Consider the following 57,671-nt stretch of genomic DNA (forward strand, 5'->3'; position numbering starts at 1 on the left):
GCCGCGACACTGATGAGTGTATGAATCATCATGTTCTTGCCGAGCATGAAGTAGCTGACAATGAGTAGCGGCACGTTTAAGACGAAGAACCAAATTCCTTCCCCGAGCTCAAACGGTGTCCCCGCAAACAGTTGCGTAAAGATTTGGGCGAGCCCTGTAAATCCGGTCGAGTATACCCCCGCCGGGATTAAAAATAATGTCATGGATAATGCAACGAATACTCCCCCAATAATCGAAACGATTCCGATGCGAGCATGTTCTTTAACGGCTTCCGTCAAGTTTTGTCTCCCCTTTCAAAAATAGCTAAGAATCAAGATAACATAGATTCCAAGCGCTGCCTATCATTAAAATAATGCAATCTGCAGAGGCGCGATGAAAAAAAACAAGCCGACCGAAGCCGACTTGTTGTGCTGACGCATTTGATTACGCTTTCACCGTCTCGATCGTCACGGCATCGTTTGCCGGGACGTTGACGACATTTCCATAGACCTTGATGGAGACGTCCGTGCCGCCCGTCTGCTTGATCGTCACATGGTCACGCGTCGATGTGATCGTCAAGTGATGGCCGCGCCAGAGCATATTGAATGAATAGCCGTTCCAATCCTTCGGAATCATCGGGCTGAACGTAAGCTCGTTCTCGAGGGCACGCATGCCAGCGAAACCGTGCACGATTGACATCCACGAGCCGACCATCGACGTGATGTGAAGACCGTCTTCCGTGTCGTTGTTGTAGTTGTCGAGGTCGAGGCGGGCTGAACGTTGATAGAGCTCGACCGCCTTATCCACGTAACCAACTTCAGCCGCGATAATCGAGTAGACGCAAGGCGACAAGCTCGACTCATGAACCGTGCGCGGCTCATAGAAGTCGAAGTTGGCCCGTTTCTGCTCGATCGTGAAACGGTCACCGAACGTATAGAGACCTTGGAGCACGTCCGCCTGCTTGATAAAGTTCGAGCGGAGGATACGGTCCCACGACCAGTTTTGGTTGAGCGGCAAGTGTTTCGGATCGAGATCTTTCACTAAGATTTGTTCTTTATCCATGAAGCCGTCCTGTTGCATGAACACGTCTGGGACGAGGTCGTCTTTCGGATAGTACATCTTCGTCTGGATATCGTTCCACTTCGCAATCTCTTCGTCCGTGATGCCGAGCGTCGAGACGAGCTCTTCAAGACGAGCCGGCTCCGCTTGTTTCAAGTAGTTGTACACCTCTTGCGTGTATTCAAGCGTCCACGCGGCAATCAAGTTCGTGTACCAGTTGTTGTTGACGTTGTTATCGTATTCGTTCGGACCTGTGACGCCTAGGATCATGTAGACATCTTTGTGCGGGACAAAGTTGACACGGCTCGCCCAGTAACGCGAGATCTCGACCAATACTTCAAGTCCGTATTTCCCGAGGTATGACTTATCGCCTGTGAAGTTCGTATAGTTGAAGATGGCATGTGCGATGGCGCCGTTCCGGTGAATCTCTTCATGCGTGATCTCCCACTCGTTGTGGCACTCCTCGCCGTTCATCGTCACCATCGGATAGAGGGCGCCTTCCATGCCGACGTTCTTGACCGAGTTCTCTTTTGCTTGCGGCAATTGGTTGTGGCGATATTTGAGCAAGTTCCACGACACTTCTGGTTTGGCTGTCGCTAAATAGAAGTGGAGGCAATACGCTTCTGTATCCCAATACGTGGCACCGCCATACTTTTCACCGGTGAACCCTTTCGGACCGATGTTGAGACGTGAGTCCTCGCCTGTGTACGTCTGATACATATTGAAGATGTTAAAGCGAATTCCCTGTTGTGCTTCGGCGTCGCCGTCGATGCGGACGTCCGCGTCCTCCCAACGTGCGAGCCAAGCGTCCGTCTGCTCGGCGAGGAGCGTCTCAAAGCCTTTCTCAAACGCCATCTCAACGCGTTGCATTCCCGTCGACTGCAATTCCTCGACTTCGTAGTCACGGTTCGTGACGACCGAGACGTATTTGTACGCCGTTGCCGTCTCACCGGCTGGCGCCGTCACCGTGAACTTGTTCGCGACGAACAGGTCGGTCGCTTCGAGCACTTCAGAGCGCGCGCCTTCGACGTCTGCAATCATCGAAGCCGTCACGTGCCAATCGAGCTTTTTCGTCTTCGTCGTGACAAAACCGAAACGCTCTTCGACACCGTGTTCGACCGGCAACCAGAACTTCTCGTCATAGTTCGAGTCCTCGTTGACGACATCACCGTCCAAGTATGGCGTGAACTCGATTTTCGCCTCGTAGTTGACCGGCGTGACGTTATAACGAATCGCTAAGATTTCTTTATCGACGATCGAGAAGAAACGGACGACTTCCACTTTCGTCTCTTCCGTCCCGTTCAACAATGTGAACGTCCGTGTTAGGACGCCGCGTTGCATATCGAGCTCACGCGTGAAGTCTTTCACTTCCCACTTCGCCAAATCAACCGGTGTCCCGTTGATGGCGACACGAAGACCGACGACGTTCGTCGCGTTCAACACTTTTGCGAAGTATTCCGGGTACCCGTTCTTCCACCAACCGACGCGCGTCTTGTCCGGATAATAGACGCCCGCCACATAAAACCCTTGGTGCGTATCGTTCGAGTAATCTTCCTCGAAGTTGCCGCGCATCCCCATATGCCCGTTCCCGAGCGAGGTGATCGACTCGGCAAGACGGTTCTCTTTCGGATGAAGCCCTTCTTCGGTTACTTTCCATTCATCGACTGCAAACAATCGTTTCATCTGTCTGCCACTCCTTTTTCTCTAACAAGGCTACTGTTCATTAGACAACGAAATCATGCAACCGTTTGTCTATGAAAGCGCTGTATTTCAATCTCACCTCTCATTTTACACGACTCAACGAAGAATGCAATCGTTTGCATAGAACTTTTTCTTTCTTTTTTTCCTCACAGTTTACGGCAGACAAAAACGGCTTCGAATTCCCCCGAAGCCGTTCCAAATCAAACGTCGCGATCGCGGCCGAACGTCGCATTGCCTTCATGCCCTTCAAACGCCGGGTTGTCCCCGTCGTTGAAGCCGGTATCCGGTTCATCGAGAATCAAGGCGTACCCGCCGTTCAAAATGTCCCGATATGCTTCGTTGACATCATCGTCCGCGAGTCCGAGATCGAGCAGCGCACGTTTTACTTCTTGCTCGCCTTCCGCGACGCCAGCGAATTTTTGCAACCAAGACGCCGACGCTTCTTCGACTTTGGCGTCCGTTTTCCGTTCGACGAGCGAGACGTTGTCCTCATCTTTGACGACTACGAACAGATCCTTCTCTTCATATCCGTCGTGATTCAATTGATCGATTTTCGAGACGAGCGATGCCTCGTCATGGTACGTACCGACAAACCTTCTTCTACTCATATCCTCTCATCCTCCTGCTTTGTTAATGAAGAATCGACGTCGATGTCGGCATCGCCGACTTGCCGAACGTCAACCTCTTCTTTGCGCAACGTCTCCGTGACCGTTTCGACGTCTTCTCGCACGTGCTTATGCACGATGATCTCCTCGACGACGACAGGTCGCTTGACGATGAACGCTCGCTCTTCGATAACTTGAATCCGAAGGTGATCGCCTTCGTCGATCGTCCGGATGCCCGGTCGGTCGAAATCATAGTCTTCAATCTCTTCTAGCGAGCCGTCTTTGCGCTCTACGTGTAACTGTTCCCTCCGAATCGGGATTTCAATCTCTTGATCGGTCTCGGTGACACGTTTGTTCACGACGAGCTCACCGGTTTGGACCGCTCGCTTCTTCACGTCGAGCCGTTCCTCATGCAGGGCGAGCGTTTGTTCTTCGGTGTCTGTCGCTTGTTTTCGACGGGTCGCTGTCTCTGCTTCGAGCCGTTCGCCTTGTTCCGCGTCGACGTAGAGGAACAACTTTCCTTGCTCGATCGCCTGCGCGAACGTCTCCTGTCTTTCAGGCGTCAAGCGCATACTGCCGAGCCATCGCTCGACCGGACGCTCGCTCGATGTGACGAGCGAAGCGATCGCCTGCGGGTCGTCGGCGACGAGAACGTATAGATTCGATTGACGTTTCACGGCCTCTCCCGTCTCTTTACGTTTGACGAGCACGAACATGTCTCCTTCGTCGTAACCTTCTCGTTTCAAGTCGACCGTCCGCGCGAGCAACGCCGTGGCATCGTCGAACAGTTCAGAAATGATGGCTTGTCTCATGTCTCATTCCTCCTAAAGTATGTCGTAAAAAAAGGATGGTCCCTTTAGAGAGAACCATCCTTCTTCAGGTACTTGGTCAAATTAGAGGCGGTCGCGGTCGTCACGGCGTGTGTGGTCACCGTCACGCTTGCGGAGGTCATCTTCACCCTCGATATGGGCTTCTTCCTTCCGGACTGTCTCGCGTACTGTTTCAGTATCCTTCACTTTTTTCTTGCCGACGACAATCTCTTCAGCGACGACATCTTTCTTCGTCACATCTACCCGCTCTTCCGTCACCGGAACGCGAATCTCGTCACGATCGTTCGTCGCATCGAACGAGTGGTCTGTCGCGGCGCGGTCACCGTCGACTGGACGTCGCTCGACATACACTTCGTCACGCTCGACTTCGACATCGATGCGTTCTTCATGCTCGACGACGTCTTTCTCGACGCGAACCTCGCCCGTTTGGACGCGCTCTTTGTTCACTTGTAGACGTTCTTCATGCAACTGCAACTTCTGCTCGTCCGTCAAGTCGGTGCGGTTACGGATATCCTCGTCCATGTCGTGGTGACGCGTCGAGTCATGATGCGATCCCGTCGCGTCAAGACCTGTTCCGGCTGCTCCGACACCTGTACCAATCGGGTCACGAGCCGTCATGTTTCCAGCCTCGTTCCCTTCTGAACCGTAGCCTGCTGACGTACGTCCTTCGAACGTATCGTTCCGTCCGTTATCGAGGACACCATCGTCCGTATCAAGCAAGAGGACGAAGCCGCCGTTCTCGATATCTGAATGGTGGCGTGCCGTCTCTTCTTCTGAGAAGCCGAGTTTGTCGAACGTATGACGGACTTCGTCTGCGCCATCTGACACGCCGAAGAAGCGGTCGAGCCATGATGCCTTCGTTTCTTTCACTTCTGCATCGGTTTCGCCACGAACCATTGAAAGGTTCGATTTATCTTTCACAACGACGTACAAGTCTTCTTCACGATGACCTTGAGCACGGAGCTCATCAATTTTTGACACGAGTTCTGACTCCTGATAGTAAGTTCCTACGTAACGTTTGTTATCCATGATTGTATCTCCCTTTCAAAATCTTTATTTTTTTGGTTATAGGCTAGGCCGATTCGCTATGAATTGCCATCCTGCCGGTAGTGTATATGTTCCCTTGCAACTCCGTTTCATGCATTTCTTTCATGATTGTAATCAGTTTGTAACGTTGTGACTATTGTCCGATTGAACGACCTTCCATTATATGCACGAAAAAAACCTCCCGCCCGAAGAGAGGGCACTGAAAAACCTTCGCACTATCCGAGCGTGAGAACGTGAAAAAGGCGATTGATCCGACTTGTGTCGGGCCGATGGTCTTTTTTCCTTGCCTTTAATCTGTCTTCTCTTTCCGGAGGGTGATAATCCGCCTCAGATTGACCGCGACGATGGCCATCACCACCTGTAACGTCATGCCTTTCAGGTCTGGCGTCTTGTTGCGCACCAGACCGTGCGGGTTCTTCAGTTGGCTGTTCTTCGCCTCGATGGCAAAGCGTTTCCGGTGATGGTCCTTGAAATCATCCGTCTGCTCATAATCGAGTTGGTCGCTGTGCTCCCTCGACTTCAATGACACGCTGTAAGGCTTCGACTTGGCCTCGTCGCCCACGATGTGATCGAACGGGACAAGGTCGTGGATGAGCTGCAGCTCGTCATCGGCCGGGTCAACAGGTCATAGAGCGCCACATACGGGCTCGGCGGCATGTTCGGCAGGTCGGGCATCATCGGGATGGCCTCCAATTTGGTGTTACGGTCAGTATAGTCCGGAATGCAAGGCGCCTACAGCGCCGCCCGAGGGCACGCCGACTCCCGGGGAATTAGCGGGCAAGGCGAGACCCAGCAGCGACGACGTCGCGTTGCGGCTCGACGCCCGCCCCCAGGAAAGCGGCGTGCCGGACAGGGCGGCTGAAGGGCGATGAAAACAGCGGAAAACAGAGGAGCGTCATCCATACCGGGACGACGCTCCTCTGTTCAAAATCATTAAAAGTTTTTCAGTGCCTTCGCCCGAAGACGAAAGGTTCATGTTTACTCGACCGGTTGCCCGGCTTTCTTTTGCCCACACGATTGACGTACAACGAGATAGTGCGGCACGATGACGCGTTTCCCGTACGGCGGCGCACTGTCGCCGATTTGCTCGATTAGGCAGTTCGTCGCCTCGAACCCGAGGCCGAAGATGTTGATTTCGACCGAGGTCAGCGGTGGATTGGAGTGCTCGGCGATGTAGACGTTGTTGAAGCTGACGACCGCGACGTCCTCTGGAATTTTCAGCCCCATCTCACTGAGCGTGCTGATGACACCGAGCGCCATCATGTCGTCACTGACGACGACGGCTGTCGGCGGCTCTTCGAGTTGAAGCAGCTCCCGAACGGCTTTTGCCCCGCCTTTCGTCATGAACTCGGCCCGCGCGATGTAATCCTCGCGCACCGGGATGCCCGCTTCCATGAGCGCCGTGGCATACCCGTTACGCCGATCTTGCGTGACGGCGAGTTTATCCGACCCACCGATGAAGGCGATGCAGCAATGACCGAGGTTGTACAGATGCTTCGTCACTTCCCGGCCGGCCAAATAGTTGTCCGTGTCAACGTATGTGATCGATGAAGCATCCCCGAACGGCTTCCCGACCACGACGAATGGGAATTTCGTTTGACGTAAATACTGGACGACTTTGTCATCTTCTCGCGAATAAAGGACGATGACACCATCGACACGGCGGCCTTGCACCATCTCGATGACGCCCGACAATACCTCTTCCTCTGTGACGCCCGTCGTCATATAGAGCGAGTATCCGTTCTGATGCGCTTTCGTGCTGATTCCCCGAAGCACTTCCGGGAAGAACGGGTTTTGCAGTGTCTTTGTGGCCGCACTCGGCATGACGAGACCGATCGACTCTGTCGAGCGGTTCGCGAGGCTACGTGCATGAATGTTCGGATGGTACCCGAGTTCCTCCATCGAACTGCGCACGCGCTCTTTCGTTTTTTGACTGATTCGTGGACTGTTCGCGATAACACGTGACACCGTCGATGGTGCGACGTTGGCATGTTTCGCGACATCTTTAATCGTGATTTGCATGGTGCTCCCCCTTGCTTCCGTTAGTTCTTGATTCCCTGTTGTCAGTTAACGCTTCTCCGGCGCTTCCACATCACGAGCCCCGTCAAAAAGATTGGGATGGCGATCACGAGCAGGCCGATCGTCCACATGTTCACTTCTGACTCTTCGACGATATAGGCGTTCGCGCTCTCACCTGACAGTTTGATGGTAAACGTGCCACGGCTGTCGGTGACGAGTTGCGAGAACAGGAGACCGCGAAGACGTGTATCTTCACCGACTTCGCTTACCTCGAATTGAATCTCTCTGTCCTCTTCGTTCATATTGATTGCATATAAGGCGACGTCGTCACCGTCACGGCGTTCAAACACGGCCATGCCGTCTTTAGAGGCGATGAGGCGTTGTTCACCGGTCGCGAACACCGGATATTCGGCCCGCATCCGGTTCATCGTCGCGACGTAACCGTGAAGGTCTTCATTTCCCGGGAATTCGGTCATCTCCCGGTTGGCTGGGTCAGCCCCGCCCGTTTGTGCGTTCTCTGTCCCTTGGAAGACAATCGGCATACCCGGCGACGCATAGAGTGCGAACAATCCGAGACGCAATCTTCGTTCCGCCGATTCGGCACCGCCCCGTTCCGCGACGTGCATGAACCGTTCGACATCGTGATTGTCGAGGAACGTCGCCATTTGGTTCGGGTCGTTGAAGAACGTCTGGGCGTAGCTTGCGGCGACATCGATCTCGTCGACGTTCGCCTGCTTTTGCGCCATCGTCTTGGCGACGCGGTCATAAAACGTAAAGTTCGTGATGCTGTTGAAGCCTAGGTCATCATATTCAGCGACATATTGCGGGTTCGGGTCGAACACCTCGGCTAACAGATAAAAGTCTGGGTCGACCGCACGCACCGCTTCGACGAAATCTTCCCAAAACGGCTTGTCGACGTGGCGGACCGTATCGAGACGATAGCCGTCGATGCCGGTCTCTTCAATCCAGTACGTCGCCGCCTCGATCAAGTAGTCTTTCACTTCCGGGTCTTCGGTTTTAAAGTCCGGCAAGTCAAAGAGCCAATGTGTCTCGACTTGTTCTTGATCGTTCCATAAAACGATCGGTAACTCGTCATGGAACCAGTCTGGCTTCTCTTCGACCCAAGGATGACCCGGGCCGACGTGGTTGACGACGAAATCGAGGATGACTTTCATGTCTCGCTTATGCGCCTCGTCGACGAGTTCCTGTAAATCTTCTTTCGTCCCGAACTGCGGGTCGATCTCATAAAAATCTTTAATCCAATAGCCGTGGTAGCCGTCCGGCATATTCTCAAACACCGGCGTCAACCAGATGGACGTGAAACCGAGCGACTCGATGTAATCGAGCTTTTCAATGACGCCTCGAATATCTCCGCCATGGAAGGCTTTCGGGTCATTTTTGTCGACTTGGTCGTTGTTATCGGGATTTCCGTCAACGAACCGGTCGACCATAATAAAGTACATGCGTTCTTGTTCCCATGTTGCTGCTTCTTTCGCTCCGACAATTGTAGGAAACAAAAGAAGCGACAGGAGAACGAGCACGACGCCTCGCCTCATATCGCTTCCCCCTTAAGTGAGTATTATCCTTTCGTACCACCCGCAGTGAGACCCGAGACGAAGTAGCGTTGGAACATGAAGAACAAGAGCACGATTGGGAGGGCCGAAAGGACGGCGCCTGCCGCGAACAACGTGAAGTTGTTGTCGAACTGTCGAGAAATCATGTTATAGAGACCAACCGCAAGTGTCTGTTTCTCCGGTGAACGAAGGACGAGCGATGCCAAGATAAAGTCGTTGAACGGGCCCATGAAGTTGAACAGGGCAATCGTTGCGACAATCGGCTTCGCGAGCGGCAAAATAATTTGCCAGAAGATACGAAGGTGACCGGCACCATCCATCCGAGCGGCTTCATCGAGCTCTTTCGGAATCGTATCGAAGTAACCTTTGGCGAGATACGTGTTCATCGGAATCGCCCCGCCGGCGTACAGCAGGATGAGCGCCGTATGCGTGTCAAGAAGACCGAGCATGTTCAGGAGCACGTAAATCGCGATGATGGCAACGAATTGCGGCACCATTTGCAAGACGAGGAACAAGATGAGCGAGTTCTTCCGTCCGACGAAACGATAACGCGAGAATACATAACCGGTGATCGTAACGAGAATGACCGCGAGTGCCATCGTGATGAAGGCAATCTTCAATGTATTCACATACCATAAACTATAATCTGAAATCGTTAGATCAAACAAGTTTTTATAGTGAATGAGCGTCGGATTGTCCGGAATGATTTTCGACGTGATCGTACGTCCCGGGTTGAACGACGTCCCCACTACCCAAAGCATCGGATAAAGGATGATGATCGACGCCAACGTCAAGATGACATAAGAGAGCGCCAGATTGATTCGTTTTTGTTTTTTCATATCAAATCATATCCTCGTCTTTGAAAGATTTTGTCCGACGGAACTGGATGACGGCAAGTGTCATGATGAAGAATGACAAGATGAGCGTGATCGCAGCCGCAAGTCCGTATTGCGGGTTGGCACCGAGAGACAATTTGTAAATCCATGAGATCAAGATGTCGGTACCGCCGGCCGTCTGTCCTGGCACAGCTGGTCCCCCACCGTTGAAGAGATAAATCAAGTTGAAGTTGTTGAAGTTGAACGTGAACTGCGTGATCAAGATCGGTGCTGTTGCGAACAAGAGCATCGGCAACGTGATCAAGCGGAACTTATCAAAGATTGTTGCGCCGTCAATCGTCGCGGCTTCATACAAGTCACCCGGGATCGACTGCAACACACCCGTCATGAGCGTCATGATGAACGGGAAGCCTAGCCACCACTGAATCAAGATGAGCGCGCTTCGCGTCGCCGTCGGGTCCGTCATCCAACTGATCGGGTCAAGCCCGAACGCCGGGAGGATCGTCGTGTTGAACACACCGAACGATTCGTTGAACATCGAACGGAAAATCAAGATCGTGATGAACGCCGGTACGGCCCATGACAAGATCAAAATCGAACGGAACAAGCGACGGAAACGGAGTCCTTCTTGGTTCAACAGAACCGCAAGGAAGATCCCGATCGCGATGACACCGACCGTTGAAGCGACCGTCCAGACGAGCGTCCAACCGAGGACGCTGACGAACGTATCACGCCAGATGTCGATTTGGAAGATGCTCGTGAAGTTGCTGAATCCGATCCACTCGACGAGTTTCGCCGGTGGTGCGTTATTGTAGCGGTAGTTCGTGAAAGCGATCAAGAACGTGAAGATGAGCGGTAAAACGACAGTGAAGACGAGCAAGATGAGTGACGGGATCAACATCAAGTATGGGAATCCGTGGTCACGCAAGTTGCGAAGCTGCACTTGGAACGTTGGCACGTTTAGGTGCTGATCACGAATGCGACCGACTCGGTATGCGTCACGAATGTTCCAGATGTAAAACGCAATCCCGAAGAACAGTAAGATTAATGCGACAATACCTTCTACCATCAAGAAGATGGAGTGGTCGTTACGAGGTCCTGCTACTTCGCCAAGCGTGATCAATCCCCAAAGGCCACCACGGTCGCCAGGTCCTGCGCCCGCGCCTTTGAAAAAGAGATCGTAGTTTACTGCGAAATAAGACATAATGACGATAAAGAAAGCGATCGCTTTCGCACGTTGATTGTTATAAAACTGTCCGGCTCCCGGAATGATCGAGAGTAATGCGGCGTTCCGGGCATGGTTGGTCGGTTTGTCCGGACGTTGATCCGGCGTGTTCGGTTTCGGAATTGAAGCCATCCTCAATTTCTCCTTTCAATTTGAGCAAATCAATCGAGCAAGCGTTTGCTCAATTCTAGAAAATGAGGGGGAACGCCAGTTGGCGTACCCCGTCATTTCAGTTCCTTATTGGTTGTTCGCTTGGATTTGTTGCTCGATGACTTTCACAGCATCGTCAGCTGATTTTTGTGCATCTTGCTTGCCAGTTGCAACGAGCTGAAGTGCTTGTGCCATTGGCTCCCAAACTTGTCCCATTTCAGGAATGTTAGGCATTGGGATCGCGTTTGTCGCTTGATCGAATACCGCTTTCGCTACTTCGTTCGACGTGATTGTCTCGTTCGTCTCAAGAGCAGCTACTGGTGGGATCTCGTTGTAAGCTTCAAACATCTTCAATGCGTTCTCTTCGTTCGTGAGTTCTGCGAGGAACATTTCAGCCCACTCTTGGTTCTCTGTGTAAGCAGAGAGCGCATACGTCTTCACGCCCATGAACGTCTTGATTGGCTCACCGTTTGGAAGTGTCGGCATTGCAGACGCTCCGAGGTTGACGCCGGCATCTTGGTAACCAGCTACGGCCCATGGTCCGTTCATGACTGTGTGTGCTTTCTTCTCAGTGAAGAGTTGGTCCATCGCTTGGCCACCAGACTCGCCGATCAACCCTTTAGGGAAGAGGCCTTCTTCGTACCATTTGCCGATGTACTCGAATCCTTCAACCGCGCCTTCGTTGTTCAAGCCGATGTCAGCCGGGTCGAGCGCGCCGCCATCTTCCTTGAATACGTAACCGCCGAAGCCAGCGATGACGCCGTGTGCGAAGTAGAAGTTATCCCAAAGACCGAGGAAACCGTATTCGCCGTCACCTTTCACCTCGTTCGACAACTCGTACAACTCATCCATTGTCGCAGGTGCTTCAGATACTAAGTCCTTGTTGAACATGAGGACTGGTGTTTCAACTGATTTTGGATACCCGTAAGCTTGTCCGTCGAACATGACAGCTGATTTCGAAGCGTCAGTGAACGCGTCAAGTGCGCCTTCGTCAGTGAGCGGTGCCAAGTGACCTTGGTCAGCAATTGTTCCGATTTGGTCATGTGGTACGAGAACGATATCAGGACCTTTACCAGCTGGGCCATCGAGGGCCAACTTGTCTTTTTGGTCCGTCATCTGTACTTCGACGACTTCAACTACGACGCCATGCTCTTCTTCAAACGCCTTGGCAACTTCTTTCGTCGTTTCCGACTTTTCAATATCTTCCCAAATTACGATTTTTTCTGGCTTGTTCTCGCTAGAAGAACCGCCTTCATTCGTCGAACCGTTGTCCGTACCGCCACCACATGCAGCAAGTGCACCGAATGCGAATACTGCTGTTGAAAGTCCTGCTACCATCTTTTTCATCTTCATGATGAAAAACCTCCCCAAGGAAATTAGTATGGTCAGATTTGCGCAACCGCGCTGAACGACTGATTTTATTCAAATCCGCTACGAAATCAGTTGCTCAGTGAAAACGTTTGCATCCTCACCTCAATTTTTATTATACAGTTGTGTAAGCGTTTTACAAGTCTTTTTTTTAGGATTTTTTCTTGCCGTTAACCCATTTATCTCTTTTTTAATTTTTTGTCGTCGTTTCTTCAATAATTATTGTGATGTACGATTGACAAAATGTAAACGCTTTATTAACCTTTGCTTGAGCAAACGTTTTCGCAACTGTTGTTTCATTTCAGAATCGACAGTGTAAAATGGTTATATCCCCAATAGAGAAAGGAACGATTTCACTTGATCAAAGAAGCTATTTACCATCGCGCCATGTCCCCTTTCGTTTACAAGTATGACCGGGAGACGATTCACATTCGTTTTCATACAAAAAGAAATGATATCCAATCGGTTGACTTAATTTGGAACGATCCTTACGACTGGCACTCGGAAGATCCGGCCATGTGGAACTTCGACCCGGACAAGCCGAGCTTCTGGCGGACGTTCGAGACACCGATGGAAAAAATCGGCCACGATGACCAATACGACTATTGGTTCATCGCCGTCAAACCTCCTTTCCGTCGTCTCCGCTACGGTTTCCGTCTTCATGACGGTAATGAGACGGCCGTATTCACAGAGAAAGGCTGGTTCGAAGACAAACCGCTCGACGATACCGGTTACTACTTCTGTGTCCCGTTCATCAATCCGATCGACATCTTCCACGCCCCGTCTTGGGTGAAAGACACGGTATGGTATCAAATCTTCCCGGACCGCTTCGGAAATGGTGACCCGTCGCTCAATCCAGAAGAGACGCTTCCATGGAACAGCACCGAGCCGACAATCACAAACTTCTTCGGTGGGGATTTCCAAGGGGTCATCGACCATATCGACCATCTCGTCGACCTTGGCATTACCGGTATTTATTTCTGCCCGATCTTTAAAGCGACGACGAACCATAAGTACGATACGCTCGATTATATGGAAATCGATCCTCAGTTCGGGACGAAAGAGAAATTTAAAGAACTCGTCGATTTGCTTCATGCGAATGGCATCAAAGTCATGCTTGACGCTGTGTTCAACCATGTCGGTTACCATCATCCGTGGTTCCAAGACGTCGTCGAGAACGGTTCCCACTCGGAGTATCGGGATTGGTTCTACTTGCGCGACTTCCCGATCGAGACGACGCCGAAGCCGAACTACGACACGTTCGCGTTCGAGAAGAATATGCCAAAAATCAACACCGAGCATCCTGCGCTCAAAGCTTACTTATTAGAAGTCGCCCGTTATTGGGTCGAGGAGTTCGGCATTGACGGCTGGCGTCTAGACGTCGCCAACGAAGTCGACCATGCGTTCTGGCGAGACTTCCGTCGCACCGTGAAACAAGCGAACCCGGACGCCTACATCCTCGGTGAGATTTGGCATGACGCCCAACCGTGGCTTCAAGGCGATCAGTTCGATGCGGTCATGAACTACCCGTTCACGAACGCGAGCTTGAACTATTTCGCGCTCGACCGGACGACGGCATCACAGTTCCGCGACGAGTTGACGCGCGTCGAGATGATGAACACGATGAACGTGAACGAAGTGACGTTCAACTTGATCGACTCTCACGACACGCCGCGTGCCCTCACCCGGGCGAAAGGCCATAAAGGCAAGTTCAAACTCCTCATGACATCGATGCTCACGTATACGGGCAGTCCATGTATTTACTATGGAGATGAGATCGGACTCGAAGGTGAACAAGACCCGGGCTGCCGCCGCTGCATGCCATGGGACGAAGAACAAGAAGACCGTGAGTTGTTCCGTTTCACGAAGAAATTGATTCAACTTCGTAAAGAGCATCCGGTGCTCGCGAACGCAGGCTCGTATCGGTTCAATCTCGTCGATGACGAAGAGAACGCCCTCATCATCGAGCGGTGTACGAAAGATGAGACGTACTTGATATACTTCAATAACTCAGACACGACGTCGGTACTCAACCCGCTCGGCCATACAGGAAGCGCTTACGACTTGCTCAACGACCGCGATTTGGACTCGCTCGAAGTCGAACTTGCCCCGTACGGAACAGCGATTTTGAAGATGAAATGATATTCCTCAAACACCTGCTTCGGCGGGTGTTTTTTTTGTTGAAAATAATTTACCAAATCCCTTTCTTTTTCATTTCAAAAGGAGTAACATGACATTTGTGAATTTTAAATCGTAAATATTTCATAGAGAGAATTGTAGAAACAAGGGAGAATACACATGCCGAACAAAAACACCGAACAGCTCAGCCTGTTCAAAATCTCATGGCCCATCTTTATCGAGCTCGCGCTCCATATGGGGACCGGGATTATTGCGACACTCATGCTCGCCCACTATTCCGATGCCGCCGCTTCTGCCGTCGGGGTCGCTAACCAAATTTTGAACGTCTTCTTAATCGTCTTCAGCGTCACGTCGGTCGGTGCCACGATTTTGATTGGCCAAGCAATCGGCGCCAACCGGATGAAGAAGAGCCGGGACTTCGCCCGGTCCGCCGTCAGCTTGAACATGTGGCTCGGTGTCTTCATGGTCGTTTTCGTGTTCTTGTTCGGCGAGACGTTCCTTCGTCTGTTCGGCTTGTCCGACGAACTGTTCGCTCACGGTCTGTTGTTCTTACAGATCGTCGGTCTGTCCCTTTTCACCGAGGCGCTCATCATGGCACTGAGCGCGGTGCTCCGCAGCCACGGGATGACGAAGCACGCCATGCTCGCGACGCTCCTCATCGACGTCATCACGGCGATCGGGGCGATGCTTGCCGTCACGGGCTGGTTCGGCCTGCCGGTGACCGGTGTGGCCGGTGTCGCTTGGGCCATCGTCATCGCCCGCTTCGCGGCGATGGTGCTCTTGTTCTGGATCGTCAAAAAACGGCTCATGCTTCGCTTCCCGATTAAAGAGTTGATTCGCCCGCAAGGTGACGACATCAAGGCGCTCCTTCAAATCGGGGTGCCATCTGCCGGCGAGAACTTATCGTATCAGTTCTCACAAATCATCATCACTGGTTTCATCGCGACGATGGGTGAGGCGTCGCTCGCGGCGCGTGTGTACGTCATGAACTTGTCGATGCTCGCCTTTCTCTTCACTGTCGCCATCGCACAAGGGACACAGCTATTGATTGCACGTGACATCGGCGGGAAACGGTTCAAGGAGGCTTATACACGAGCCGTACGGACACTGAAAATCGCCATGTTCTCGTCGCTCGTCGCCTCGCTCGGCCTCGCCGTCTTCGGGAAGTCGTTGCTCGGCTTGTTCACGTCGAACCCGGATATTATCGCAGTCGGCATTCCGATTTTATGGGCGACGCTCATCCTTGAGCCAGGGCGGGCGATGAACATCGTCTTGATGGGCTCGCTGAAAGCGGTCGGGGACGTCCGCTTCCCGGTCATGATTGGGATCGCCTCGATGTGGGGTGTCGCCGTCGTCTTCAGTTACTTGTTCGGCCTCCAAATGGGGCTCGGCATTCTCGGCATTTGGCTCGCCTTCTCACTCGACGAGTGGTTCCGCGGCTTCTTCGCCTTCCGGCGTTGGAAGTATGGCACGTGGCAACAGAAAGGCTTCCAGTTCGAAGCAAAACCAACGGCATAACGAAAAGGGTGTAGACGACCAACGTCTACACCCTTTTCGAATATCTCCTCCATTTGCCCACACTCTTTATTTTTTCGTCAAAAAGGCGTGCATCGCTTGCCGATGAATCTCGGTCTGTCCACATTTTCGTTGCCACTGAATCTCTTCTTCGAGCCCCGCCTCGAACGATTCGGTCCGGAATAGCGCCTTCATCCCTTCGACGGCGACCGGCGACTGCTTCGCGAGCGCCTCGGCGTACTCCGTCAACGCTCTTGTGTAGGCGTCATCTTCGACGAGCTCGGTGACGAGACCGAAGCGTTCCGCTTGTTCGGCGTCAATCGTCCGCCCGCTCCACATCCAGCTGAGCGCGAGGTCTGGTCGCATCAACCGCTTCAAGTGATACGGTCCGCCCGCATCCGCGACGAGTCCGATTTTAATGAACGCCGAGCTGAATTTCGTCGAGCGTGCCACGATGCGGACGTCAGCAGCAAGCGCGAGGCTGAGCCCGGCACCGGCGACGACCCCATGGATGCCGGCAATCAGCGGTTTTTTGCACGACTCGAGCGCGCGTACGAGCGGATGATACACGTCTTCTAAATATGTCCCGTAATCGGCATCCCCTTCAATCGTCAAGTCTTGACCGGATGAGAAGGCCCGCCCTTCCCCGACGAGCACGATGACGCGTACGTCCTCGTCAGCTACGAGGCCTTTCATCGCCTCGGTCGCCTCCTTTAAGAGCGTCTCGTTTAACGCGTTCAACTTTTCAGGCCGATTCCATTTGAGCCAGCCTACCCCGTTATGTCGCGTGATTTGAATCGTTTCCATGTCTATTGCTCCCCCTTCTCATAAATGAATCGCTATTCATTTCGCCATTTCGTAAACTGTTTCCTTCCTGACATGAAAACTTCGTGTGTACGATTGCCCGACACTACCACTATTTGCTATTCTTAGAGAAGTCATTCAACGAAAGGGTGGGCTTGATGCAACTGACGAACGCCGCTCGACAATTGAAGCAACGAAACATTCCGTTCACGTTCCATACATACGTGGTGGACCCGTCGGACGTATCGGCGAGCCACGTCGCTGCGTCGATGGGAAAACCGGTCGACCAACTGTATAAAACGATTTGTCTCGAAAGCGAACAGAAGCGCCACGCCTTCTTCCTCATCTCCGGCGACCGTGATATCGATTTAAAGGCGGCCGCGAAAGCTTGGGGCGTCAAGAAAGTCACACCTGTCCCGATGAAAGAACTTGAAGCGCTTACCGGATACATCCGCGGTGGCGTCTCACCGATCGGGGCGAAAAAAGCGTTCCCCGTCTTTTTGCACGACAGTGCGAAAGAAAAAGCAACGATCATCATTTCCGCCGGTAAACGCGGCGCCCAACTCGAACTCACGCCAGACGATTTGCTCCGTTTCACGAACGGTCGCTGGTTCACTCAATAGAAATTGGAGGCAATATTATGTGGAAAGAACGAATCCGGTCATGGGTTCCTAACTCGTTTACGTTCGGTAACTTATTTTGCGGGGTCATCGCCATCGTCTATGCGGCGCGCGGTGATTTCTCAAACGCGACGTTACTCATCATCATCGCCATGATGCTCGACAGTCTCGACGGACGGCTCGCCCGTATGCTCGGCGTCGCCGGGGATTTCGGAAAAGAGCTCGACTCGCTCGCTGACGTCGTCACGTTCGGCGTGGCTCCAGCCTTACTCGCCTATTACACGTTCTTCATCGACTATGGCAACTACGGTCTGTTCTTCGCCGCCTTATTCCCGCTCTTCGGTGCCTATCGCCTGGCCCGGTTCAACTTGTCGGCGACGAACGTCACTGCGAGTTACTTCTCCGGTGTCCCGATCACGGCTGCAGGCGGTCTACTCGCTGTCGTCACGACGTTCGGCGATCGTGTCAGCGAACTACTCACCCCAATCTTTTTCACGGGGCTCGCGCTCCTCATGGTGAGCCGCGTCCGCATCCCGAGCTTTAAAGAAGTGCCGCTCCCGCGTCACTCATTCATCATCACGGTCAGCCTCGTCTACTTGACGTACATGATTTTCGCTCGTTGGAAAGAGTGGCCGTCATTCTGGTTCATCGCCGTACCGTTTTATATCCTTTTCATCGCCTTCTCGTTCGTCAAAAAGCGGAATAGCATGGCAAACTGACGAGCTCCTCGACATGAGGGGCTCTTTTTTTGCACGCATTCATTAGACGCCCGAGTAAAACCTCTTTAGAATAGTATTTGAGGTGATGAAATGAAAGTGTATCCATGGATTTGGAAATGGTTTGTTGTTTGGTACGTCATCGGGGTCATCTTGGTCGGTTTCGACCTGCTCCCAAGTTGGCTCGAATGGGCGAACCCGGTATTCTTGTGGCTCGCTGGCGCCATCGGAGCGTTCGTGATTGCCGACGGGGTCCGTCACGCCCGATGGATCGTCCCGTTCATCTTTTTCGGGTCAATCGCCGTCGAGACGCTCGGTGTGAAGACGGGCTTCCCGTTCAGCGAGTATCTCTATGCCGAGGCGTTCGGTCCGACCGTGTTCGGTGTCCCGGTCACGATCGGGGCCGCTTGGCTCGCCGTCATCGGGGCAAGTTTTGCCGTGGCACGCTTTTTTAACTTTCAACGACGCACGCTCTGGCTCGTCCCGTTTCTCGCCGTCTGGCTCGACATGGCGATCGACCCGGTCGCTGCGAACGTGAAAGGGTATTGGGAATGGGCGAACGGTGGAATATATTACGATATCCCGACGCAGAACTTCCTCGGTTGGTTCGGTCTGTCGCTCATCTTCTCGTGGGTGCTCGACCGCTACGAGGTCGAAGCCGAACCGCTCTTGTTGACGCACGGCCGCTATTTGTTCGTCATGTTGCACGCCTTGTTCGGTGTGACGGCCGTCAACGCCGGTTTGTACGGCATCGGCGTGCTCAGCATCTTGACCGCAAGCGTCATCTACTTCGAACGGAGGGTCCGCCATGATCGAGTCGAACAAAAAGAAATGGTTCAATGACGTCTTCTCGCTTTTTGTGAAAGAGCGTCAAATCCGTCCGTTCTTCCATACGATTAACGTACGCGCCGATGACGTCCCGACCCCTGGCCTGTTCCTTGCGACCCACAGCTCGTTTTGGGACGGGCTCATCCTGCTCATGCTGAATCAGCATTACTTACGACATGACGTCCACGTCTTAATGGATGAGGAAGGCTTGCGACGCTTCCCGTTCTTTCGTCATCTCGGCGCGTTTTCGATTCAAAAAGGGAACTTGTCCGAAGTGCGGGCCTCGCTCGGCTATGCGTCCGACTTGCTCGAAGCAGGCAAGTCCGTCTGGGTGTTCCCACAAGGACGGGAGTACCCGCAAGAACATCGCCCGCTCGAGATTGGCACCGGGGCGACGATGCTCCTGACGAAACCCGATGTGCGGCTCTGCGCCATCTATTATGCGTTCGAGTCACATGCCGCACCGGTCGTGTACGTCCGGTTTCGGAACTATACGGTCGTCTCAGAAACGAGACGGCTCCAAAAGCGCGAGTTGGCAGAGGCGCTCGAGCGGCTCTATGACGACACGCGCGCCGATGTCATCGAACAATCGACGAACTATGTCCCCCTATTCCCGCCAAAGCGGAGTCTCGCGGACTGGACCGAACACCTCTTGACATTCAGGAGGGGCGGCCGATGATTCTATTCGCGCTGACGTTTTGTATGCTCGTCTTCACGCTCGTCAACCTGTTATTTTTACAACCGCTCACCAAGCCCGTCGCTTCTCCCCCGACGGCCGTCTGCATCCCACTCCGGAACGAGGAGCGGAACGTCCCGAAACTGATCGCCAGCTTAAAGGAAGCCGTTCCACGTGAGAGTCACGTCTATTTATACGAAGACCGGTCCGACGACGGTACATACGCCGCGCTCGTCCAATCGATTGCGGACGACCCCCGCTTCACCATCTTTCGTGGGGTGCCGCTCCCCGAAGGATGGGCAGGGAAGGTTCATGCCTGCCATCAGTTGGCGAGCCGGACGACGGAACCGTACCTCTTGTTCCTCGACGCCGACGTGACCATCGACCCGACGTTCATCGACCGGCTACACGGGACACGTCTGCGTGAGGGAGTCGTCTTTTTGTCCGGCTTCCCTCGTTTCCCGACCCCGACATGGCTCGGAAAACTGCTCATCCCGATGCAACACGTCTTGATCGCCCAACACTTGCCGCTGTTTTGGCGAAAAGTCCGTCACCCCGCTTTCGCCGCAGCGAACGGGATGAACGTCCTCGTCGAACGGACGAGCTATGACGAGGTCGGTGGTCATGCCTCGATTCACAACTCTTTGATTGATGACATCGATTTATGCCGGGAGTTCAAACGGCGAAAAAAATTGACGTCGCTCGTACAAGTGTCGCCGTATATCACGTGTGACATGTATGCCACGAATGAAGAAGTATGGAACGGGTTTTCAAAAAACGTATTCAAGGGAATGAATGAATCAGTGGGCATCGCCCTTTATTTCTTTCTTTATTACGGCGTCCAAGCATCGGCGTTCGTCGCCCTACTCGTCCGGCCCGACTGGTATTCGCTCGGAGCGGTCCTCTGCGTCCTACTCGCACGGCTCGCCATCAATTTGAAATCAGGGGGAAGACAGTTTTGGTTGCATCCGTTCAGCCTCATCGCCTACTTGGCGTTGCTTGCAAGCGCGGTCATCCGTAAATGGAGACGACAACCGATCACTTGGAAAGGCCGCATGTACCCTTAGAAAACGTTAGGAGGCACATCGCCATGAAACAAATTGCCATCATCGGGGCCGGTCTCGGCGGCTTGAGCGCCGCTGTCACCCTCGCCTCACGCGGTTACGACGTCACCGTCATCGAGAAAAACGAGCACGTCGGCGGCAAGCTCATGCCCGTCATCACCGACGGCCATCGCTTTGACTTCGGTCCGAACACGATCACCATGCCGGACGTGTTCCGTTCCGTCATCCGTAACAGTGGGGCGAACCCGGAAGATTACTTCGAGCTCGTCAAACTCGATTTGCATACGGTCAACTACTTCACCGACGGCTCGACGTTCACGTTCCGGTCCGGACGCGAGCAGATGGAAGAGGAAGTCCGACGCTTGACGGGCGGCAAGGCCGACCAAAACCAACTCGCCGACTATTTGGACGAGGCGGAGAAACTGTTCGAGATCGCGAACAAGCGCTTCTTCACCCGGATGGAGACGAAAATGGACACCGGATTGTGGAGCGATATGATGAAAGTCCATCCGCTCACGAGCCTGCACGCGCTCCATAAGAAGTACTTCAAAGACCCGCGCATCATTCAAGCGCTCGACCGCTACGCGACATATATCGGCAGCAGCCCTTACGTCACACCGGGCACGTTCGCGCTCATCTCACACCTCGAATTGAATGACGGGGTGTATTACGCCAAAGGCGGAAACTGGACGATCGCCAAAGGCTTCGCCAAACGGGCCAGTGAACTCGGCGTCGAGTTCAAGCTCGGTCAAGAAGTGACGAAGATTGAAGTGATGAACGGCAAAGCCCATGCCGTCGTCATCGACGAGGAGGACGTGTTATCGTGCGACGCCGTCTTATTGAACGGCGAGTTGCTCACGCAGTACCCGCGTCTCGTCGATGCGATCCATCGCCCGTCGTTCCCGGTCCCGACACGTGATACGGTCGAACCGTCCGTCTCGGCATTCGTCGTCATGGTCGGATTGAACAAACGATTGAATCTTGCCCATCATAACGTCTACTTCTCTGACGACTATGAGGCCGAGTTCCGTGCCTTGTTCGAGGAAGAGCGCTATGCGGACGAGCCGACGATTTACATCTCGAACTCGTCCCATACGGACCCATCGATGGGTGAAGCCGGGGACAACTTGTTCATCCTCGTCAACGCCCCGGCCCACTTGACCGATATCGATGCCGAGACGTATGAACACCTCATCCGTCGCCGCCTCCGTAAGTTCGGCGTCGAGTGGGACGACGCGGACGTCGTCTATCATCATCGCGTCACCCCGCATGACTTGACCCGAGACTTCTACGCTTATTACGGAGCGCTTTACGGCACGTCCGCCAACTCGAAGAAAGGCGCCTTCTTCCGCCCGTCAGCCCGGTCCGAAGACGTCTCGAACATCTGGTTCGCGGGCGGGTCGACCCATCCGGGCGGGGGGAGCCCGATGGTCACGCTTTCAGGACAACTCGCCGCCCGCTCGATGTTAGAGGACATACCTCTGACAATTTGAACATTTTGTGAACAGAAGATTCGACACTTGTCGACAAGTCTGAGACGTGATAATATCATATTCGAGTTCAAGCAGTATTGTAACGTTTGTTACACCTGTAGCGATCGAATGGCTTCCCCGAGCCAATCGCGTTTTGAACTTGTCACACCCGAGAAAAAAATGATGAGCGAGTTTCCCCACTCGTATGCCGTAGCTGGATCAGCATGCATCTGATGTTCCCCCTTAGTCCATCAAGCATCCTGTTTCAGCGAAGATGCCCCATCGTTTCATTCCCCATGAGACGAGGCACATCTTTAGGTGTTCATCACAAGCCGATTCGTTCGTTTCCCCGACGGACGGGTCACATAACGCTTACGCCACTTTTGGTCCCCCGCCAAAAGTGGTTTTTTTGTGCGCAAAAAAAGCGGCCGCCTATGCGGTCGCTCACAGTCGTGCCAATAGTTTTCCTTTTTGCAACGTCGAGACGTACGCGCGCTTGGTAAACACGTCATACGCGTTCCCCCTTGCCGCGTCTAAGATGCCTTCATAGAGGAGCGCTGCCGCCTGTACCGGTTTCCGGCTCGCCGGTGGGTAGAGGTGATGTGTTTCCCTCGCCCGGGTATATAAGAATTCAGCTCGACGGGCGAGCGTCTCCCAGACATCCATGAACGCAGGTGTCACTTTCCGGGCGAACAAGTCCGCCTCCGAGACGCCGAACTCAGCGAGTAGCGTTTGCGGGAGATAAATCCGGTCCCTGCTCAAGTCTTCGCCGACGTCACGCAAGATGTTCGTCAACTGCATGGCGATGCCGAGATCGATTGCGCCTTGCTTCAGGCTCGCCTTCTCGGTCGCGTCCGGCTCTGGTACGAGAATCGGCAACAGCATTAAGCCGACCGTGCTAGCCGCATAATAGCTGTATTGTTCCGTCTCCTCGAGCGTCGCGTACCGTGACTTATGTAAATCCCATTTCATCCCTTCGGCCAACTCGAAGAAGGGCGCGACGTCCATGTCATAACGGCCCCACACATCACGGAGCGCGACCCAAAGAGCCCCTTCGACGTCTTCGTTCGCCAAAAAGCGATTAAAGTCATGCAAAAACTCCGTCAGGCTCGCTTCCGGTCGGTCGGATTCGTCGACGGCGTCGTCGAGCAGACGGCAAAACGTATAGACGGCCGCGACCGCCTGACGGTCCGGCTTGGAGAGCAAAGAGAAGGCCCGATAAAACGTCAACGAGCCTTTCTTCATGATTTCCTCACATTGACGATACGCTTCTTGTGTCGTCATAGAATGCCTCCATTTCTTCTTCCATTCTTTTCACGAGTAGTTCGGACCCAATCATCACGATCGGGACACCACCGCACGGGTGTACCGAGGCGCCGACGGCGAAGAGCCGTTCGATGTGCGCATATGGTCGGGCTTGCGGTTTGAACGCCGCCGACTGTGAGAGTTTCGGCGCGATGCCGAAGCTGCCGCCTTCAAAGAGACCGAATCGCTCCGCGTCCATCGGCGTCCGAAGTTTCATCTCGGTGACACGCTCACTGAAGCCCGGTACAAGCGTCTCAAGCCGACCGACGAGGTGATCGATCGTCCCGTTCGCCTCTAAATCAGAGCGCTCGAGCTTTCGCGGCACCGGTACGAGGACGTAGAGCACACTTGTGCCTTCGGGTGCGAGCGTTCGGTCGACCCGGGACGGATTGAACGTGTACATCGCCGGGTACTCGCTCAGTTTACCATCTTCAAAGATGGTTCGCATCGATCCGGCAAAATCGTTCGGCAAGTCAAACTGATGCACCGGCAACTCAATCTCACCGTTGACGGTGAAGTACAAGAGAAGCGTCGCGCTCGATGGCTCGTATGCTTTCGGTTTGACGCCATCGATGAGTCGCTCCATGAGCGGGAAGTCCCCGTTCACGACGACCGCATCGTGCGGATGGGTGACGCCGTCGACGACGACGGCGTTCGCCCGTCCGTTCTCGACACGAACACGTTCGACACGCGCGTTCAGGTTGAACTGAACACCGCGACGTCTCAGCTCTTGTTCTAGTTTCGTCGCGAGTGAGAAATATCCTCCTTTGACGTACCAGACCCCTTCTTCTTGCTCACGGTATGGGATGAGACCGTAAAGCGACGGCGTCGCATACGGGTTACCGCCGATATAGAGCGTCTGCAGACTATAGGCGACGCGCAGACGCTCGTCTTTGAAGAATCGTTTCATGTTCTCATGTGCCGTCTCATACGCCTTCAGGCGCATGAGGAGGAGCAACAGCTTCGGTTCGAACAAATCCGACTTTGCTTTATAGCCACGGTCTAAGAACGACTCAAAGCCGATTTGATACTCGTCGCGCTTTTGGGTCATATACCCGCGGAAAGCATCCCCTTCCCCGAACATGCGCTCCACTTCTTCCGCTTGCCGCTCGATGTCGCGGTACTTGTAGAACGCCGTCCCGTCTTCATAACGGAGGCGATAGAGCGGGTCGATTTCGAGCAGCTCAACTTCCGTCTCGGGAAGACCCGCCTGTTTCAATTGCTGTTTCAGTTTCGACGGCAACAACACGATCGTCGGGCCTTCATCGACACGGGCGCCGTTGTCGAACTCGACATAGTTGAGACGTCCACCGACGCGCGCTTCCTTCTCATAAATCGTGACCTGCAACGATGGGTATTTATGCGTCAATAAGAGCGCCGCATACAAAGAGCCGATTCCGGCCCCGACGAATCCGATGTTCATTGGCCGACACCTGCCCGGTCGCGAAGCAAGTTCGTCGTGATGCGAGCCGATTCGAAGATGGTCGGCAGTCCGCTGCCCGGATGGGTGCCGCCGCCGACGAGCCAGACGTGGTCGAGTTCTTCAAACTGGTTGTGCGGACGGAAGTACATCATCTGTGACAAGTTATGGCCCAGATTGAACGTCGCCCCTTCATAGACGCCGAACGCCTCCCAGTCTTTCGGGGTGAGCGCTTGTTTCACTTCGATGTGGTCCCGGATGTCTTTATACGGGGAACGCGTCTCGAGCGCGTCGAGGACTCGTTCGGTCATCTTCGGCTCGAGCGTCTCCCACGGCAAATTCGATAAGTTGTTCGGTACCGGGACGAGCACGTAGAGTGAGGACTTGCCGGCTGGCGCGAGCGTCGGGTCGATCTTCGAGGCGTTTTGCACGTAGAACGAGAAGTCGTCGCTCAACTTCAAGTCTTTCGTCATCTCTTTGACGTTTTGCTCGTAATCGTCAGCGAAATGAATCGTATGGTGGCCGACGTCATACAAGCGGTCGAGCCCGAGATAGAGCATGAACGTTGAGCACGAGTAGCGTTTCTTCTGCAACTGCTCGGGGCTCCAACGCGATAACGTGCCGTTCGGGACGAGCGATGTCATCGCGTGGGCGAAGTCGGCCCCGATAATCACTTCATCAAACGAGTAGTGGACGTTGTTCGCGACGAGCCCGTTCACACTCTTCCCATCGAGCAACAACCGGTCGACCCCTTCACCGAGACGAATCGACCCGCCTTCTTCCTCGATGACGCGCGCCATCGCCGTACATAACTGGTTCACGCCGCCAATCGGATGATGGACGCCGTATGCGTGTTCCATATAGGACAAAATCGAGAATCCGCCCGGACATTCCCAAGCCGACATGCCGAGATATTTCGCTTGGAATGTGAACGCATATTTCAGCTCTTCGCTCGTGAAGTATTCCGATAACACGTCATAGAGCGATTTACCGATCGAGAGGAACGGCAACGCCTTCAAGACACGAAGCGACACGTAATCGGTCAAACTGTCGTGCGCCGTCTGAAGCACCGGCATCAGCTTCGACAGCTTGATCGCTTGCTCCGACATGAATCGCTCATACCCTTCCCCGTTGCCCGGGAACTGTGCCTCAATCGCCTCGAACATCTCGTCACGGTCCGTCGTCATCGACAAGACGCGACGGCCACGGTCGAAGTATAAATCGTACATCGGCTCGAGCCGTTTCATCTCGACGTAATCGTGCAAGTTCCGTCCCGTCTCTTCAAAAATCTCTTCTAGAATATATGGCATATTCAAAAAAGTCGGGCCACGATCGAACGCGAACTCCCCGACTTGTAGACGTGACGTCCGTCCACCGACGAACGGCTGTTTCTCGAACACGGTGACAGAGACGCCACGGCTCGCCAAAATCATGGCTGCGGCGAGCCCTCCTGGTCCGGCACCGATGACTGCAACTCTTTTTTCCGACACGTTGAACAACTCCCTATGTGAATAGTCTCTTATGCTTCTACTCCATTATAGAAACGAGTCGAGACAAGTTCAAATCTGAATCGGCTCGCCGTGTGTAGTCCATGTCAGTCGCCACGTTCGGCGATGACGATATACCAAGACCCTTCTGGGATGAACGGGATGAAGCGGACGTTCCCGAAGCCGCTTTGTTCCATTTGACGACGGAGGGCGCGAATCGTAGGAAGTGGATATAAATTATCGTGGAGCGTCATGAACGCGTTGAACGCCGAGGCGAAGCGTGCGCCGAGCGGGGTCTCCGCGAGCGGCGTGACGAGGACGGCGACGCCACGCTCATCTAGATTCTCGAGCATGCGTCCGAGTAGCTTCGTCCGTTCGTCCGGCGAGAAGTAATAGAGCATGTTGTTCATCATGACGGCATCGAACCGTTCATCATGGTCCCATTCCATGAAGTCGGCCACTTCGTAACGAATCTCACCCGTCTCATCTTTCTCCCGTGCCTCTTCGATGACGTCTTCCTGCAAATCGATCCCCGTCAATTTCCAGTCCGGCTCGAGGTCATGCAGTTTACGCAAATAGCCACCGTGGCCGCAACCGATGTCGAGCATCGTCTTGACGTCTGCCTGACGCAAGAGTTGCTGCACGATCGGGAAGGCGACCGTCTCGACGAGCGTCGACGTCTGGGCGACGACTTGGCCGTGCGTGGCCCCGTCGAACGTCTTCTGTTTCCCCGACTCTAAAAACTCCGGATAGGCGATGAGCGCCGGAATGTGAAGTTCCATCATCTCTTGCAACATGAAGCCGATACTACGCTCATCTTCATGCGATAATTGATACTTCAAGCTACGCGTTGGATAGTAGCGCCATCCTCGCTTTTTCAAGTGTCGAACGGCGACACCGACATCAAGCCAGCGCTCGAGCGCGAGTTTCGTCAGCGGCCGCTTCAATCGAAGCGTCATTTCCGCGTAGCTGGCCCCGCCTTGGAGCGCATCAAATAAACCGTACTTATAACCAATATAGCCATGCCATAACGGCAGGAACGACTCGGTTTGTTTCATCCATCTCCGCGCATGAAGCACGCGCGACCATTCATTCATCTGTTGATCCATCGTTTCACCTCATCATCGTTATCACTGATTTTTGTATTTTCCCCTAATAATTTGAGGACAAACAAAAAAATCCCACTTCAATGTGTGAAGTGGGATCCGGCTCAAATGAAGTTGCTGAAAAACGATTGGCCGTACGGAAGCGCGTAACCGATGAAGATTGTCACGAGCGACAAGACAGCGAAACCGCCAAGCATGGCGCTGGCCGGCTTTTGTTTCTTCATGCGGATGAGCGCCATCTCGCCGAAGATGAGCGTCAAGAGTCCGACCGTGATTTTCACGTGGTAGAACATCCCGCCGCTGTTCAATTGTAAGTACAAATAAAGTCCCGTCCCGAACGCGACGAGAAGCATGAGGCGAAACGCCATATGCGCGATTTTGCCGCTCTTGTTCCCGTTCTTGTAGCCGACGTACGCGACGGCAAACAAGACGAGGAGTAAAATCCAGCTTGTCACGTGCGTATGCAGGAATGCAGTCAATGGCATTCATTTATCCCCCTTTTCATCATATACAATCCTTATTGTACACGAATAAACCTATGACCGGTCAAGCGAGAGCAAAAAAAAGAGAGGGACACCCGGCTTCGGGCACCCCTCTTTCCTTTATACGGTCGTCGGTGTCTCTTCGCGAACAGCATGCTCATAGCTCGGGATGACGACGGTGAACGTCGACCCTTGATGCTGCACGGACTCGACATGGATTTGACCGGCATGGCCTCGGACGATTTCCTGACAAATCGGGAGTCCAAGACCCGTACCGCCAATCTCACGGCTGTCCGAGTTGTCGACGCGATAGAACTTGTCGAAGAGGCGGTCGAGCGCTTCGCTCGGGATTCCGATCCCTTCGTCCTTCACTTTAATCGACACGGACTGGTCGTGGTGGGCCAATTCGACCGTGATTTTACCGCCGTGCGGTGAATATTTCACTGCATTCGACAGCAAATTACTCATCAGCTGCTTAAACTTCTGACAGTCGGCATACAGCTCATACGGACGGTCGTCGGATGTGATGAGCTCGAACTGGTGCTTCAACGATGAGGCCTCATAGAACGTCATCATGTCGCGGATGACCGGCTCGACGTCGAGTTGTTCGCGGTCATACATTTGACTGCCCGCTTCCATCCGCTGCACGTCGAGGAAATCGTTGACGAGATGCGTCAGGCGCTCCGTCTCGGCATGAATCGTCTCCAAATACTTCGCCTGTTTCTCGTTTGGCAGCTGTTTCTTGACCATGAGCTCGGTGAACCCATAAATCGAAGAGAGCGGCGTGCGCAACTCGTGCGAGATCGTCGAGATGAACTCGCTCTTCAACCGTTCGGCCTCCGTCTCGCTCGTGATGTCACGGAAGACGAGGAGCGTCCCTTTCGAGATGCCGCCGACGATGATCCGTTCGGCGTACATCTGTAGGTTCATCTCGCCTTTACGGATCGAGAAGCTGACGCTGTCATGCGGGAAGTCGTCAGTGAAAAGTCGTTCCGTATATTTCAGGAAATCGTCTTCTTGGTCGACCGTCGTCGAAATCGTCTCGCGCCACTCGTTCCAAGACAGCTCGGCGAGTTCGTTCGATGTGATCTCGTCGAGTTCCGGGAACATTTCATAGAGCGGACGGTTGACGAAGACGTCGTCGGTCGCGTGCTCGACGTAAATGACGGCTTCGCGAATCGAATCGAGAATCCGCTCGGTCTTCCCTTTCTCACGGGTCATCTCTTCGAAGAGACGCATCCGGAGAAGCGAGAGCGACAGCTGACGCGCGAACGACATGATGTCGCCCATCTGCGTCTGGGTGAAACGGTCCTTATAGCGGACGAGATAGATGAACGCGATAATCGTATCGTCGGTCGGGTCGTGGACCGGGACCGCCGTCTCGTACATATAGTACGGATACGGGAGCGGATGGTCACTTGCGACTTGTTTCGACGAATGGACCGTCGTCCGGAGCGTCATCGCCCGGGTGAGGACCGAGTTCTCACTTTCAAGCAGCTGACGCGTGAGCGTCTCGTTTAGGCCGTTGCTCGTCACTGAATACGAGCCGGCCTCATCGACGAAGACGAGTGCCCCGACTTCCGAGTCCGTGATCGCGACGAGTTTCTCGATAATCTCTGGGTACGCCGTCAACGAGTCGCGGGCTGCGAGCGTCTCCGTCAACTCGTTCCGGTACGCCAAATGTTGCTCGTTCTGTTGCGTCTGCTCGAGAATCTCTTCGAGTTCTTGTTGTTGCGCTTGCAACTCTTCTTGCTGGGCAATCAGTTCTTCTTGTTGCGCCTGAAGCTCGTGATTCTTCTCAATCAAGTGGCGCTCATTGTCACGAAGCGTCTCGGCCATCTTGTTGAACGAGCGAGACATCGTCCCGATTTCGTCTTCGCGGACCATCTGATCGCTCAAATCGACGATCTCACCCTTCAAGAGGCGGTCCGATGCGACCGAGAGGCGTGAAATTAGACGCGACTGGCGACGCAAGAACGGTTGGACGAACAAAAGGATCAGGATGGCGAACGACACGATGCTTGCAATCCATAAGAACTGCAAAATGTTATTGTTTTGCCGCCATTCGGTATATACTTTCTCTTTTTCGCTGCCCATGAGCCCTCTGTAGTCCGTGAGCGACGTCTCGATTTGTTGAATCGGACCGAGCGTGTCGATGCCGCGCTCCGGACTGAACTGGACGACACCTTGCTCAATCAAGCGCTGGGCCGTCGGGAGCGACGCGACCGTCTCCGGGTCGATGAACGTCTCGATGACCTCACCTTCGCTCCGCGCCTCCCCGTATTCGAGCGTGACCGGTAAAATCACATCAAAATAAAAGTCATGGAAATTTTGCAGGTCGTCCGCAAAAATCTCGCCTTGCCGCGTCTGGACGACGCTCTTGAACCAATTGATTTCTTGTTGGAACTCATCTTCTTTCGAGCGGGCCCGATCGAGCGCCGCCGTATCGCCGAACAACAAATAGCCGCGCGAATCGTACTGCGCCCCTTGCCACTCGTCCCAAAGCGTGTTCAATCGGCTGATGCGCTCGTCGACCTCACGAAGGCGCGCCTCGTTCGCTTCGAGACGATTCTCGACGTACCAGTAAGCGATGCCAGACCCAATTAAAGCAACCGCTAAAAATGTATAGAGGACGACCATGATGTCACGGCCGAGCTTTTGCTTAAACCATCTGTTCAATTCACGATGCCTCCTATAATTTTGACGAGTTCGAGCGGACTGAACGGTTTCGAGATGAAGTAGTCGACACCAATCTCGTTCGCGCAATCACGGTCAGATTGTTGACTCTTCGCCGTCAACATCATCACTTTCGTATGTTGACGTCCCGGTAATTTTCGGACCTTCTCGATGACTTCTAGGCCGGTCATGCCGGGCATCATATGGTCAACGATAACGAGATCGTATTCATTCTGTTCAATCAAACGGTATGCTTCGAGGCCGTCTGGTGCCTCATCGATGTCGTAGCCTTCATCTTCTAACGTATCTAAAACGAGCATGCGTAATACTTCTTCATCTTCTGCGAGTAGGATTTTTACCATGACGATTCCTCCATTTTCATTCCATTTCATTATTTTACCGGATTTATTTCATAATCACAAAACAAAAGGTGCACGGTTTATAACCGTACACCTGAAAACAATTCCCGTCTATATTATATTGAAACAACGTCTTGTAAATCGAGCGAGTAAATGACCGTCTGCCCAACCGTAATTCCCCAAATCGATTCGATGGCCTCGCGATAAAGCGAGAGTTGAACCGTATAGCGTTCGCGCAACATCTGTCTCGCCGCCTCATCCGAGTCCGTCAAGTAGAGCACCGAGTCGGATTTATAGTCGAGAAGCACATACGTCTCGCCGTCAAAGAAGAGGCAGTCGATAATCCCTTGGATGAGCACCCGTTCGTCCGTGAACGCACCGTCTGGATTGACGCGCTCGGCCGGCACGGCATACGTGAACGGCAACTCGCGCCACGCCTGATTTTTCGCTAACGCCTCGGTCAACGCCCGGCCGATCGGGGCGTCAAAAAACGTCTCGATATCTGCCATGGCGAGCCGGGCCGTCTTCGCTTCGACCGGGCTGAGCATCTGATGATTCTCGAGCCGGTCGATTTGGGGCGCAATCGGTTGTCTTGGGTCGAGCAGTTGGAACAACAAGTGAAGCGTCGTCCCGCGCTCGGCACCGGTCTGGTCCGTCTGTTTCCACTTCGGTTCCCGATACGGCGTGTCCGTCGCCCGGAACGTCTCTTCAAACGCCGCCGTTTCCAGTTGCATCGCCCGTTTCAGTTCGGTGACGGTCTGTTTGGCGGCCGTCTCCGTCGCGGCCTGGGCCGGATACGTGTAAGCGAACGCCCGTCGAACCGCCTCCGTCACTTCTTGCTCACGTTTGACGGGGAAGTCGATCGCTTCGAACTGTTTGACGTGATGGAGCTGCGCCATCATCTCTTGGAGCGCGGCCACTTCGGCCAAATCGTCTTCGCCGATGATACGGTACGTCCAGCGCGTCGCCTCTGGCATCCCGCGAAAGACCGGGAGGCCGTTTCGTTCAAGGAACGGGGCGGCGCCCTCGAGTTTGAGAAGTGCCGACGCGACCCAATCCAAATACGTCTTGGCGTCACGTCTTGCCTCGGCCGATAACGCCTCGCCATGACTCTCGACGTGTAGCCAATCGTGCACTTGCTTCATCGGGTCGGCGACGGTGCCGACTAAAATCAATTTTTCTTTCGCCCGGGTCAACGCGACGTACAAGACGCGCATCTCTTCGGCTTTCATCGTCTTGTCGAGGTCTCGGCGAATCATCTCTTTGACGAACGTCTCGGTGCGTGTCCGCGTGATAACGTCGATTGCATCCAAGGAGATGCCGTACCGTTTATGGAAGATGACCCGTTGCATTTGATCACGCTTGTTGAACTGCTTGCCGAGCTGGGCGACGATTGTCACCGGGAATTCAAGCCCTTTCGATTTATGGACCGTCATGATGCGGACGACGTTCTCTTCTTCCCCGAGCGACCTGGCTTCCGACAAGTCCTCTCCGTTATCCTGCAATCGATCCATCACACGTAAGAACCGATACAGCCCCCGATACCCGCTCCGCTCGTAGGAGAGCGCTCGGTCATAGAGTGCCTTCAAGTTCTCTTGGCGACCTTTCCCACCCGGCAGACCGCCGGCAAAATCATAAAACCCGGTATCGTTGAACACTTGTTGAATCAGTTCAGACAGGCTGTGGTTGCGGGCGAACGTTCGCCACATCGAGAGTCGGTCGAGCACCTCACCGCACTTCAAGCCGAGCTCATCCTCATCGTCCGCCTTCATCTTCAAAGCGTCATAGAACGACTCCTCCGACTCGAGGCGAATCTTGGCGAGCTCTTCGTCCGTGAAACCGAACATCGGAGAACGGAGTGCCCCAGCGAGAGGGATGTCTTGGAGCGGGTTGTCAATCAGTTTCAAGACAGACAACATCATCCGAATCTCCGTCGCCTGGAAGTAGCCGCCGTCCGAGTCGGTGTACGCCGGGATATTGTATTGGGTCAAGATATCCATCAACTGTTCGACTCGTTCTTTCTTCGATCGGACGAGAATGACGATATCCCGATATTCACATGAGCGGAGTAACCCGGTCTCTTCATCGGTCACTTTGAACGGTTCGTCGCCTGAGACGAGCTCTAAAATGCGTGTCGCGATCGCTCGCCCTTCAAGTTCTTGCTTCGACAACTCGTGGCTCTGTCCGTTGACGAGCACGAGCTCCGGACTCGCCTCGAGCGGCTCGTAGTCGCGGCCTGGCACGAGACGGGCCGCCTCGTCGTATGCGATTTCTCCGACTTCCTCGTCCATCAACTGAATGAACAAATCGTTGATGCCGTGGAGCACTTCGGCCCGGCTGCGGAAATTTTGTGACAAGTCGATGCGCTGGCCCGCCTCCGTTCGTTTGAATCGCGTCGCCTTGTCGATGAAGAGGCCTGGCTCGGCGTGACGGAAGCGATAGATCGACTGCTTGATATCGCCGACCATGAACAGGTTGCCGACTTGTTCGTCTTCTTGACTGACCAGACCGATAATCGTCTCCTGAATCTCGTTCGTATCTTGGTACTCATCGATGAGCACCTCGACGAACCGTTGTTTATAGAGCGAAGCGACCGAGGACGGCGCGTCCCCTTCTCGCAAGATGGCGAGGGCGTAATGTTCAAGGTCACTGAAGTCGACGAACGCCCGGTCGCGCTTCGCCTGCTCGTAAGCGACGGCGAACGTCCGGACCGTCCCGACGAGCGTCTCGACGAGCGGACGTTGCGCCGCGAGGGCCTCGAGATGGTCGGCCCCGCTCACGCTCGCCTCCGTGAGCGCATCCGTCAATTTTTTCTTCGCCTGATCGTACGCGGGTTTTAACACGTTATGATAGATGGCATGCTCGTCTACCCGTTTGACCGACTTCATCGTGCCAAACTTGACGGCCCGTGCCGCCGTCTCGAGCTCGCTCCATTTCAACGTCTCCGCCTCGATTCGTTCGAACGGGGCAATCGCGGCGAGCACGTTCTCAGCTTGGACCTCGTAACCGGCAAGACGAAGCTCGATGCCGACACGTCGGAGCTGCCGAAGCGCCCGTTCGATATCGGTGAACAACACACGGCCGAACTCGATTAAGAGCGGCTCTTCGTCCGGGTCGCTGTCCATCTGATAGAGCGAAACGAGTTCATCCAAGTACGCCTCCGGGTCCGGGAGCGTCCGGGCATAGTGATATAATCCGAGGATGAGCTCTTCAAGCTCATTGTCGCCCCGGTCTGACGTATAGGCGTCGACAAGGGCGAAGAAGCCGCTGTCTTGTTTCCCGTATTCTTCTTCAAGGACGTCTTCGAGGACGTCGTCTTGAAGGAGCACCAAATCTCGTTCCTCGGCGATTTTAAACGCCGGGTCGAGGTCGAGCAAATAATAGTTCTCCCGAATCACTTCTAAGCAAAACGAGTGAATCGTCGTGATGAGCGCCCGGTTGAGCATTTGACGTTGCCGCCGGACGTAGTCGTTATCCGGGTCATCACGAAGTGCCCCGTCGAGCGCTTTGGCGATTCGCCGTTTCATCTCTGCCGCTGCCGCGTTCGTGAACGTGACGACGAGCATGCGGTCGGCCGTCAAGTCGTCGTTTTCATCGAGCAGTCGGCTCGCGAGCCGTTCGACGAGGACGGCCGTCTTCCCGGAACCGGCCGCTGCCGAGACGAGCACGTGTGAATCCCTCGCGTCGATGGCGGCTTGTTGGTCATTCGTCCACTTCATCGGCGTCACCTCCTAATCTTGATAGCACATCGTCTTTCTCTAGCTTCTTCAACTGTCGCGGCTCATTGGCGAGCGCCTCATCGAAATGACAGACGCTCTGATACGGACACGTCTGGCACGGACGGCGCTCCTTGTACTCGTACGGTTCGACACCGATTGTGCCGTCATACATCGCCTCGGTGCTCGCCTCGGCTATATCAATGGCGTGGTCCATCAACTGTTCGAGTTGCGGCGGCGTGACGACTTTCTTCACCGTGTTCGCATCAATCGTCCCGTCTTTCTTATATTTGACCGGGATGACGATCGATTTTTTCGCTTCCGCCTTCGCCGTCCGGTCCATCATGTCGAGCACTTCCGGGTCGTCGACGAGCAGCCCTTGCATTTGATACGACTCGAGCACTTTACGCGCCGTGTCAGCCTCCGTCCCGCCCGGTGTGACGAGCGGCCGGTGGACGTGGAAATAGAGCGCCGCTGCTGGTGCGACGTTCTCTTTCGTCCAGGCATCGGCCTGCTCAATCAACACTTTCAAATAGATGAGCATCTGCATGGCGAGACCGTAATAAATCTCAGCGAAATCGATATCGCGCTTGCTCGACTTGTAGTCGACGATCCGGACGTAGAGCTGGTCATGGACCTGTGCCGTGTCGACCCGGTCGATGCGGCCGACGAGTTCACACGTCGCCCCGTTGCTGAGCGTGAACGAGACGGGCGGGAAGTTGCCGCTGCCGAATGCGAGCTCGAACGCTACGGGATCGAACCCGTCTCGTTTCGACTGTTCAATCAACACTTCGGCCGTCTTCGTGACGACGTCGGTCAATTTCTTCTTCAAATATCCATAGCGGTTCGAGCTCATTAAAATCGCATGCTGAATCTCCGGGGTGACGAGTTCGACGGCAGACTCGGCGAGTGTCACGCACTCGGCTTGATCGACGTCGCGCCACTCCTTCCCGTCCATCTTCACGGTTTGAGACATGTGTTCGATCGTTCGATGGTACAAGTTCCCGATATCCGGTGCCTCGAGCCGATACAAGCGGCGCTCCCTGAGACGAAGCCCGTAACTCGCGAAGTGGCGGAACGGGCACGCCTGGAACGTCTCGAGTCGGGACACGCTCGCCCGAATCGAGTTCGTGTAAAGTGACTTGGCCACGTCTTTTGAGAGCGGCTCCGGTACGTTCTGATAAAACAAGGCGCTCGTCAACAGACGGATGCGCGCGCGTCCTTCCGGATGCTTAAGTAGCTCGTTATAAACAGCGAACCATGTGTCTTGAATCGGATAGTGTCGGCTGAGGCGTTGCAACTCGAGTGCGGTCACGGCCGCCGTCTGGTTGACGTTCGTGATGAAGCGAAGTTGATCGGCCGGACGATGTTCACCGGCCTCGGCGAAGTGCGTCTTGACGACGGCGCCATTCAACAGGCGCGTCTTGATGTCGGCGACGAACCCAGCCGGCTGAATCGCCTTCCCGCTCCGGTCGACGAGCGCATAGCTGACGTACAACCGATGACTCGGTGCCGTCAGCGCTTTATAGACGTAATACGTCTCATCGTCAAACAGATGCTCGGTCGCTTTTCCGGCCCGTACGCCATGCTCATGCATGAAGTCGAGGTCGTGGTCGGTCAACAGTTTCGACTGCGTCGCGACGAGCGGGATTTGGTCCTCGTTCGCCCCGAGTAAAAAGATGACTTTCTTATCGATGAGACGCCCCCGGACATAATCCGTCACCGTCAATTGATCGAGCGACGGAGGCACGAGGGCATAACGCAGACTATCGAGTCCGGTGTCCATCATCTGCAAGAACAGTTCCGTCGAGAGCGTCTCTTCCGGCGCGGCCGCCTCGAGCTGTTCAAGTAAGTGCAACACCGCGTCCCATACTTGCGTATGCTCGCGGGCCTCGAGCAATCGGGCCTCCTCGAGCGCCTCGTCGCGCCAATACGATAGACAAGCGGCGACATCGATTCGCTCCAGGAAGTGATAGATGGCATGCGTGTATGCCTGCATCGTCTTGGCCGCCTTCAAGTCAGCCAAGAGCGGGTCGAACGTGTCGACGACGGTCTGGCGATAACGGTTGAGCGCGGTCTCGAGATCGAGTTCTTCCCCGGTAAGCTTCGCTTCGTCCTCAGCCCGGCGCTTCAATTGCCACTCGTCGTGCCAATGGTAATGCTTGATGCCGCGTTCGATGACGAACGCCTCGAGTCGATCGACCGACGTGCGGCGATGCTCGGCGTCGAGTAAGACGAGCTCCGTCTTGAGCGCGCGGAACACCGGCTCTTCCCGATACCCGCGGAGGGCAATGTCGACGGTCGCCTTCAACAGTTCGACCACGGGATGGTCGAGCATCGGTTGCCGCTCATCGAGAAAGAACGGCAATGCCGCTTTCTGCAGGGCCTGTGATGCCAAGTCCCCATACGCTTCAAGCGAACGCGAGACGAAGGCGATATCTCGATAGCGGTACCCGTCTTCGCGGACGAGCCGCATCACTTCACGGACAGCCGCCTCCACCTCGACCGTCCGATCGACGGCGGCCTCGAGCGAGACGTGGTTCGTTTCGCGCGTATAAGGTGCCGCGGTCATTTGGCCGAACGTCGCCTCGAGATAGGCGAGACTCGGATGCGTGAACCGCTTCGCGCCATCGTGCGGCACGTCTGTCGAGCTGATTCGTGACTCGGACAGTCGTTCTTTGAACCGCATGAGCGTCCGCTGCGTCGGACCGAAGAGCGGATTCGGCCGATAAAGCGTGTCCGGATCAATCGTCAATAAGACCGACAGCGGGGCTTTCTCGGCAATCGCGACGAGGACGGCGAGCTCTTGCTCGGAGAACTCGTTGAACCCGTCGACGTAAAACTGCGTGCCCGTCAAGTCAACCTCTGGTAACAGCTCGAGCATGACGTTGAAATAGTCTTCCGCATGGAGCGCCTTACCGGCCGTCATCGCCATGAACCCTTCATATAGAATCGATAAGTCTTGTAACTTTAACGCCCGATGCGGATCTTGCTCGCTCAAGCGGAGCAATTGTTCCGGATCGACGAGCCCACGCTTCAACATCGTGATGAGCGTGTTCAACTCCTCATAAAACCCGTATTGGTTCATCGTCCGTCGGAACAGTGTCAGTCGCTCCTCGTTCATCTCGACGACGCGACGCAACAACAGGTGCGTCCCCGTCTGATCCAAAAACTGTTCGGTCGAGATACCGTGGTCACGCATGAGCAAGAACGCAAGGCGGCGCATCGATAATACTTGCACTCGGGTCGAACCCGTCAAGCCGTCCGTCATCGCCATCTTCCGTTCCATCTCAAATGACATTTGGTCCGGTACCAATAAATAGATGGTCGGTCCGCTCGGGTCGCGTTTGAGTTCCTTGATGATGTGACGCATCATCGATTCGCTCTTTCCGCTCCCGGAACGTCCGACATGAAAAGTGACCGTCATTTAGGCGAACACCCCTTCCCTTTTTTCTTTATTATGACGTATCGCTCCCGGTTTGTAGAGCGAAACCTCCGTTTCACCTAAGCAAAAAAAGACTAACCCTTTCCTTTACCCATGCTCCATGAAAATCGATTAGACTAAAGGTATGAGGGGGATGGATGATGAGTGCATATGAACAATTTGGAGGCGAACGCGGCGTCAAACAACTCGTCGAGGCATTTTATGACCTCGTCTACGCCGATCCGGTCTTACTGCCGCTGTTTCCGGATGACAAAGAGCGGGTAAAACAACATCAGTTTGAGTTTCTGACTCAACTACTCGGCGGGCCGAAACTGTATACGGAACGACGTGGCGGTGGAAACTTGGCGATGATTCATCGGGACCACCCGATTTCGGAGACACACGCCGGGCATTGGCTCGGTTGCATGGAACAGGCGCTCAAGACGGTCGAGGCGCCCGAACCGGTCAAACGACAGCTGTTCCATCGCTTGATTATGTCCTCGTCTAACGTCGTTCGCGTCTGCTCCCACCATTTTGAGTAGTCAGCTTTTCAAAAAGCGGGTATGATAGGAAAGTAAGCAAAGGAGGTCGTTGTCATGACAGAAGAAGAGAAAAAAGAAGCCGTTTCCTCTGAGGAAGAAACGGAAGAAGTCGAGCCTACGGCTGTCCTCGCCGATGCGCTCGATGAGGATGACGAAGAAGAGGATCAGCCTGAAGAAAAGAACATGGACCACATTAAAGGCGTGTTCAACTATATGCATGAGAACGGACGGGAATATCGTGTCGTCTTTTATAACGACCGAAAAAACCTCGTCTTCCGTGAACTCGGGAACGGAAAAGTCGAATTCGTGGGACGTTTCACGGATGAGTCGTACGACCAAGAGAACGAGGACGAAATGCGTGAACTCGGTGAAACCGAATTGAACCGAATTCTCGCCGACCGTCTCAAATAAAAAAATCGCCCCAGCCCGGGCGATTTTTTTATTTGTTCTTGTTTCGCTTTTTCTTCCGCAGCGCATAGACCGCACCGGCAATCCCACCGGCGACGGCGAGGCCGGCCATGACCGGGACGAGCACTTTCTTCGTCGGAATCATCTCACGCACGCGCTCATACGGCGTCGGCACCGACAGTTCGAGTTGAACGGCCGCTTCGCCGTGACCGTTCGCCCGTGCTTTACGCGCCGCATCGGTGATGACGACACGACTCGTCGTGTAGCGGCGGTTGCCATGCTCGTCCGTGTATGGGCGACGGACGCGTTTCACACCACGAACCGTCTTTCCACGCGCCGCATCAGGACGGACGACACGCTCACTCGTCCACGCCCGTCCGCCTGTCGCACTATAAGCCGGGCGAATCGTCCGGCGATTTAACCATGTGTATGAATCATTCATCGTTGATTCCCTCCAATATTGTGAAGTCCTTCTCTTATTATACCCATAGAGCATCTCAAAAAAACATCTCTCCCGCTGCCGAAACAGCCGACAGACAAAAGACCGGCACGGCGGCCGGTCTCAAGTCATTCCGTGAACGGTTTGTCACGGTGGCGACGTTTCGCCAAAATCAGGTAATACGCCGGCACGAGGACGAGCGTGAGAATCGTCGAGAACATGATTCCCGAGACAATCCCGATCGCGAGCGGCTTGAAGAGCGGATCACTACCGAGGGCGACCGGCAACAGGGCAACGACCGCCGTGAGCGCCGTCAACAAGATTGGACGAATCCGAGCCCGGCCGGCCTCATATACCGCCGTCGTGACCGCCATCCCTTGGCGAATGCCCTGCTCGATGAATTCGAACAAGACGACCGCATTCCGGACGACGATTCCGGCGAGCGAGACCATCCCCATCGAGGCCATGAAGCTAAACGGTGTCTGCGTCACGAATAGACCGACGACCGCGCCAGCGATGGCCAAGTAAATCGTGAACAAGACGAGTAGCGGCAAGGACAACGAGTTGAACTGGAACGCGATAATCAAGAAGATCAAGAACAAGACGACGACGAACAACGTCGCGAGTTCGAGGAAGAACTCGTTTTGCGTATCACTCGACCCGGTCTGGGCGAATGAGATGCCATCGTCAGTCAAGCCGGCTTGCGCGTCCTCAAGCACGCGATCGACGTCCGCTCTGAACGCTTCCTCGTCCATCCCTTCGGTCGGATAGATGCGAAGCGTCACGGTGCGTTCTCCGTTCTCCCGCGGGATTTGTTGAATTTGCTCGGTCGTCGTCTCATCGACGAACGTACTGAGCGGGGCGACCGGCGGACCGGCCTCCGTTTGCACCGGGACGAGAATGTCGTCTAGTGCGAGCGCCTCACGGTTCGCCTCGGCATCGATGACGATTTTGACGTCACGTTGCTCGACGCCGTCGTCGAACGTTCCGATTGGCACCCCGTCTGTGACGAGACGGATTTGATCACTGATCGTCTTCGCCGTCACACCGGCGGATGCCATCGCTTCACGGTCGAGCTCGTACGTGAGCGTCTGGAACGGCTCTTTGATGTCGTCGAGGACGAGCGCACCTTCTATCGCCTCGAGCTCGGCTTTCACCGTGTCGCGGGCTTCGACAAGCTGATCAATCGTCTCACCGCGCATCGTGAACTCGACCGGGGCCGAAGCCGGTGGTCCTTGCTGTTGCGTTTCTAAGAAAATCTCCGCGTCAGGATAGTTTTCACGTAATTGTGTCGTGTAGCGGTCAATCAGTTGAATCGCGTCAATTTGATCGTTATCGACGCGGACGACGATCTGTCCTGTGTTTTCGCCTGACTGGTCTAGCCCACCCGTGAACAGACTCGGCAATCCACTTCCGGCGAAGACGGACGTCTCGACGACGCCGTCGACGTCTCGGAACTCGGCTTCCATCTGCCTCAAGCGACGTTCCGTCTCTTCAAGGTTCGTCTGGACCGGGAACGTGACGCTCGTGACGACTTCCGGGCGGTTCGCTGCCGGGAAGAACTCGAACGGCGTCAACAAGATGAGGCCGTAGAGCGCCGTCGTGAGGACGAAGCCGACGAGGCCGAACGTCCATGGCCGTTTCGCGACGAGCGGGAGCAATTTATCTGCATAGAAGTTGCTCAACCGGTTAAGCGGTCCACCGAGCCAACCCGGCTCGCGTTTCGAGACGCGGACTTGCTTGCGGTTCAGCCAATATTGCGCGATCGGGACAAGCGTCAAGCTGATGACCATTGATGCGAGCACCGATAAAGCGAGCACGGTCGGCAGCGCCCGGATGAAGTTCCCGTTCGCGCCCGACAGTAACGTCAGCGGCAAGAAGGCGAAGACGACAGCGAGCGTCGACGTGACGATCGAGCCCCACACTTCCTTCGTCCCACGGACGGCCCCGAGCATCGCCGAGTCCCCTTTCCGGTATCGACGTAAAATATTGTCGTTGACGACGATGGCGTCATCGACAAGAATCCCGAGGGCGATAATCGCACCGATAATCGAGATTTGGTTCAAATCGACCCCGGTGAAGCGGAGGGGAATCAACGCGAGCAAGAACGAGAGCGGGATCGCCAAACTGACGATGAGCGAGCCCGTGAACGTCAAGCCGATCGTCGTCACGACGATGACCGCGATCATCGCGATCAAAAACTCGCGCGTGAGCGAGGAGAAGATCGCATCGACCGCTTCCGCCTGATCGGAGTACGTGACGAGCTCGACGCTGTCGAGGTTGCCGACTTCCGATGTGACGACTTCGTCGACCCGTTCCTGAAGCGTTGGAATGTCTTGACCTGGTTCAATCGTCACCGTGAACGAGACGGCCGGCTTCCCGTCAAGCGAGACGAAGTCGGTCACCGCTTTCGGTGCCTCCTCGACCGTACCGACGTCTGCGAGCAACACAGGCTCGCCTTCGAACGATCCGATGACGACTTGGTCCATGTCATTGACGTTCGTCAAGCTATCGATTGCAAGCTGATAGATGCCGTCTTCCGTCGATTGACGTCCGAGCGGCGTCGTCTTGTACTCTTCATTGATGGCTGTCAACACGTCTGGGAAGGCGAGTTGGCGTTCCCCGAGCGCTTCCGAATCGAGCGAGACGACGAACTCCGTTTCCGGGAGCCCTTTAACCGTCACGCCGGTAACGCCGGCCGTGCGGGACAGGCGTTCTTCTAACTGTTCGACGTTGCCTCGAATCGTCTCGAGTGATTCACGGTCATCCGCCGTCAACAAGTACGAGGCGACCGGAAGTTGACCGACCGAATCGTTCACGGTCGGCGGGAGCGCCTCATCCGGCAGACGCGACTGGGCATCCGACACGGCTTGGCGCACGTTCGCCTGAAGTTCGGACTTGTTCAAGCCGTCCTCGTATTCGACCGTGATGTTTGAGAACTCGGACGCCGAGAGGGAGGTCACGTTCTCCACCCCTTCGATGTTCCTTAATTCGTCCTCGAGCACACTCGTGACGTTCCGTTCGACCGCTTCAGCGGTCGCCCCTGGATACGGCGTCTGGACGAGCACGATGTTGATGCTCGTCTCCGGGATTTCACGCTTCGGCAGTTGGAAGAACGTGAGCAAGCCGACGATGATTGCGACGAGTAAAAACACGATGACGAGTTTTCCTCGCTCAATCATTTGTTGAAAAAACATATGGACCCCTCGCTTTCATATAATGTGCAAATACACATATGAACTATTCTTCTTCATCATAGAGGGGTTCCACATCGATTTCAATGCTTACGTTTGTTTCAATGTGCTGCCGTGAAACCGTTTTTGGAAAGCGTAGGAGATTTCGATGGAACGTTGCTTCTGACGCGAGACGGTATGGTCGGACACGTTCACTTGGACGGACTCGCCTGTCAAAAATTGAATGCGCGTGCCGTTCGCCCCCGGCTTGATGTCCGTGACGTGCTGAAAGTTGATCCATGCGCAGTCCGGGCTCTCTTTCGCAATCGTCGGAAAGAAGACCGCGTCGGCATGCCAATCCATGACGACCGGTGTTTTCCGGTGCGGACCGAGCACGTGTCGCGCCGCCTCGATGCGCCCTTGGATGCTCGACCCATAATAGAGACAAGCGTGCTCGAGCAACTGCATCGGTGCCCCTTTCATCCGATGAATCCCGTCCGGCTGATAGACGAGCGTCTCGGCTTCCCCATACTCGTTAAACACCGGAATCAAAGCTCTTGTGTCATTCGTCAACTGCGTCATCTGTTCATCCTCCATACCGTTTATTGTGCCTTACACGTTATTCATATCAAGTTCTTATGAAAGCCGCAAATCGGATTTCCCCATTGCCAATAAAAAAAACCAGCCGTTTCAGCTGGTTTTTGAGAATCATTCGTCTGAATTTGAGATTTGAACGGTTTTCGAATGCGGGAAACGGAAATGCACAGCCACTCCGTCCGCCGTATTTCCTAACGTGACCTCGCCGTGATGCAACGTCACGATACGTTGGACGATGAACAGGCCGAGCCCGAACTTGCCTTGCTTGCCTCGAGAGAATTGATGGAACAAGTCGAGGTTTTCGTCGACCGGCGGACCGTCGTTTGCAATGACAATTTCGACACCGGCGTCGGTGCGATTCAAATGGATTCGAATCGACGACTGCGCATAGCGAAGGGCGTTGTCGAGCACGTTTTCGAATGCGACCCGAATCTGCTCGCCGTCCCCGAGCATCTCTCCGGCGTGCCCGGTCACCGCCCACTCGAGGTCCCCTCTCAGTTTGAAACGGGCTACGAGCAACTCCATCAGCTTGTCGAGATTGATCGGCTCAAGCCGCATCTCCTGTCCTTTAAAATATTCGAGTTTTGTGACGTAAAGCAAATCGACGACTTTTTTCTCAAGACGCGACGCTTCTTCGTCAATCACTTCGGCCGATCCTCTCAAATCACCGGTCGGGTAAATCCCGTCCCCAATCGATTGCGCATAACCGCGGATGACCATGATTGGCGTCTTCAAATCGTGCGAGATGTTCTGAAGGAGCGCCTGCTGCGCCAAGTCCTGCTCTTGAAGTTCGAGTCGCATCGCATCAATCGAGCGCGCCAACTGTCCAAGCTCATCCTCTCTTGCGAGCGGGAGCACGGTCTCCCATTGCCGATTCGAAATCTTCTCGACGGCTCGTTCCATCTCGACGATCGGTTTCGTCAACTCACGTGACATCCAAAGCGCCGGGATGAGCGACAACAGACTGATGACCCCAATCAAGATGGAGATGCGCCAGAACAATGTCGAGACGAGCTCACGGCGATACGCATCCCAGGCGTAAGACGCCTGATAAATGAGCGTCCCGTCGTATTCGTTTTGACGGATGATATAGTAGACGTCCTCTCCGTCAATCGTCGTCTGGTATTTCGCGATCTCACTCGTCTGTTCAATCGCTTCCCGATACATCCGATTCGTCAACTCGAGCGGAGCCGAACCATAAATGATGCGACCGTTCGGCAAAAAGATGAGCTGATTGACCGAGCGCGATTCTTGTTGGCGCCGGTCATACTCGATCGGATTTTGCGGAATGTTCTCGAGCTGGTTCGTATTGCCGAGGTAATAATCGACGTCCTGCAGCGTCTCGTACACTTGTTCATCGATAAATTGCGCGATCGAAGAGCGGACCGTCAGGAGAATCATGAGCGCGAGCGTGACGATGATGAGCAGGATGAGCACCCAAATCTTCCACATGAGCCGTTTCGGCTTGAGTTGCTCGAACATCACGGTTTGACGAGACGATACCCGATGCCGTAGAGCGTCTCGAGCTCGAGTCGATGCAACTTCTTGCGCAGACGGCGGACCAAGTCATCGACGACCCGGTCCGAACCGAAGTAATCGTGTCCCCATACACCCTCGAGAATCTGTTCGCGCGACAACGCCGAACCGGGATGCTCGAGGAAGAGGAGCAACAAATCAAACTCTTTCGACGTCAAATCGATATCGTCCTCTTGGTGTTTGATGAGCCGCTTGTCCGGATAAATCGTGTATTCGCCGTACTCGATATGCTCATTGGACTTCGAGCCGTACACGCGATCGATCAGCTTTTTGACACGGATGACGAGTTCGCGCGGCAAGAACGGCTTGGCGATATAGTCGTCCGACCCCATCTCGAGCCCGATAATCTTATCGATATCCTCATCGCGTGCCGAGATAAAAATCGTCGGGGTGTTGGCGTTCGTCGCCTTGATTTGTTTCAATAGCTGGAACCCGTCAAGGTCCGGCAACATGATGTCGAGTACCCATAAATCGGGCTCATCTTTAATCGCCGCTTGTGCCGAGGCACCGTCGGCGAACGAACGGACCCGGTAACCTTCCTGCTCTAAATATGTGACGAGCATTTTATTCAAGTTGATTTCATCGTCGACCAAATAGATTGTATACATCCGATTCACTCCTGCAACGTTTTTACATATCATATCAAACAATTATGGATAAATGATGGGAAGGACTACGTCTAAACCTGCAATTGCTCGACAAAAAAAGAGGGTCTCCCCTCTTTAACGGGACGTCTGTCCGCGTAATTGTTGAGCCAAGAAAGCCGCTCCTCCGCTCACGAGCGCCACGACGCCACTAATCATGACGAGTTCCATCGTAACCCCACCTCTCATTGATACCGATTCTCATTATCACCTATAATATAGCACATTTCTGTCTCGATGGAAAACGCAAAAAAATCCCGCCTCAAGGGCGGGATCTCGGTCAGGCGTTTACGTCGTAGCCTTGCTCTTCAATCGCTTCAATCATTTTTTTCACCGATACGTGATCGTTATGAATCACGTCGACGCGGTGGTCTTGGAGTGACACGATTGCCGACTCGACACCTTCTAATTCCGTCAAAGCGCCCTCGACGGCCGCCTTGCAGTGGTTACATGTCATGCCTTCTACTTTCAATACCGTTTCATTCATGTGGATGTCCTCCTTGTGTTTTCAATCGTAACGCGTTCAAGACGACCGAGACCGAACTGAACGCCATCGCCGCGCCGGCGATCCAAGGCGCGAGTAGCCCCGCCGCCGCGACCGGGATACCAAGGCTGTTATAGGCGAGCGCCCAGAACAAGTTTTGACGGATGTTTTTCATCGTCAACCGGCTCATCTCGAGGGCTCGGTTCACACCGACGACGTCTTTGCCCATCACTGTCACATCGGCCGCCTCCAAGGCGACGTCTGTGCCGCTCCCAAAAGCGATGCCGACGTCTGCGACGGCGAGCGCCGGGGCATCGTTCATGCCGTCCCCGACCATGGCGACGCGGCCTTTTTTCTTCAGCGCCTCGACGTGGTCGGCCTTCTCGACGGGGAGCACCTCCGCGATCACGTTCGACGCGGGGATACCGAGTTCACGGGCCACATCGAGCGCGACTTCCTTACGGTCACCGGTCAAGACGTAGACGGCCCGCGTCTTCGCGAGTTCGGCCACGACGTCACGGCTCCCTTGTTTCAAGCGGTCCTTCAATCCGAACGCCGCCTGGATCCCGGAAGCATCCGCCACATACACCGGCGTCATCGCTCCCATCTTCCAATCGGGCAAGCTGAATCCTGCTTCTTCCATTAAGCGAACCGAACCGATGAGAAGTTCATTCCCATCCACGACCGCTTTCAATCCTCGACCGGCGAGCTCTTCCATTTGTTCGACCCGCCCCGTCCCATCAAGCTTCCCAATTGCCGTCGCGAGCGGGTGCGTCGACTGGCGCTCAGCCATGACCGCTTGGCGCATCAACGTCTCATCTCCGAACGTGGCTACCACTTCCGGCGTCCCGTTCGTGAGCGTACCCGTCTTATCAAAGACGACGATGTCGGCCCCGTTCAACGACTCGAGCTGACCGCCACCTTTGAACAAGACGCCCTGCTCGGCGGCACGGCCTGTCCCGACCATGATGGACGTCGGCGTGGCGAGACCGAGGGCACATGGGCAGGCGATGACGAGTACCGCGATCGAGGATCGAATCGCCATATCCAAATTACCGAACCCGAACGCCCAGACGGCGAACGTGACCGCACTGATGGCGACGACAATCGGGACGAAGACACCGGAGATGCGGTCGGCCTGCCGTTGAATCGGAGCTTTATCGGTCTGGGCCTGCTCGACGACGCGCACGATTTGAGCGAGCATCGTCTCACTGCCGACACGTTCAGCCTGCATCACCACGCGGTGCGACCGGTTGATCGTCCCGCCGACAATTTCTGCGCCCATCGCTTTTTCAGTCGGAATCGATTCACCTGTTAACATTGATTCATCGATGATCGTCTCACCCTCGATGATTCGTCCATCGACCGGTACTTTTTCACCCGGTCGGACGACGAGCATATCTCCGGCGCGGACGAGTTCGACCGCCACGGCACGTTCTTCACCATCGACGAGGAGAATCGCTTCTTTCGCCTGAAGCGACAAGAGCGATTTGAGCGCATCGGTCGTTTTCTCTTTTGCCCGCGCCTCGAGCCATTTCCCGACGAGGACGAGCGTGATCAACACCGCACTCGTCTCAAAGTAGAGTGCCGGGTGCATCGGGTGGGCGAGCATCTCGAACACCGAATAGAAGTAGGCAGCCGACGTCCCCGTCGCGACGAGGACGTCCATATTCGCACTGCCGCTCTTCAAGCTTTTGTATGCCCCTTGATAAAACTGCGCCCCAATCCAAAACTGGACCGGCGTCGCCAGGGCGAACTGCCACCACGGGTTCATGAGCCAATCGGCATGAAACATGAACCCCGGGATGTGCGTGATCATGACGAGCAACAGCGGGGCCGATAGGAGCGACGAGATGAGTACTTTCCGTTCGAGCGGACGCAAGTCCCGCTTTGGCGTCATCTCGACTTTGTGTGCTGCCCCGTAACCGAGTTTCTCGATGCGGGCGATCAGCTCTTCCTCGGTGATGCCGTCTTCGACACGGATCGTCGCCGTCTCAAGCGGCAAGTTGACGGTCGCTTCGACACCGTCCATCTTATTCAACACTTTTTCGATTCGGGCCGAACATGCGGCGCACGTCATCCCTTGAATCGAGAGTTCGACGGTTTTCATGAACAGACCTCCCTACTTTTTAATGCGGTTGACGATTGTCATCAATTCGTCAATGTACGGGTCCATATTTTCCGTCTCACTGGCATGGACGAGACATTTCCGCATATGTCGCTCGAGCAAATGCAACTCGACTTGTTTGAGCGCGGCTTGAATCGCTGACGTCTGCGTCAAAATGTCGACACAGTAACGGTCGTTCTCGACCATCTTTTGAATCCCTCGGACTTGTCCCTCGATCCGGCGCAGCCGTTTGCTGAGCGCTTCCCGTTCGGCATCGTCCCGCGGGACGATCGGTTGCTCATGCATGAATTCTTCCATGGTTATCACCTCACCACCAATATACCCCTACCCCGTAAAGGTGTCAAATGTAGTGCACAAAAAAGAGCGACAACACGTCGCCCCTTCGTTCAACTGTTTTGGAACGCCTCGCTCTTCAAGACGGTCCGTAAAATCTTCCCGGTCGTGTTCCGTGGCAACTCGTCAATCAACTCGATTTGCGTCGGTTGCTTATATTTCGCGAGCTTCGTCGCCGCGAACGAACGGATGTCCTCGATCGAGACGTCCTCCCGCGTCACGACGAACGCCTTGACCGCCTCGCCTTGCTCGGCGTCCGGTACTCCGATGACCGCCGCTTCGACGATTCCCGGATGTTGATACAACACTTCTTCGACTTCGCGCGGATAGACGTTATAGCCGCCGACGATGACCATATCTTTCTTCCGGTCGACGATGTAGAAGTAGCCGTCTTCATCCCGTCTAGCCAAGTCGCCCGTATAGAGCCAGCCGTCTCGAAGCGTCACCGCCGTCTCTTCAGGCAGCTTATAGTAGCCTTTCATGACGTTCGGCCCGCGGACGATGAGCTCCCCGACTTCATCGACACCGACCTCTTCTCCGAGCTCATCGACGATCTTATTCTCCACATGGACGATGGACGGTCCAATCGATCCGGCTTTCCGTTCCCCGTGGAGCGGGTTGAAGCATGTCACCGGAGATGCTTCAGACAAGCCATACCCTTCGAGGATCTTGCATTCAAACGTCGTCTCGAACGTCTCGAGCAACTGGACCGGAAGGCTCGCCCCGCCGGAGACGAAGATACGGACGTGCTTCAAAGCCGACGTATAGGCCGGGACTTTCAGCGCGGTCTGCAGGAGGAAGTTGTACATCGTCGGCACGCCCGCGAAGATGGTGACGCGATGCTTCGGAATCAAGTCGAACACGTCCTGTGGCGAGAATTTCGGCAGGATGACGATGGTCGCCCCGCGTAGTAACGGCGCATTGACGATGACCGTGAGACAGAAGACATGGAACATCGGCAACGCGGCGAGCGCTTTGTCGTCCGGAGTGATCTCCAAATATTCCCCTATCGATTGCGCGTTGGAGTATAGATTCCGATGGGTCAAGAGGGCTCCTTTCGGTTTGCCTGTCGTCCCGCTCGTATACAAGATGACGGCGACTTCCTCTTCGTCGACGAAGTGTAACGTCCCACCTGAGCCTTTAAGCGCGTCGGCGAACGGTAAGAACTCGATGGCGCCACGTTCAGCTTCGGCCGGCACGTCGGCGTACGGTACCGAGACGACGAGTTTCAATTGCGGCAGTTGCGACAGCGCCGCTTTCGCTTGGGCGATGAGCGGCGATAAGCCAACAATCGCCTTCACGTCCCCATCAAGTAAGATATACGCCATCTCGTCGGGCGTGTATGTAGGGTTGATTGGAATCACGACCCCGCCCCGTGCGAGCACCGCGAAGTATGAAATCAAAAACGCCGGGCTATTGCCGAGGACGAGGGCGACGTGGTCGCCTTGATTGACCCCTTTTGCTTCAAGCGTCGACGCCATCGCCTGCACTTGTCCTAAAAATTGTTCGTAGCTGACCGTGTCTTCCCCAAACACGTAGGCCGCTTTTGCTGGATGTTCAGCCACTACATCTCGTAACGCCGTGACTAAGTTTGCCATAGTAATCCCCCTTTTGAATGAATGACGGTTCACTTTTACGCCGTAAAAAAGAGCACGGGCTCCGCGCTCTTTTTTAGTTAGTTCTATTGTACATGAAACTGTTCAGGAAGAAAACGCTTTCGAATCCATCGTCTGCAAATGGTACAATCCGCTTCGACTCTTTATGTGCGCGAGTGCCTGAAGCGTCTCATCATCCATCAGCAAATCGTCCATCAGTTTATGGAACGCTTCCCGTCGCGCCTCTGTCGTCGCCGTGACAAAAAACAACATCTCGGCCCGGACCGGTTCGCCGGTGATGCTGAGGACGTCGAACGGATGGTTCAAGTGAAGTAGCGTGATCCCATCTTCTCGCGTCACGTGACGCGGTACATCGATGACGGCGACCGGGACGGCCACATCCGCCACGCCGGACGGAATCGTCCGCTCCTGTTCGAGCACTGCCCGGGTGAACGTTCCGTCGACGATGCCTCTCCCTTCTAATTCTAAGCCGATCGCCTGTACAGCCCGATCGAACGTCATTTGATCGGTCACCCACAATTGGTTCGTGTCCATCCATTCTGTGATGAAACGGTACATCTTGATTCCTCCTCCACGTCGTCGCTCGTTACGAAAGCGCTTGCACTGAATATGATACGCCTCTACCCGAGCCGTCGCAACGCCACCGTCAATGTTTCACGAAACTGCCAAAAAAGGATGGTCTCGCGTTGAGACCATCCTGACCGTAGAGCCGCTTCAGCTAATAAGATCGACGAGTTCTTCGAGCTCGACGTTGCCGAAGTAATGTTTGATGTCAAGGTGTGACAATTGTTCCCGAATCGCGCCTCGTTCGAAACGCGTCCCGACGAGCGCTTGCTCGACGTCATGGATATCGCCGACACCGAAGAAGTCACCGTAAATCTTCGCCTCGGTGATCGTCCCTTTGTTGACGTTCAAGCGGACGTCAATCGTTCCGATTGGGAAGCGGCGTTTCGACTCGACATCAAACTTCGGTGACTTGCCAAAGTTCCAGTCCCAGTTCGCGTAACGTTCCTTCGAGATGTCTTGGACGATTTCCCAGTCTTCGTCACGAAGCACGTAACGCTCTGGTTCTTTTCCATCATAGATTGAATGAAGGAGTGCCTCGATGAAGTGCTCCATCGCCATCTCACTTTCCAAAAACTCGGTGATGTTCGCGACGCGGCTCCGGACCGACTTGATTCCTTTCGAGCGCATCTTCTCTTCCGAGACGTTGAGCGAGTTGACGACTTCTTCGATGTTCGAGTTGAACATGAGCGTGCCGTGGCTGAACATGCGACCGCGTGTCGTGAACTGGGCGTTACCGCTGATTTTACGTTCGCCGACTTGGATGTCGTTGCGTCCCGTCAGCTCGGCTTCGATACCGAGCTGTTTGAGCGCATCGACGATCGGTTGCGTGAACTTCTTATAGTTGTTAAATGAGTTGCCGTCATCTTTCGTGATGAAGCTGAAGTTCAAGTTGCCCTCGTCATGATAGACGGCACCCCCGCCTGAGAGACGACGGACGACGTCGATGCCGTTCTCTTCGATATACTTCAAATTGACTTCTTCCGACGTATTCTGGTTTTTGCCGATGATGATGGACGGTCCGTTAATGTAGAACAAGAAGTAATCCTCATGCTCGACGTTCAAATGCTTGAGGATATACTCCTCGACCGCCAAGTTGAGCTTTGGGTCCCGGATATCCGGATTGAAGATGAATTTCACGCTGTTTGTCCTCCTAGTGACTAGTCATACGTTCATTATACGAGACGACCGCTCAGCTCGACAAATGAATTACTTCCATTCGCCGTTCATGACGCGCTTCAATGCTTTCGCGACGCCATATTCGTCATGGCGCTCCGTCACGTGGTCACTGATTTTAATCAATTCTTCGTGGCTGTTCGCCATGGCGATGCCTTTCCCGGCCACTTCGAACATCGGGACGTCATTCAAGTTATCGCCGATGACGACGACATCTGACAAGTCGACGCCGAAATGCTCGGCGAGCTTCGTGACGCCGTGTCCTTTATCGGCCCCGTTCGCCATCACCTCGATGTTGTCGTCGCCCGACGAAGTCACGTAGACGCCGTCGACTTGTTCATCGATTTCGGCCCACAAGGCAGACATCTTCTCAAAATGGCTCGAGAAGGCGATGAACTTATAGACGCGTCCCGCCTCGTGTTGGATGAAATGTTCGATATCTTCCACAAGTTTCACATCTTCGTTCACGTAATAACGTTTACGGAAGAACTCGTACATCTCGAGCGAACGATCGTCACCGTTTTGCTTCAAGTTCTCCATTGCAGCTTCGATTAAATCCATACGGCTCGCCACGAGTCCGGCCTCCGAGTACATCTCATAGAAGACGTCCGCATACTTGTGGTCTTGATGAAGCACGGAGACGACTTTTAATGCGTCCTCGGTCGTCAAGTCGATTTCGTGGAGCACCTCACCCGTCTCCGTCAACACCCGTCCCCCGTTCGACGAGACGATCGGGCACGACAGGCCGACCTCATCGAGAATCTCTTTCGCGTTGAAATAATTGCGTCCCGTCGCAATCGCAAAGCGAATCCCTTGTGCTTCCGCCTCGCAGACGACCTCGGCCGTCTCTTTCGCGATCCGCGTGTGGTTATGCAAAATCGTGCCATCCATATCCGATACGAACAGTTTGTACGTTGCCATCAACATCCACTCCTTTTTCTGTTTCGCCCTTAACTATAACAAAAAGAGAGGCGTTCGGAAAAATCCAACACCTCTTTTCACAAAAAGCTTACACGTGCTCACCTAACGTTTTGACTTGTTCATGGACGCTCTTGATGCAGTCCGGCATGCCAATCCCGTCGTAGGCGATGCCCGCTAAGAGCACGCCAGGATAGACCCGGCCCAGCTCGGCTCGGAGGGCACGCACCCGGTCCGAATGGAAGACGGCGTAGGGCGGCAAGCCGTCGCGTAGACGACTGACAACCGTTTCAATCGGGGCACCTTTAATCGTCATCAAGCGGCCGAGGTCACCGAGCGCGGTCGACACGATCGTCTCATCGGACGCCTCGACGATGTCATCGGCCCCCGGACGCCCGAGGAAGACACGCAATACGTGATACCCTTCCGGTACGGCGTGCGGCCATTTTTGGTCGATGAACGTGCACGCTGTGATCGTCACGTCCGCTTCTTGACTCGTCACGAACCCGGTCCCGACGAACGGCAACTCGATGTCGTCTTGTTTAAAGACGAGCGAGCACGTCGCCGTCGCGTGTGGTTTCATGTCCGCCAAGAAGTCGCTGTCGACTTTCGGTAAAAACTGACGGATGAGGCGCGGCGGCACGGTCAAGATTAAGTGGTCGGCCTCCTTGTCGCCACGATTCGTGAGCAACCGGTACCCGTCCTCGACCTCTTCGACGTGTTCGACGAAGCAGTTCAAGACGACCTCGGTCCGCTCAAGGCGCTCCGCGAGCCGGTCGGTGAGCGACTTCAAGCCACGCTTGAGCGAGGCGAACTGCCCGACTTTCTTCGCCCCGACTTCGGCGACACGCTGTTCGGGACGAAGATGGCGCATCCCTTCATACAGGTTGCCGTACTTTTTCTCTCCTTCGATGAACTGCGGGAACGTCGACAAGGCGCTCATCTTGTCGATATCTCCCGCGTAAATCCCGGAAAGAAGCGGTTCAATCAACCGGTCGACGATTGGGTCGCCGACGCGCTCACGTAAATATAATCCGAGCGACACGTCCGTTTTCGGCGGTTCAACGTCCGGTGGCGCGAGTAGCATCGCTCGGAGCGCGGCATGTTCTTCTTCCGATAAGAGCGTCGTGTCCTTAAACGCATCGACGTCGAGTGGGATGCCCATGACCGTTTGTTTCGGGATGGGATGCAGGCCGTCATGATGGAGGACGTACGCCTGACCGACACCGTTTCGTACGATCTCGTCACCAAGGCCGACCTCATGAATCAACTCCGTCATCGCCGTCTTGCGGAATACGTAAGAGTCTGGTCCCCGTTCGACCGCGAACTCCCCCGTCTCGAACGTGTCGATTTTTCCGCCGAGACGGTCCGTCGCCTCGAGCAGCGTGATTGTAACGTCCTCCGGCAAATATTTCTCGGCATAAAAAGCGGCGGTGAGACCTGTGATCCCACCACCGACAATCGTTACATTACGCATGATGTACGATCACGCTTTCCATGCGATCGGCGATGGCTTCAATGAAGCTCCGCTCCGCGTTTGGCATGTTCGGGCGCGCATAGTGAACGCCTAAGCGGTCACAGACGACTTTACACTCGACGTCGTTATCGAAGAGCACCTCGAGGTGATCCGCGACGAAACCGACCGGTGTATAGACGAACGCTTCGTATCCATGCTTTTCATAAAGTTCAGCCGTCAAATCTTGCACGTCTGGTCCGATCCACGGGTCAGGAGTGTTCCCTTCCGACTGCCAACCCACTTCGTAATGCGGTACGCCAGCGGCTAACGCAATCTTGTCCGCCGTCTCTTTCAATTGATCCGGGTACGGGTCGCCGCCTGCCAAAATCTTCTCGGGAAGACTGTGCGCCGACACGATCAAGCAAGCCTTCTCGGCCGGGACCGGCAAGTTCGCGAACGTCGCTTTGATCGCTTCGGCCCACCAGTTGATGAACTTCGGCTCGTCATACCACGACTCGACCGAACGAATCTCGATGCCGTATTTCGAAGCTTCTTCGTGGGCGCGGCCGTTATACGACTTGACGCTGTATGACGAGTAGTGCGGGGCCAATACGACCGACACCGCTTCTTTAATGCCGTCGTTCGCCATTTGCGCGACCGCATCCTCGACGAACGGTTCGATATGTTTCAAACCGATATACAATTTGAACTCGATTTCGCCGACGTGACGCTCGTTCAAGATGTCGCGAAGCGCTTCGGCTTGGTCGACCGTGATTTTCGCGAGCGGTGACACGCCACCGATTGCTTCGTAGCGCTCCGTCAAGTCCTGAAGCGCTTCCGGTGATGGCTTACGGCCATAACGGATGTGCGTGTAGTAACGCTCGATGTCTTCCGGTTTGTATGGTGTCCCATATGCCATGACGAGTAATCCGACTGTTTTCATAATGATTTACCTCCCATTTTTTCACGTGAGTAGTCATGAATGAACGCTGTCAATTTGACGAGTACGGCTGGATCGACTTCCGGGAACACCCCATGTCCCAAGTTGAAGACGTATCCGGGTTGCTTCATGCCTTCATCGAGAATTTCTTTCACTTTCGCCTCGATGACCGGCCACGGTGCGAGCAAGTATGACGGGTCTAAGTTTCCTTGGACCGCTTTCGTGATGCCACGTCCGCGTGCTTCATCTACGGATAGACGCCAGTCGAGGCCGACGACGTCGAGCGGCAAGTCGTGCCATTCCTCGATTTGGTGGCTCGCCCCGACGCCGTGCATGATGAGCGGGATATCAAGTCCACGAAGCTCACGGAAGATCCGTTCTGTCGTCGGCTTGATGTAGCGGGCGTAGTCTTTCCGGCTGAGCGTGCCGACCCATGAGTCGAACAGCTGGAACGCTTGAATCCCGGCCTCGGCCTGCGCTTTCGCATACGTGATGACCATGTCGCCGAGCTTGTCCATGAGCGCGTTCCATACGTCCGGTTCCGCGTACATGAGCGCTTTCGTACGATGATAGTTCCGTGACGGACCGCCTTCAATCATATAGCTCGCGAGCGTGAACGGCGCGCCCGAGAAGCCGATGAGCGGCACGTCGAGGCGCTGCCGGAGCAAACGGATCGTCTCGAACACATACGAGATGTCATCCGGGTTAAGCGGCTTCAAGCTCTCGACGTCGGCCATCGTCCGATATGGGTTATCAATGACCGGACCGATGCCGCTCTTGATTTCCACATCGACGCCCATCGATGGGAGCGGTGTCATGATGTCTTTATATAGAATGGCCGCGTCGACGCCGAGTTGTTTGATCGGGAGCTCGGTCACATACGCACACAATTCTGGGTCGTGTGTGATCTCGAATAATGTCCTCGTCTTTTTAATCTCCCGATATTCCGGCTGGTAGCGTCCCGCTTGGCGCATGTACCAGACTGGCACATAGTCCGTCGCCTCTCCTCGAAACGCCTTTAAAATAGTATCGTTCATACGTCGCGTCATTCCCCTCTTTAATTCTCCTACACTCTTCTTCTATAGGTATGTGAACTCAAAAACATTATACAGAAATTAATTAGAATAATGCTAATGTGAAGCATTTTCATTATGTTTTCTTTGTGTCATTTCTTTGTCGGATACGTCCGGAAGGCCGAATTGAGCTGTCCACGGATGAGATCGTCACGCTGTTTCGCCGACAGACGCTTCTCTCGCTCTTTAATATCTTGGATACGCCACCCGTCCTCGAGTTTCGAGGCGACGTCAATCAAGCGCTCGACGTCATGGAAAGAATATTTGCGTGAACCACCTTTCGTCCGCTCCGGGAAGATGAGTCCCTTCGCTTCATAATAACGAATTTGGCGTTCAGACAGCCCCGTCAATTCCGTGATGACGCCCATTCCGATCACTTTCTTCGTTTTATAGTCCACCACACCCATCCTCCTTTTAAAAAAACTATGTCAGATAATCTGACAAAATGCAATCCACCCTTGTTTATTCGCATTACACTGAAAACAACTTTTCACCCACACCGATGAAAAAAAGGAGGAATCGCAACATGGAAGACATTATGTATTATATGGACACGCTGTTCGTACTCATCGCGGCATTGCTCGTTTTGACGATGCAACTCGGCTTCGGCCTGCTGGAAACGGGAACGCTCCGGGCGAAAAACGCCGGGCACGTCGCCGTCAAACAAATCATCAGCCTCTCTGTGGCGGCACTCGCTTTTTGGGCTGTCGGATTCGGACTATCCTTCGGGGACGGGACGCGCTGGTTCGGAACGGAAGGGTTCTTCTTGAACGGTTCGTTCACAAGCTTAGACTGGGCAAACGTCTCGATCGACATCAAGTTCTTGTTCCAGTTATCGTTCGTCGCGGTCGCACTCGCCATCGCATGGGGTGGATTCGCAGAACGGGCTAAGCTCTCTGCTTACGTCCTATTCGGCATCTTCTTCGTCGCCATCCTCTATCCGATCGTCGCCCGCTCGGTTTGGGCCGGTGGACTGCTCGGATCGATGGGGATGCAAGACTTCGCCGGTTCGGCCGTCGTCCACCTTCAAGGCGGGATGGCCGCGCTCATGGCAACGATCATCTTAAAACCACGTCGGAAGACAGAGTCGCTCGCTGGTCACAACCACGTCCTAACGGTCGTCGGCGGACTTGTCCTCTGGCTTTGCTGGTTCGGGTTCAACGCCGGATCGACGATGTCAGTCGCTGACGGGTTCTTCGGTTACGTCGCCCTCACGACGATGCTCGCCACGGCTGCCGGCGCACTCGGGGCGCTCGCCATCGTCATGGTCCACCGGAAGAAAGCCGATATCCCGACAGTCGTCAACGGTGTCCTCGGGGCGCTCGTCGCCATCACGGCCGCTTGTGCGTTCGTCGAACCGTGGGCTGCCGTCATCATCGGGGCGCTCGCCGCGGTCGCCACATACGGGACGAGCCTCCTCATGGCGAAATACGTCGACGACC

48 protein-coding genes (2 of these 48 only partly in view) are annotated in these 57,671 nt (G+C 54.6%); 11 read left to right on the top strand and 37 right to left on the bottom strand.

The features are described from left to right. From KB235_RS12810 to KB235_RS12860, 11 genes are all read right to left on the bottom strand, one after another. Positions 1 to 278, bottom strand: the 5' portion of a protein-coding gene (locus KB235_RS12810; RefSeq protein WP_034804420.1) for a YitT family protein. 571 nt of this gene lie to the left of the window's left edge; the window shows 278 of its 849 coding nt (coding positions 1-278); the start codon lies at positions 276 to 278; its stop codon lies off the left edge, out of view. A 145-nt stretch (positions 279 to 423) separates the two neighbouring features. Beyond that, positions 424 to 2,721: a glycoside hydrolase family 65 protein gene (locus tag KB235_RS12815; protein WP_211779846.1), complete on the bottom strand. Its 2,298-nt coding sequence runs from the start codon at positions 2,719 to 2,721 to the stop codon at positions 424 to 426. Positions 2,722 to 2,939: 218 nt separating this feature from the next. Next, positions 2,940 to 3,347: a general stress protein gene (locus KB235_RS12820; RefSeq protein ID WP_211779847.1), complete on the bottom strand. Its 408-nt coding sequence runs from the start codon at positions 3,345 to 3,347 to the stop codon at positions 2,940 to 2,942. Continuing rightward, complete coding sequence (locus KB235_RS12825; protein WP_211779848.1) at positions 3,344 to 4,156, bottom strand: YsnF/AvaK domain-containing protein; 813 nt, start codon at positions 4,154 to 4,156, stop codon at positions 3,344 to 3,346. The genes KB235_RS12820 and KB235_RS12825 overlap by 4 nt, the downstream gene beginning before the upstream one ends. 81 nt (positions 4,157 to 4,237) lie before the next feature. Continuing rightward, entirely contained in the window at positions 4,238 to 5,203 is a 966-nt protein-coding gene (locus tag KB235_RS12830) for a YsnF/AvaK domain-containing protein (RefSeq protein ID WP_034817731.1), read from the bottom strand. Positions 5,204 to 5,510: 307 nt separating this feature from the next. Beyond that, positions 5,511 to 5,750 (bottom strand): transposase, encoded by a 240-nt coding sequence (locus KB235_RS12835; RefSeq protein WP_211779849.1) that lies wholly within the window; start codon positions 5,748 to 5,750, stop codon positions 5,511 to 5,513. Positions 5,751 to 6,199: 449 nt separating this feature from the next. Further along, a complete protein-coding gene (locus KB235_RS12840) occupies positions 6,200 to 7,243 on the bottom strand; it encodes a LacI family DNA-binding transcriptional regulator (RefSeq protein WP_211779850.1) in 1,044 nt (347 codons plus the stop codon). A 41-nt stretch (positions 7,244 to 7,284) separates the two neighbouring features. Further along, the gene (locus KB235_RS12845; protein ID WP_034817738.1) at positions 7,285 to 8,796 is read right to left on the bottom strand and encodes an alpha-amylase family glycosyl hydrolase; all 1,512 of its coding nucleotides are present in this window, start codon (positions 8,794 to 8,796) and stop codon (positions 7,285 to 7,287) included. Positions 8,797 to 8,819: 23 nt separating this feature from the next. Then, entirely contained in the window at positions 8,820 to 9,653 is an 834-nt protein-coding gene (locus tag KB235_RS12850; RefSeq protein WP_024371837.1) for a sugar ABC transporter permease, read from the bottom strand. Position 9,654: 1 nt separating this feature from the next. Next, positions 9,655 to 11,007, bottom strand: a complete 1,353-nt coding sequence (locus KB235_RS12855; protein ID WP_029335768.1) for a carbohydrate ABC transporter permease — start codon at positions 11,005 to 11,007, stop codon at positions 9,655 to 9,657. A gap of 105 nt (positions 11,008 to 11,112) precedes the next feature. Continuing rightward, the gene (locus KB235_RS12860) at positions 11,113 to 12,378 is read right to left on the bottom strand and encodes an extracellular solute-binding protein (protein WP_211779851.1); all 1,266 of its coding nucleotides are present in this window, start codon (positions 12,376 to 12,378) and stop codon (positions 11,113 to 11,115) included. 372 nt (positions 12,379 to 12,750) lie between these two features. On the opposite strand from KB235_RS12860, the gene KB235_RS12865 reads away from it, so the two are divergent. Together KB235_RS12865 and KB235_RS12870 are read left to right on the top strand one after the other, a co-directional pair. After that, complete coding sequence (locus KB235_RS12865) at positions 12,751 to 14,535, top strand: glycoside hydrolase family 13 protein (RefSeq protein WP_211779852.1); 1,785 nt, start codon at positions 12,751 to 12,753, stop codon at positions 14,533 to 14,535. Between the two features lie 156 nt (positions 14,536 to 14,691). Then, positions 14,692 to 16,050, top strand: a complete 1,359-nt coding sequence (locus KB235_RS12870) for an MATE family efflux transporter (RefSeq protein WP_211779853.1) — start codon at positions 14,692 to 14,694, stop codon at positions 16,048 to 16,050. A gap of 66 nt (positions 16,051 to 16,116) precedes the next feature. Here KB235_RS12870 and KB235_RS12875 read toward each other — a convergent pair whose 3' ends face one another. Then, positions 16,117 to 16,854 carry an enoyl-CoA hydratase/isomerase family protein gene (locus KB235_RS12875; protein ID WP_034807217.1) on the bottom strand — a complete coding sequence of 246 codons (738 nt, stop codon included), beginning with the start codon at positions 16,852 to 16,854 and terminating at the stop codon, positions 16,117 to 16,119. 155 nt (positions 16,855 to 17,009) lie between these two features. Here KB235_RS12875 and ybaK point away from each other — a divergent pair, with 155 nt between their 5' ends. The 6 genes from ybaK (at position 17,010) to KB235_RS12905 (ending at position 22,248) form a co-directional block, all read left to right on the top strand. Next, entirely contained in the window at positions 17,010 to 17,474 is a 465-nt protein-coding gene (gene ybaK / locus KB235_RS12880) for a Cys-tRNA(Pro) deacylase (protein ID WP_034817746.1), read from the top strand. 17 nt (positions 17,475 to 17,491) lie between these two features. Then, positions 17,492 to 18,190 carry a CDP-diacylglycerol--serine O-phosphatidyltransferase gene (pssA, locus tag KB235_RS12885; RefSeq protein WP_211779854.1) on the top strand — a complete coding sequence of 233 codons (699 nt, stop codon included), beginning with the start codon at positions 17,492 to 17,494 and terminating at the stop codon, positions 18,188 to 18,190. 90 nt (positions 18,191 to 18,280) lie between these two features. Then, positions 18,281 to 19,030, top strand: coding sequence for a carotenoid biosynthesis protein (locus KB235_RS12890; protein WP_034807212.1), 750 nt, complete (start codon positions 18,281 to 18,283; stop codon positions 19,028 to 19,030). Then, positions 18,996 to 19,694 carry a lysophospholipid acyltransferase family protein gene (locus KB235_RS12895; RefSeq protein WP_034807211.1) on the top strand — a complete coding sequence of 233 codons (699 nt, stop codon included), beginning with the start codon at positions 18,996 to 18,998 and terminating at the stop codon, positions 19,692 to 19,694. Before KB235_RS12890 ends, KB235_RS12895 begins: the two co-directional genes overlap by 35 nt. Beyond that, complete coding sequence (locus tag KB235_RS12900) at positions 19,691 to 20,758, top strand: glycosyltransferase family 2 protein (RefSeq protein WP_211779855.1); 1,068 nt, start codon at positions 19,691 to 19,693, stop codon at positions 20,756 to 20,758. The genes KB235_RS12895 and KB235_RS12900 overlap by 4 nt, the downstream gene beginning before the upstream one ends. A gap of 23 nt (positions 20,759 to 20,781) precedes the next feature. Further along, the gene (locus tag KB235_RS12905; protein WP_211779856.1) at positions 20,782 to 22,248 is read left to right on the top strand and encodes a phytoene desaturase family protein; all 1,467 of its coding nucleotides are present in this window, start codon (positions 20,782 to 20,784) and stop codon (positions 22,246 to 22,248) included. A gap of 423 nt (positions 22,249 to 22,671) precedes the next feature. Here the strand turns inward: KB235_RS12905 and KB235_RS12910 are convergent, their stop codons facing one another. From KB235_RS12910 to addB, 9 genes are all read right to left on the bottom strand, one after another. After that, on the bottom strand, positions 22,672 to 23,511 hold the full coding sequence (locus tag KB235_RS12910; protein WP_211779857.1) for a phytoene/squalene synthase family protein: 840 nt from the start codon (positions 23,509 to 23,511) through the stop codon (positions 22,672 to 22,674). Further along, positions 23,480 to 24,955 (bottom strand): phytoene desaturase family protein, encoded by a 1,476-nt coding sequence (locus KB235_RS12915; RefSeq protein WP_034807203.1) that lies wholly within the window; start codon positions 24,953 to 24,955, stop codon positions 23,480 to 23,482. The genes KB235_RS12910 and KB235_RS12915 overlap by 32 nt, the downstream gene beginning before the upstream one ends. Then, on the bottom strand, positions 24,952 to 26,475 hold the full coding sequence (locus KB235_RS12920) for a phytoene desaturase family protein (RefSeq protein ID WP_152545886.1): 1,524 nt from the start codon (positions 26,473 to 26,475) through the stop codon (positions 24,952 to 24,954). The genes KB235_RS12915 and KB235_RS12920 overlap by 4 nt, the downstream gene beginning before the upstream one ends. Before the next feature lie 71 nt (positions 26,476 to 26,546). Next, complete coding sequence (locus KB235_RS12925) at positions 26,547 to 27,548, bottom strand: class I SAM-dependent methyltransferase (RefSeq protein ID WP_211779858.1); 1,002 nt, start codon at positions 27,546 to 27,548, stop codon at positions 26,547 to 26,549. A gap of 101 nt (positions 27,549 to 27,649) precedes the next feature. Then, positions 27,650 to 28,030: a YisL family protein gene (locus KB235_RS12930; RefSeq protein ID WP_034807197.1), complete on the bottom strand. Its 381-nt coding sequence runs from the start codon at positions 28,028 to 28,030 to the stop codon at positions 27,650 to 27,652. A gap of 117 nt (positions 28,031 to 28,147) precedes the next feature. Further along, positions 28,148 to 30,706: a sensor histidine kinase gene (locus KB235_RS12935; RefSeq protein WP_211779859.1), complete on the bottom strand. Its 2,559-nt coding sequence runs from the start codon at positions 30,704 to 30,706 to the stop codon at positions 28,148 to 28,150. Then, complete coding sequence (locus KB235_RS12940) at positions 30,703 to 31,065, bottom strand: response regulator (protein WP_021066686.1); 363 nt, start codon at positions 31,063 to 31,065, stop codon at positions 30,703 to 30,705. Before KB235_RS12940 ends, KB235_RS12935 begins: the two co-directional genes overlap by 4 nt. A 113-nt stretch (positions 31,066 to 31,178) precedes the next feature. Beyond that, positions 31,179 to 34,781 (bottom strand): helicase-exonuclease AddAB subunit AddA, encoded by a 3,603-nt coding sequence (addA, locus tag KB235_RS12945; protein WP_211779860.1) that lies wholly within the window; start codon positions 34,779 to 34,781, stop codon positions 31,179 to 31,181. After that, complete coding sequence (gene addB, locus KB235_RS12950; RefSeq protein WP_211779861.1) at positions 34,765 to 38,205, bottom strand: helicase-exonuclease AddAB subunit AddB; 3,441 nt, start codon at positions 38,203 to 38,205, stop codon at positions 34,765 to 34,767. Before addB ends, addA begins: the two co-directional genes overlap by 17 nt. A gap of 158 nt (positions 38,206 to 38,363) precedes the next feature. Here addB and KB235_RS12955 point away from each other — a divergent pair, with 158 nt between their 5' ends. Together KB235_RS12955 and KB235_RS12960 are read left to right on the top strand one after the other, a co-directional pair. Continuing rightward, positions 38,364 to 38,744 (top strand): truncated hemoglobin, encoded by a 381-nt coding sequence (locus tag KB235_RS12955; protein WP_051622642.1) that lies wholly within the window; start codon positions 38,364 to 38,366, stop codon positions 38,742 to 38,744. A gap of 54 nt (positions 38,745 to 38,798) precedes the next feature. After that, entirely contained in the window at positions 38,799 to 39,155 is a 357-nt protein-coding gene (locus KB235_RS12960; protein WP_034817759.1) for a hypothetical protein, read from the top strand. A gap of 28 nt (positions 39,156 to 39,183) precedes the next feature. Here KB235_RS12960 and KB235_RS12965 read toward each other — a convergent pair whose 3' ends face one another. The 16 genes from KB235_RS12965 to KB235_RS13040 form a co-directional block, all read right to left on the bottom strand. Further along, positions 39,184 to 39,594: a hypothetical protein gene (locus KB235_RS12965; protein ID WP_034807440.1), complete on the bottom strand. Its 411-nt coding sequence runs from the start codon at positions 39,592 to 39,594 to the stop codon at positions 39,184 to 39,186. A 125-nt stretch (positions 39,595 to 39,719) separates the two neighbouring features. Further along, positions 39,720 to 42,788, bottom strand: coding sequence for an efflux RND transporter permease subunit (locus tag KB235_RS12970; protein ID WP_211779862.1), 3,069 nt, complete (start codon positions 42,786 to 42,788; stop codon positions 39,720 to 39,722). Between the two features lie 87 nt (positions 42,789 to 42,875). Continuing rightward, on the bottom strand, positions 42,876 to 43,346 hold the full coding sequence (locus KB235_RS12975) for a competence protein ComK (protein WP_034807445.1): 471 nt from the start codon (positions 43,344 to 43,346) through the stop codon (positions 42,876 to 42,878). Between the two features lie 126 nt (positions 43,347 to 43,472). Continuing rightward, positions 43,473 to 44,843 carry a HAMP domain-containing sensor histidine kinase gene (locus tag KB235_RS12980; protein WP_211779863.1) on the bottom strand — a complete coding sequence of 457 codons (1,371 nt, stop codon included), beginning with the start codon at positions 44,841 to 44,843 and terminating at the stop codon, positions 43,473 to 43,475. Further along, on the bottom strand, positions 44,843 to 45,505 hold the full coding sequence (locus KB235_RS12985) for a response regulator transcription factor (RefSeq protein ID WP_034807448.1): 663 nt from the start codon (positions 45,503 to 45,505) through the stop codon (positions 44,843 to 44,845). The genes KB235_RS12980 and KB235_RS12985 overlap by 1 nt, the downstream gene beginning before the upstream one ends. A gap of 316 nt (positions 45,506 to 45,821) precedes the next feature. Beyond that, positions 45,822 to 46,028 (bottom strand): copper chaperone CopZ, encoded by a 207-nt coding sequence (gene copZ / locus KB235_RS12990; protein ID WP_034807450.1) that lies wholly within the window; start codon positions 46,026 to 46,028, stop codon positions 45,822 to 45,824. Then, complete coding sequence (locus tag KB235_RS12995; RefSeq protein WP_034807453.1) at positions 46,021 to 48,135, bottom strand: heavy metal translocating P-type ATPase; 2,115 nt, start codon at positions 48,133 to 48,135, stop codon at positions 46,021 to 46,023. Before KB235_RS12995 ends, copZ begins: the two co-directional genes overlap by 8 nt. 12 nt (positions 48,136 to 48,147) lie before the next feature. Next, complete coding sequence (locus KB235_RS13000) at positions 48,148 to 48,450, bottom strand: metal-sensitive transcriptional regulator (protein ID WP_034807456.1); 303 nt, start codon at positions 48,448 to 48,450, stop codon at positions 48,148 to 48,150. Between the two features lie 89 nt (positions 48,451 to 48,539). Further along, positions 48,540 to 50,084 (bottom strand): fatty acid--CoA ligase family protein, encoded by a 1,545-nt coding sequence (locus KB235_RS13005; protein ID WP_034817767.1) that lies wholly within the window; start codon positions 50,082 to 50,084, stop codon positions 48,540 to 48,542. A 102-nt stretch (positions 50,085 to 50,186) separates the two neighbouring features. Further along, positions 50,187 to 50,660, bottom strand: coding sequence for a PTS sugar transporter subunit IIA (locus tag KB235_RS13010; RefSeq protein WP_246514221.1), 474 nt, complete (start codon positions 50,658 to 50,660; stop codon positions 50,187 to 50,189). A gap of 156 nt (positions 50,661 to 50,816) precedes the next feature. Further along, positions 50,817 to 51,806, bottom strand: a complete 990-nt coding sequence (locus tag KB235_RS13015; protein ID WP_211779864.1) for a lipoate--protein ligase — start codon at positions 51,804 to 51,806, stop codon at positions 50,817 to 50,819. A gap of 69 nt (positions 51,807 to 51,875) precedes the next feature. After that, on the bottom strand, positions 51,876 to 52,763 hold the full coding sequence (locus KB235_RS13020) for a Cof-type HAD-IIB family hydrolase (RefSeq protein WP_246514222.1): 888 nt from the start codon (positions 52,761 to 52,763) through the stop codon (positions 51,876 to 51,878). An 88-nt stretch (positions 52,764 to 52,851) separates the two neighbouring features. Next, positions 52,852 to 54,237, bottom strand: a complete 1,386-nt coding sequence (hemG, locus tag KB235_RS13025; RefSeq protein WP_034807467.1) for a protoporphyrinogen oxidase — start codon at positions 54,235 to 54,237, stop codon at positions 52,852 to 52,854. Continuing rightward, on the bottom strand, positions 54,230 to 55,159 hold the full coding sequence (gene hemH, locus KB235_RS13030) for a ferrochelatase (protein ID WP_034807469.1): 930 nt from the start codon (positions 55,157 to 55,159) through the stop codon (positions 54,230 to 54,232). Before hemH ends, hemG begins: the two co-directional genes overlap by 8 nt. Further along, the gene (gene hemE, locus KB235_RS13035) at positions 55,156 to 56,205 is read right to left on the bottom strand and encodes a uroporphyrinogen decarboxylase (protein ID WP_211779866.1); all 1,050 of its coding nucleotides are present in this window, start codon (positions 56,203 to 56,205) and stop codon (positions 55,156 to 55,158) included. Before hemE ends, hemH begins: the two co-directional genes overlap by 4 nt. A 116-nt stretch (positions 56,206 to 56,321) precedes the next feature. Beyond that, on the bottom strand, positions 56,322 to 56,627 hold the full coding sequence (locus tag KB235_RS13040; RefSeq protein ID WP_034807472.1) for a MerR family transcriptional regulator: 306 nt from the start codon (positions 56,625 to 56,627) through the stop codon (positions 56,322 to 56,324). A 128-nt stretch (positions 56,628 to 56,755) separates the two neighbouring features. On the opposite strand from KB235_RS13040, the gene KB235_RS13045 reads away from it, so the two are divergent. Next, positions 56,756 to 57,671: the 5' portion of an ammonium transporter gene (locus tag KB235_RS13045; protein ID WP_034817770.1), read on the top strand. It continues 383 nt past the right edge of the window; only the first 916 of its 1,299 coding nucleotides appear in the window; it begins with the start codon at positions 56,756 to 56,758; the stop codon falls past the right edge of the window.

The organism is Exiguobacterium alkaliphilum, assembly GCF_018138125.1.
In the GTDB taxonomy this organism is placed as follows: domain Bacteria; phylum Bacillota; class Bacilli; order Exiguobacteriales; family Exiguobacteriaceae; genus Exiguobacterium; species Exiguobacterium alkaliphilum.

Coding starts and splice junctions, on each gene's coding strand:
- KB235_RS12825 (WP_211779848.1), bottom strand. CDS start 4,156: ATGAGACAAGCCATCATTTCTGAACTGTTCGACGATGCCACGGCGTTG.
- KB235_RS12860 (WP_211779851.1), bottom strand. CDS start 12,378: ATGAAGATGAAAAAGATGGTAGCAGGACTTTCAACAGCAGTATTCGCA.
- KB235_RS12995 (WP_034807453.1), bottom strand. CDS start 48,135: ATGAAAACCGTCGAACTCTCGATTCAAGGGATGACGTGCGCCGCATGT.
- hemE (WP_211779866.1), bottom strand. CDS start 56,205: ATGACGCGACGTATGAACGATACTATTTTAAAGGCGTTTCGAGGAGAG.
- KB235_RS12845 (WP_034817738.1), bottom strand. CDS start 8,796: ATGAGGCGAGGCGTCGTGCTCGTTCTCCTGTCGCTTCTTTTGTTTCCT.
- addA (WP_211779860.1), bottom strand. CDS start 34,781: ATGAAGTGGACGAATGACCAACAAGCCGCCATCGACGCGAGGGATTCA.
- hemG (WP_034807467.1), bottom strand. CDS start 54,237: ATGCGTAATGTAACGATTGTCGGTGGTGGGATCACAGGTCTCACCGCC.
- KB235_RS12940 (WP_021066686.1), bottom strand. CDS start 31,065: ATGGTAAAAATCCTACTCGCAGAAGATGAAGAAGTATTACGCATGCTC.
- KB235_RS12970 (WP_211779862.1), bottom strand. CDS start 42,788: ATGTTTTTTCAACAAATGATTGAGCGAGGAAAACTCGTCATCGTGTTT.
- KB235_RS12930 (WP_034807197.1), bottom strand. CDS start 28,030: ATGCCATTGACTGCATTCCTGCATACGCACGTGACAAGCTGGATTTTA.
- pssA (WP_211779854.1), top strand. CDS start 17,492: ATGTGGAAAGAACGAATCCGGTCATGGGTTCCTAACTCGTTTACGTTC.
- KB235_RS12960 (WP_034817759.1), top strand. CDS start 38,799: ATGACAGAAGAAGAGAAAAAAGAAGCCGTTTCCTCTGAGGAAGAAACG.
- KB235_RS12870 (WP_211779853.1), top strand. CDS start 14,692: ATGCCGAACAAAAACACCGAACAGCTCAGCCTGTTCAAAATCTCATGG.
- hemH (WP_034807469.1), bottom strand. CDS start 55,159: ATGAAAACAGTCGGATTACTCGTCATGGCATATGGGACACCATACAAA.
- KB235_RS12855 (WP_029335768.1), bottom strand. CDS start 11,007: ATGGCTTCAATTCCGAAACCGAACACGCCGGATCAACGTCCGGACAAA.
- KB235_RS12925 (WP_211779858.1), bottom strand. CDS start 27,548: ATGGATCAACAGATGAATGAATGGTCGCGCGTGCTTCATGCGCGGAGA.
- KB235_RS12875 (WP_034807217.1), bottom strand. CDS start 16,854: ATGGAAACGATTCAAATCACGCGACATAACGGGGTAGGCTGGCTCAAA.
- KB235_RS12830 (WP_034817731.1), bottom strand. CDS start 5,203: ATGGATAACAAACGTTACGTAGGAACTTACTATCAGGAGTCAGAACTC.
- KB235_RS12850 (WP_024371837.1), bottom strand. CDS start 9,653: ATGAAAAAACAAAAACGAATCAATCTGGCGCTCTCTTATGTCATCTTG.
- KB235_RS12955 (WP_051622642.1), top strand. CDS start 38,364: ATGAGTGCATATGAACAATTTGGAGGCGAACGCGGCGTCAAACAACTC.
- copZ (WP_034807450.1), bottom strand. CDS start 46,028: ATGAATGAAACGGTATTGAAAGTAGAAGGCATGACATGTAACCACTGC.
- KB235_RS12980 (WP_211779863.1), bottom strand. CDS start 44,843: ATGTTCGAGCAACTCAAGCCGAAACGGCTCATGTGGAAGATTTGGGTG.
- KB235_RS13010 (WP_246514221.1), bottom strand. CDS start 50,660: ATGTACCGTTTCATCACAGAATGGATGGACACGAACCAATTGTGGGTG.
- KB235_RS12900 (WP_211779855.1), top strand. CDS start 19,691: ATGATTCTATTCGCGCTGACGTTTTGTATGCTCGTCTTCACGCTCGTC.
- KB235_RS13020 (WP_246514222.1), bottom strand. CDS start 52,763: ATGGCAACGTACAAACTGTTCGTATCGGATATGGATGGCACGATTTTG.
- KB235_RS12895 (WP_034807211.1), top strand. CDS start 18,996: ATGATCGAGTCGAACAAAAAGAAATGGTTCAATGACGTCTTCTCGCTT.
- KB235_RS12820 (WP_211779847.1), bottom strand. CDS start 3,347: ATGAGTAGAAGAAGGTTTGTCGGTACGTACCATGACGAGGCATCGCTC.
- KB235_RS12890 (WP_034807212.1), top strand. CDS start 18,281: ATGAAAGTGTATCCATGGATTTGGAAATGGTTTGTTGTTTGGTACGTC.
- KB235_RS12815 (WP_211779846.1), bottom strand. CDS start 2,721: ATGAAACGATTGTTTGCAGTCGATGAATGGAAAGTAACCGAAGAAGGG.
- KB235_RS13000 (WP_034807456.1), bottom strand. CDS start 48,450: ATGGAAGAATTCATGCATGAGCAACCGATCGTCCCGCGGGACGATGCC.
- KB235_RS12915 (WP_034807203.1), bottom strand. CDS start 24,955: ATGAACATCGGATTCGTCGGGGCCGGAATCGGCTCTTTGTATGCGGCG.
- KB235_RS12910 (WP_211779857.1), bottom strand. CDS start 23,511: ATGACGACACAAGAAGCGTATCGTCAATGTGAGGAAATCATGAAGAAA.
- KB235_RS12965 (WP_034807440.1), bottom strand. CDS start 39,594: ATGAATGATTCATACACATGGTTAAATCGCCGGACGATTCGCCCGGCT.
- KB235_RS12905 (WP_211779856.1), top strand. CDS start 20,782: ATGAAACAAATTGCCATCATCGGGGCCGGTCTCGGCGGCTTGAGCGCC.
- addB (WP_211779861.1), bottom strand. CDS start 38,205: ATGACGGTCACTTTTCATGTCGGACGTTCCGGGAGCGGAAAGAGCGAA.
- KB235_RS12975 (WP_034807445.1), bottom strand. CDS start 43,346: ATGACGCAGTTGACGAATGACACAAGAGCTTTGATTCCGGTGTTTAAC.
- KB235_RS12985 (WP_034807448.1), bottom strand. CDS start 45,505: ATGTATACAATCTATTTGGTCGACGATGAAATCAACTTGAATAAAATG.
- KB235_RS13005 (WP_034817767.1), bottom strand. CDS start 50,084: ATGGCAAACTTAGTCACGGCGTTACGAGATGTAGTGGCTGAACATCCA.
- ybaK (WP_034817746.1), top strand. CDS start 17,010: ATGCAACTGACGAACGCCGCTCGACAATTGAAGCAACGAAACATTCCG.
- KB235_RS12840 (WP_211779850.1), bottom strand. CDS start 7,243: ATGCAAATCACGATTAAAGATGTCGCGAAACATGCCAACGTCGCACCA.